We start from the raw sequence: 56,092 nt of genomic DNA on the forward strand, positions 1-56,092 counted from the left end.
CCCGATCCGCAGTGGATGACCACCGGCGTCCCGCTGTCCTCGAGCTGCGCCCACACGTCGTCGAGGAGCGGGTCGCGCGGGTCGAACCGGCCCACCTGCACGTGCACCTTGAAAACCCGAGCGCCGCGGTCGAGGGCCTGCCCGACGTAGCCCGCGGCCTCCGGTTCGGGGTAGAAGGTCGCGGAGGAGAGCACCTGCGGGCGGGCCCGCGCGAACTCCGCCGACCACTCGTTCAGCCACGCGGCCATCCCCGGCTTGTGCGGGTACGGCAGCGTCGGGAACGCGCGTACACCCAGCCGGTCGAGGACGGCGAGCCGGTCCTCCACCGGCACCGGGTACTCGACCGGCCACGGAGCGCCGTAGTGCGTGACCGCCTCGGCGAAGTACTGCCAGACCTTGGCCTGCACCGGGTCGGGGAGGAAGTGCACGTGCGCGTCGACCAGCCCGGGCAGGCCGAGCTCCCGCCAGTACCGGGGGACGTCGGCGTCGTCGGCCGGCGGGAGCACCAGGGTCATCGAAGCGTGACGACGACCTTGCCGCGCACGTGCCCGCCCGCGACCAGGCGCTGGGCCTCGGCGGTCCGCTCCAGCGGGAACGCCTTGGCGATCGGCACGCGCAGCTGGCCGGCGTCGGCCATGCGGCCCAGTTCCTCCAGGTCGTGCTGCTCGGGGCGGACGAACACGTAGCGGCCACCCATGTCGTTCACGGCCGGATCGACCACCGAGACGATGCGGGAGACGTCGCGCACCTGCTTGGGCGCGTCGGCCAGGACATCGCCGCCGACCAGGTCGAGGACGGCGTCCACCGGCTCGGACAGCTGCTCGCTGGTCGGGCCGGCCGAGTAGTCGAGCACCTCCGCGGCACCCGCGTCGCGCAGGAAGCCGTGGTTCCTCGGGCTCGCGGTGCCGATGACGTGCGCGCCGAGCGCGACTGCGATCTGCACGGCGTTGAAGCCCACGCCGCCGGCGGCCCGGTGCACGAGCACCCGGTCACCCTCGCCCACGTCGAGCGCCTCGGTGAGCGCCTGGTACGCGGTCAGCCCGGCCAGCGGCAGGGCGCCGGCCTCGGCGAAGGACAGCGACTCCGGCTTGTGCGCCAGGCACCGCTGCGGGGCGGGCACGAACTCGGCCGTCGTCCCCCACCGGACGTCGTCCCGGCGGACGTAGCCGAACACCTCGTCACCGGGCGCGAAGTGCACGACGGCAGAGCCGAAGGCCTCGACGACGCCGGCGACATCCCAGCCCGGCGTGATCGGGAAGGAGTGCGGATAGGCACCGGCGAGGTAGCCCTCGCGGATCGCCATGTCGACCGGGTTGACCCCGGCCGCGTGCACGCGGACCAGCACCGTGTCCGGGCCGACCGGCGGATCGGGGAGATCGTTCCGCAGTTGCAGGACGTCCTCGCCGCCGAAGCGGTCGTAGGCGATGCCCCTCATCGACGGCCCTTGAGGTGCCGGCCGAAGGCCTTCTGGATCTCGCGGCGGGAGTCGCGCTCGGCCATGTCGTGCCGCTTGTCGTAGGACTTCTTGCCCTTGGCGAGCGCGAGGGTGGCCTTGACCCGGCCGTCCTTGAAGTACAGGTCCAGCGGGACGAGCGTCAGCCCGCCCTCCTTGATCTTCCCGATCAGCTTGTCGATCTCGCCGCGGTGCATCAGGATCTTGCGCTTCCGGCGCGGGGCGTGGTTGGTCCAGGTGCCCTGCGTGTACTCGGGGATGTGCACGTGCTGCAGCCACACCTCGCCGTCGTCGATGGAGGCGAAGCCGTCGACGAGTGAGGCGCGGCCGGCGCGGAGGCTCTTCACCTCGGTACCGGTCAGCGACAGGCCGACCTCGTAGGTGTCGAGGATCGAGTAGTCGTGCCGCGCCTTCTTGTTCTGGGCGATGAGCTTTCGCCCGGTCTCACGCGGCATGTGCCCAGGTTACTTCCCGGGCCGAAGGCGCCCCGGCCGCAGCGGCGTGCGCGACGACGGGCAGCGCTGCGACCGGACGTACGACCCCGCCCGGCCCGACCAGCCGGGGGGTGCCGGAGAGGCTTTACCGGCCCCCATACCGGGCCTGACCTGCAAGAACGCACGATCGCTCTTCACAACGGACTTCCGGTTCCGGACCGTCTGGAGAAGCTGATGGCCGCATCCGCCGGCATCGACGTCACCGGTCCCGCGCGCGATCAGGTCGACCAGGCGCTCACCCCCGAGGCGGGACCCGCAGGCGGATCCGGCGGGAGACCGCCCTCCCCGCCGCGGAGATCCTCGACGCCTCGATTCGTGGAGCCCCCAGTCGGAGGGCTCCCAGTCCGCTAGGAGAATGACCGTGGCCGAATCTCGCCCTGACACAGCGGGTGGCCCGAACATCGCCACCGAGATCCCCAGCAGGTACGTGGCGCCGGTGGAGTACGCCGACCTGCCCGAGCCGCTGCCCATGAAGAAGGTGCTCGGTCCCAGCGTGCTCCTGCTCGCCGGCGCGATCGGCTCGGGCGAGTACGTGCTCTGGCCCTACATCACCTCGCAGGTCGGGCTCGCCCTGGTCTGGCTCGTGCTCGTCGGCGTCGGGACGCAGTACTTCCTCAACATGGAGATCGAGCGGTACACGCTCGCGACCGGGGAGACCGCCGTCACCGGCTTCACCCGGTTGTGGAGGCCGTGGGGCGCGCTGTTCATCGTGATGACCATCGTCCCGTGGGCGTGGCCGGGCTGGGCCACCGGCGGGACGACGACGCTCAGCTTCGCGATGGGCTTCAGCGAGGGCGCCGTCCCCTACATCACCATCGGGGTGCTGCTGCTCATCGGCGCCGTCCTGACCGTGTCGCCGGTCGTGTACCAGACCGTCGAGAAGGTCCAGTTCTTCTTCGTCGGCCTGATCGTGCTGTTCATGATCTACGCGATCGTCGCCCTGCTCGGCTTCGACGGGTACGCCGCGCTCGGCGAGGGTTTCGTGAACGTCGGTGAGATACCCGACGCGATCGGCTCCATCGGTGCGGCAACGCTGCTGGGTGCCATCGCGTTCGCGGGCGCGGGCGGCTCGCTCAACCTCGTGCAGTCCAACTGGGTGCGCGACAAGAACCTGGGGATGGGCGCGCGACTGCCCCGGATCGTCTCGCCGATCACCGGAGAGGAGATGGCCGCTCCCACGACCGGCTTCTTCTTCCGCCGGGACGAGGCGAACCTGCGCCGGTGGCACGGCTGGTGGCGGGTCGCCGACCGCGAGCAGTTCTTCACGTTCTTCGTCATCGGCGCGATCGCGTTGCTCACCTTCATGACGCTGACCTACGTCACCGTCGGCACCGGCGCGACGGCGGAGAGCTTCGACTTCATCCGCGTGCAGGGTGAGTCGCTGCAGGCGTCGGAGGGGGCGTGGCTGGGGACGACGTTCTGGCTGATCGGCACCGTCGTCCTCTACTCCACGAACCTCGCCGTGCTGGACATGGTGGGGCGGGTGACCGCCGACGTGCTCAAGACCGGGCCGCTCGCGAACAGCACCACCTGGACCGAGAGCCGGCTCTACTTCGCCACCGTGTGGGCCGAGATCGTCTTCGGCTCGGTCATCCTGCTCTCCGGTGTCACCCAGCCGCTGGTGCTGCTGGTCATCGCGTCGTCCCTGAACGGGCTGGTGATGTTCGTGTACTCGTGCCTGCTGATCCAGCTCAACAAGCGGACGCTGCCGCGCGAGATCGGCCTGCGGGGCGGACGCCTGGTCGCCATCGGCTGGGCCGTCCTGTTCTACGGCTTCTTCTCGGCGATCCTGCTGTGGGACCAGTTCTCGCAGCTGTTCGGCTGATCCGCAGGAACGGGCCGGATCGGCACAGTGGGCCCCCATCAGGCGTTGATGGGGGCCACTGTGCAGAGCCCGCGGGGAACTACAGCCGGACGTAGAGCCGCAGGGTGACGTAGGCGGCGGTACCGGCCAGACCGACGCCGGCGGCGGCGATGATCGGGCTGATGAAGGCGATCTCGCCCCAGTCGACCGGCGGGATGATGCCCGCCTTGATCGGTCCGGCCAGCGTCCGGTCGACGAAGAGCACCTTCGTCAGGATGAGCCCGCCGATGGCCAGCAGCGCGCCGATCAGGCCGGCGAGGGCGGCCTCGAGGATGAACGGCAGCTGGGTGTACCAGCGCGAGGCGCCGACCAGCCGCATGATGTTCGTCTCGTTGCGCCGGTTGAACGCCGCCAGCTGGATGGTGTTCGAGATCAGCAGCAGCGCCGCCAGCGCCTGGACCACCGCCACGGCGATCGTCGCGTTGCGGGCGCCGTTGAGCAGGCTGAACAGCCGGTCGAGGAAGTCGCCCTCGTCGCGCACCTGGTCGACGCCGTTCTGCCCGCTGGGGAACTCCGCGGCGATGACCTCGTAGCGCTCGGGGTTGACCATCTCGACGCGGAAGCTCTCCGGCAGGGCGTCGGGCGGAGTGTTCTCGACGAGCTCCGGCTGCTGGCTGAACTGCTGCTGGAAGCGCTCGTAGGCCTCTTCCTTGGACTCGTAGAGGTAGGCCTTGACCTCCGGCGACTCGGTCAGCCGCGACTCGATGTCGGCGCGCTGCTCGTCGGTGACGTCCTCGGCCAGGAAGATGGAGACCTGCACCTTGTCGTAGTAGATCTCCTTCATGTCGGAGATCATCCCGGCGATCAGCAGACCGGTGCCCATGAGTCCGAGCGAGATGGCCGTGGTCAGGATCATCGCGACCGTCATGGTCAGGTTGCGACGCAGCCCGGTGGCCACCTCGGAGAGCACGAAGTTGACGCGCATGGATTCCCTATCTGGATCTCTGCCCGGGGCGAGACGATCGCCTGGACGTCAGCTGCACGTGGTCAGGAAGTAGCGCGTCAGCGCCCGACCCCGTAGACACCACGCGACTGGTCGCGGGTGATGACTCCCCCGTTGAGCTCGATCACGCGCCGGCGCATGGAGTCGACGATGTGGTAGTCGTGCGTCGCCATGATCACCGTGGTGCCGGTGCGGTTGATCCGCTCCAGCAGCAGCATGATGCCCTCGCTCGTCTCCGGGTCGAGGTTGCCGGTGGGCTCGTCGGCCAGCAGCACGAGCGGCCGGTTGACGAACGCGCGGGCGATGGCCACCCGCTGCTGCTCGCCGCCGGACAGCTCGCCGGGCAGCCGGTGGGCCTTGCCCTCCAGGCCGACCATCTCCAGCACCTCGGGGACGACGCGCTTGATCGTCTTGCTCGGCTTGTTGATCACCTCGAGCGCGAAGGCGACGTTCTGCGCGACGGTGCGGTCACGGAGCAGCCGGAAGTCCTGGAAGACGCACCCCATGGTGCGGCGCAGCTTGGGCACCTTCCACTTGCTCAGGGTGTTGAGCGTCTGGCCGTTCACCGTGACCGTGCCCGAGGTCGGGGTGTCCTCCTTGAGCAGGAGGCGCAGGAACGTCGACTTGCCCGAACCGGAGGACCCGATGAGGAAGACGAACTCACCCTTGTCGATCTCGGTGGACACGTCGTCGAGGGCCGGCCGGCCGCTGGCCGGATAGAGCTTGGTGACGTGTTGCATTTCGATCACGAGGCGCCACGGTACCTGCACCGGACCCCATCACCGAGGCACCGCCACGGAACTCCCCGGACTCGTTCCCAGGGGCCCCAACCACCTGCGCGTGGGCTGGGAGCGGTCAGTTCCCCTCGCCGTTCTCCTGCTGCTTGCGCCACCGGATCCCGGCCTCGATGAACGTGTCGATGTCGCCGTCGAGGACCGCCGTCGTGTTCCCGGTCTCGTACTCGGTGCGCAGGTCCTTGACCATCTGGTACGGGTGCAGGACGTAGGAGCGCATCTGGTTTCCCCAGCTGCTGCCCTCCCCCTTGAGCGCGTCCATCTCCGCGCGCTGCTCCTGCTGGCGGACGACGAGCAGCCGCGCCTGGAGCACCCGCAGCGCCGCGGCACGGTTCTGGATCTGGCTCTTCTCGTTCTGGCAGGACACCACGATGCCGGTCGGGATGTGCGTCATCCGGACGGCGGAGTCGGTGGTGTTGACGCTCTGCCCACCGGGCCCGGAGGAGCGGAAGACGTCGACCCGGATCTCGTTCTCCGGGATCTCGACGTGGTCGGTCTGCTCGACCACCGGCAGCACCTCGACCCCGGCGAAGGACGTCTGGCGACGGCCCTGGTTGTCGAACGGCGAGATCCGCACCAGCCGGTGGGTGCCCTGCTCGACCGAAAGCGTGCCGTAGGCGTAGGGCTGCTTGACGGCGAACGTGGCCGACTTGATGCCGGCCTCCTCCGCGTAGCTGACGTCGTAGACCTCGGTCGGGTACTTGTGCCGCTCCGCCCAGCGCAGGTACATGCGCATGAGCATCTCGGCCCAGTCGGCGGCGTCGACCCCGCCGGCCTCCGAGCGGATGGTGACCAGCGCCTCGCGGGCGTCGTACTCGCCGGAGAGCAGGGTGCGCACCTCGAGCTCCTCGATCGCGGTCCGGATGCTCGTCAGCTCGCGCTCGGTCTCGGCCGTGGTGGCCTCGTCGCCCTCCTCCTCGGCCATCTCGTGCATGAGGCCGACGTCGTCGAGCCGGCTGCGCAGGTCCTCCACCCGCCGCAGGTCTCCCTGCAGGTAGGAGAGCCGGGAGGTCAGGGCCTGGGCGGCCTCGACGTCGTTCCAGAGGTCCGGCGCGGCGGCCTGCTGTTCCAGATCGGCGATCTCCTGGCGCAGGTCGTCGACCTTCAGCACGGCCTCGATCGACTTCAGGGTCGTGTTCAGTTCGTCCAGGACGACGGAGAAGTCAGCAGCCACGTTCTCCGAGGGTAGTGCGCCCGCCGCCGGGGTATCCGGGAACGGCATGACGGAGCCTCGCGGGCACCGTTCCCGTACGGACTACGAGCAGGGTCTGCCCGACCACCACGACCCGACGGCGGGCTTCGCGGGCGCTCCTCCCGCACGGTCGGCGCTCACGCTCCGGTTGGTGCTCGCCGTCTTCGGGCTGGTCGTCTGTGCCGCCGCAGGCATCGGCTTCCTGGCAGCCGGCCTGCCGGTCTGGACGGCCGTGATCCTGTTCGTCCTGGCGGCGACGGCGCTGGTCGACATCGGTGTGATCGTCCGGCGCAAGGCCCGGGGCGAGCCCGGCTGAGACCTACCGGTCGGGACGCACGAGGCGGTGGGTCAGGCGGGTGCGGACACCTGGGCCGGCTCCGCGGCTCCAGGAAGGACGGCCCTCCCCGACGACGCGGGCCCCCGGGCGATCAGCCACGGGGTGAGCTCCTCGGCCGGCATGGGCCGGGCCAGGTGGTAGCCCTGCGCGAACGTGCACCCGAGCTCGGTCGTGACCGCAAGCTGCGCGGCGGTCTCCACTCCTTCGGCGACGGTCCGCATCCCGAACGCGCGCGCCAGGGCGACGACGGCCGCGACGGCGGCGGCGGCCTGGCTGTTCGGGCCGTCGGCGCCCGCGACCAGGCTCCGGTCGATCTTGAGCACGCCGGCCGGCAGAGCGACGAGCTGGCTCAGCGAGGAGAAGCCGCTGCCGAAGTCGTCGATCGACACCTCGACGCCGGAGACGCGCAGGGCCGCCAGCTGCTCGGCGGCGCGCTGCGGGTCCTCCGCGAGGCTCGTCTCGGTCAGTTCGACGACGAGCCGCCCGGGTGCGAGGCCGGAGGCGGCCAGGGCGTCGGCGACGTCCTGGACCAGGGTGCCGGTCGCGAAGTGATCGGCGCTCACGTTGACGTTCATCACCAGCGGCAGGCCGGCGAGGTCCCAGGCGACGGCCTGCCGGGTGGCCTCGGCCAGCACCCAGCGGGTCAGCGGCGCGATCAGCTCGTACTGCTCGGCGAGCGCGATGAACTCCGACGGCGGCAGGAGGCCGCGCTCGGGGTGCTGCCAGCGGATGAGGGCCTCGACGCCGGTCATCCCGCCGGTGCGCAGGTTCATCACCGGCTGGTAGTGCAGCACCATCTGGCCACTCGTGATCGCGTCCCGGAGCTCGCCGGCCAGCTGGAGCCGCTGCTGCACGGCCGCGCGCAGGTCCGGTGTGAAGACGCGGAACCGATTGCGACCCGCGGCCTTGGCCGCATACATCGCGAGGTCGGCATCGCGCACGAGGTCGGGCGATCGGGTTCCGGGGCGATCCGTCGGGCCGACCCCCGCGATGCCGATGCTGGCACTGAGCCGCAGGGCGCGGCCACCGACCTCGAAGGGCCGCTCGAAGGCGCTCTGGCACCGGCGGGCGAGGAGCTCGGCGCCGTCGGTGTCGCAGTTGCGGCAGAGCACGACGAACTCGTCGCCACCGAGGCGGCCGACGGTGTCCTCCGAGCGGACGCCGGCCCGCAGCCGCGCGGCCAGTTCCCGCAGCAGTTCGTCGCCCACCTCGTGGCCGAGGGAGTCGTTGACGTCCTTGAAGCCGTCGACGTCGAGGAACAGCACGGCCACGGCCGGGTGGTCGGGGTGCTGCAGTTCGGCGTCGATGATGTCGTGCAGGTGCGCCCTGTTGGGCAGACCGGTCAGTGAGTCGTGCCGGGCCTGCCAGGCCGACGCCTTCTCCGCGACGACTCGCGACGTGACGTCGGTGTGCGTCACGACGACGTGCCCGTCCTCCCCCACGCGCGTGGCCTGCAGGTGGAACCAGAGGACCCCCGCACGGTGCGGCAGCGCGTAGTCCAGGGAGACCGTCCGGCGCTGCCCACGGGCCAGCTCCTGGAGCGAGCTGATCATCGTCCGGTTGGTGTCGTCGTCCGCGAGACGCAGGGCGAGCTCGAAGTAGTTGCCGCCGACGCCCACCCGGACCCGGTCGTCGTCGAGCAGCTCCGCGGCGGCGACCCACGCGGAGTTGGCGATCAGCACGGTGCCGTCTGCGGCGACCAGCAACGTGGGGGACGGCAGTGCGTCGAGCATCGCCTCCATGAGGTCGACGTGGGCCGGGGCGAGCCGGCGTCCGGGCACAGCGACGGGGCGTTCGTGCCGACCCTGTGGTGCCGCCATGAGTGCCGCCCGCTGCCCGAGGACGGCCGACGTCGGCGTCCTGTCTCCTTTCTCCATCGGCAGGAGTGACCCGAGCCACAGGGCAGCCGTGGGTCGTGCTGCCCGAAGGGGTGAGCCGCGTGCCGGCGCGCGCGTCAGCCGGTGGCGGGGACCGCGGTCTCCTCGGCGATCCACCGGAGGTAGGCGGGGTTGCCGCCGACGAGGGGCAGCGCGATCACGCACGGGACGTCGTAGGGGTGCAGCTCCCCCGCCCGCGCGACGATCGCCGGCACGAGGGCCCGCCGGGTGTGCAGGGCGACGCGGGCCTCCTCCTCGTCGTGGATCGCGCCGGCCCACCGGTACACCGACCGGATCGCCCCGACCCGGTGCCCGCAGGCGGCCAGCCGCTCCTCCACGAGGGTGCGCGTGAAGCCGGCCAGCCACGCGTCGTCCGCGGCCGTCACGACGACCTCGCAGAACTCCTCGTCCACCCGACCATCCTGTCGCCCCTCGGCCGGGGACGCCCAGCGTGCAACCACTGTCCCCGCGGGTAGTGCGAGCGGCATGACCGACGACATGACGATCCAGCTCGACAGCGACGAGTACGTGGTGCGCCGGGAGGGTGCCGGCCTCCGGCTCGGGCGCCGGGTCGGCGAGGAGCTGACCTGGCTGGAGACCGTGGACCTCGACCTGCTCCCGGCGCCGGCCCGGGAGGCCCTCGACCGCGGGGACGCCTCCGACGAGGCGCTGCTGACCGCGCTGCGGGGGGTGGCCCAGGCCGAGGTCGAGCGCGGCGGCTGACGGCCACGTTCGGGTGTACCTGCCCGTACGAGGGGTGCGTCCGCTCAGGGGTGGGCAGATGATCTTGGGTGATCGATCGCCCTGTCAACCTCCGGAGGTACTCGTGATCATCCTCGGTCTCATCCTGCTCCTCATCGGCCTCCTCGCCGACATCTCCATCCTGACGACGATCGGCATCATCGTGCTGGTCATCGGGCTCGTCCTCGTGCTGCTCGGCTCGACCGGGCGCGCGGTGGGCGGACGCAAGCACTTCTTCTGATCCACCCGGCGTCGCCTCGCGCGGCTCCGAGGGACGGCTCCCGGGCCCCGCTGTCAGCGCTGACAGCGGGGCCCGGTGCCGTCTCGGGGCCGTCAGTCCAGCGGGGCGAGCTCGACGACGGCGTCCACCAGCTGGTGCCCGTCGAGGAGCGAGCGGTCGTTGTGGTCGGCGCCGTCGACCTCGACCGACCGGTGCAGTCGCCCCGCCGCCGCCGCCACCGCGCGGCTCTGACTCGCCGGCACGATCGAATCGTCGGCGCCGTAGACGACGGTCGTCGGCGCCTCGACCCGGGCGAGCTGCTCGGCCACCGGGAACCGGTCGCGCAGCAGCGCCCGCGCGGGCAGGAACGGATAGTGCACGGCCGCGACCGCGGCGAGGTCCACGAACGGTGAGCGCAGGACCAGTGCGGCGGGCGGATGCTCGGTCGCGAGCTCGGTGACCACCGCGGCGCCGAGGCTCTCCCCGAAGTAGACGAGCCGCTCCGGTGGCACGCCGACGACGTCGACCAGGAACGCGCGGGCCGCCCGCACGTCGAGGGCCAGCCCCGCCTCGCTGGGACTGCCCGGATTGCCGCCGTAGCCGCGGTAGTCGAAGAGCAGCACCGACAGCCCGGCCTCGTGCAGCGCCTCGGCCAGCGGTGCGCGGTAGCCCCGGTGGCCGGCGTTGCCGCTCGCCACCAGGACGGCGGGGGCACCGTCGTCCGCGGGGAGGAACCAGCCGCCGAGCTCGAGCCCGTCGGCGGTGGGAAGCACGACGTCCCGGGCGCCGGGCAGGCCCGCCGCCGCGGCCGGCACCGGACCGGCGTCGGGCAGGTAGATCAACGACCGCTGGAAGGCCCAGAGCAGTCCGGTCAGCAGGGCGAGCACGAGGACGACGATGCCCGCCCCCACCAGCGCCGAACGGACCATGGGCCGATGATGCAGCGTCGGCCGCGACGGGTTCGCGTCCCCGGCACGGGGTAGCGCGGTCGACATGGCTCTTCCCCGGATCCTCGTCCTCGTGCTCGCCGGCGGTGCCGGCGGCCGGCTGGAACTGCTCACCGAGAACCGCGCCAAGCCGGCGGTCCCCTTCGGCGGGGTATACCGGCTGATCGATTTCGCGCTGAGCAACTGCGAGCACTCGCAGATCGCCGACGTGTGGGTCTCGGTGCAGTTCCACCCGACGTCCCTGTCGGAGCACCTGTCCAACGGACGGCCCTGGGACCTGGACCGCACCTCCGGCGGCCTCATGACACTCCCGCCGTTCCTGGGCACCGACCGCGGCGGCTGGGCCACGGGTACGGCGGACTCGCTGTGGCGGCAGGCCGAGCTGGTCCGCGACTTCGACCCGGACGCGCTCGTCGTCGTCAGCTCGGACGCCGTCTACAAGCTGGACTATCGCGACGTGGTGGACGCCCACCTGGGTTCCGGCGCGGAGGTGACGATGGTGACCACGGAGGTCGCCGAGGACGATGCGTCCCGCTACGGCATCGTCCGGGTCGGTACGAACGGGAAGGTCGACGACTACGCCTACAAGCCGGAGGAGCCGGCGACGACCACCGCCACCAACGAGGTCTTCGTGTTCACGCCGACGCCGACGCTGGATCGGCTGGAGGCGCTCGCGGACGACGCCGGCGACGACGGCCTCGACGACCTCGGCAGCCAGCTGCTGCCGGCCCAGACCAAGGACGGCCTGGCCCGCGCGTATCCGCTCGAGAGCTACTGGCGGGACGTCGGCACCATCCCGGCCTACTGGGAAGCGCACCGCGACTTCCTGTCGGCGGAGCCCCCGATCGACCTGGACGACCCGGCCTGGCCGGTGCACACCCGCGGCGGCCGGCGCAGCGCGGCGCGGGTCCTGTCCGGCGCCGTCGTCGACGGGAGCCTGCTCTCCGGCGGCACCCGCGTGGCCGGCGAGGTGCGCGGCTCGGTTCTCTCGCCGGGCGTGGTCGTCGAGCCGGGGGCGACCGTCGTGGACTCCGTCCTGCTGCCCGGCGTCCGGGTGCGGTCCGGGGCGACGGTGACCCGCGCGGTGCTGGACGACGGCGTCGACGTGGGCCGGGGCGCCACGGTGGGCGGGGACGGCGACATCACGCTGGTGGGGCGTCGGGCGAAAGTGGAGCCGGACTCCGAGATCGCCGCCGGCACCCGGTTCCCGGACCCGGATCGGGACGGGTGACGGCCTGGCGCCGTCCTTCGACGGCGCCGGTCAGGTGCGAGCACCGGATCTCTCGCGCTGTTTTCCCGGAAGCGCTCACCTTCCGTCGCTGCGACGACGGTGACATCGTGTGCGCCGAGATCCGGCTGAGACGAGGCCGTCCGCGTGCACCACCGCGGCCGCACGGACGCTGTGAACGCGATGGCACCGATCTCACATCACCGTTCAAGGGAGAACCTGATGCGCCGTATCGCTGTGCTGTCCGCTCTCGTCCTGACCGGCGGCCTGGTCGGCCCGAGCAGTGCACTGGCCGCGGAGGACAACGAGAACCGCTGGATCGCCGTGGAGGACCACTTCGCCATCGTCCTGCCCGACGGGACGACGTTCACCGAGGACGAGGAAGGCATGCCCGAGGAGGAGCTTCCTCCGGTCGGGAGCCGCCTGTTCATCAGCGAGGTGCTGCACGAGACGGAGGACGGCGAGACGGCCGGCAGCGAAGTGGGCCGCAGTCACATCGAGTGCACCGCGCAGGCCGCCGAGCTGATCTTCTCGTGTGACGCCACCTTCGCCTTCGACTCCGGCTCCCAGCTGCACGGCACCGTCGTCGTCGACTTCGGCGCCGAGGAGCCCACCGAGGCCTTCCAGCTGGACATCGCGGTGACCGGCGGAAGCGGCGACTTCTTCGGCGCCACCGGAGTGGTGAACCTCCTCGACATCACCGACGTCGACGACCCCGACGCCGCCACCACCACCCTGTACGAGGCCGACATCCACCTCGCGGAGTAGGGCCGGGCCGAACCGACGGGACGGGGGCGGGTCGACGACCCGCCCCCTGCCCGTCCTTCTCCGGCCGTGCCTACGGCGTTGCGACTGCGAACGTGCCTTCGGGACCGGCCGGCTCGGGCAGCTCGACAGGCTCCCCCGGGACCTCCTCGCCCGGCACCCCGTTCACGGTCTCCGTGGAGTAGGCGTACGTGAGCATCGCGAACGCGATCAGGTCGCCGTTCACCTCGAGGGCGTGGTCGTCGTTGTTCTCGAAGGTGTCGCACTCCAGGTGGTAGCACGGGTCGAACTGCTCATCCGCGGTGCCGCCCCAGATCGCCGCCTGCTCCTCGGTCTTGATCTGCTCGGCACCCGTGAAAAGGCCCCCCGAGGGAATGCCGGCGAGGATGAAGGCCTCGTAGTCGCTCCGCCCGGAGAACGCGGTGTCGTCGTAGGGCTCCCCGATCGCCGTGTAGTACGACTCGAAGAGGTCCTCGATGGCGACCGATCCCTCCGGGATCTCGAACGGCGCCTCCGCCGGCACCTCGTACGTCGACTGGTCGGAGTCGTAGACCATGAGCACGTGGTTCGGCGAGCCGACCATGTCGTAGTTCAGATAGAGCGCGATGCGGTCGCGTTCCTCCTGCGACAGCCCCTCGACGTAGTCCGCGGAGCCGAGCAGACCGAGTTCCTCGGCCGCCCACCAGCCGAACCGCAGCGTGTTCTCCGGCTCCGACTCGGCCATCATCAGCGCCGTCTCGAGCAGAGCCGCCGAACCGGAGCCGTTGTCGTTGATCCCCGGCCCCTCGGTGACGCTGTCGAGGTGGGCGCCGGCCATGACGACGTTGTCGGTGTTCCTGCCCGGCAGCTCGGCGATCACGTTGTGGTCGGTGCGGATCTCCGAGGGCTGCACCTCCACGGAGGCGACGGAGCCCTCCTGGGCCAGGGCCACGCCGTCGTCGAAGCTGGCGCCCACGACGGGGATGTCGTAGACGGCCGGGATCGTGCCCTCGATGTCGAGAGACGTGGCGGACCCGATGACCAGTGCCATGCGGTCGGGCGCATTGCCCTGGTTGAAGGTGATGACCGCTTCGGCGCCCGCTGTGTCGGCGTTCTGCGCCTTCGTCCCGAACGTGCACGTGCCGCGCTGGATCAGCGCGATGTCGGCCGGGCCGCTGAAGTCGAGTCCCGCGAAGTCCTCCGCCTCGCAGCCGCTGGTGGAGGCGCGGTCGCCTGCCAGGTTGATGTCGACGGGGATCACCGGGCCCTCGACGGTGGCCGAGCCGCTGCCGGTGAGGACGCCGGTCTCGTACTCCACGTCCACCGGCTCCAGCTGGCGGAGCGCGGCGGGGAACTCGAACTCGAATTCGACCTCGTCGAGCGTCACCTCGTAGCCGGCCGCCTCGAGCCGCTCGGCGACGTACTCGACGCTCGTCCGGTAGCCCTCCGTGCCGGCGGCGCGGGTGCCCGGGTAGACCGGGTCCTCGCTCTTGGTGGCGATCTCCTGCAACGCCTCCTGGTGCTGCCGAACGCCCTCGAGGGTGACGCAGTCGAGGAGTTCCTCGTACGTGTCGTTGGCGCGGTCGCCGCACCCGCCGCCGGCGGTCGCAGCGGATCCGGGCAGCAGGAGCGCCACGAGCATCCCGCCGGTGCCCACGGCGACGGCGCGTTGCGCCGTCCTCCTCGCCGGCTTCGTCCTCCGTTGCGTCATCCGCCACTCCCTGGTCGGCCCCGACCCGCGCGGGGCGCCCGCCGGCACTCGCCCGGTTCCGGGCACGGGAAGGATCTCTCCGCTGACATCGGACGTACAGGGAGGAGGTCGCGCCCCTGACCGTTCGTGTGCCGGCGGTGACGTGGTGCTGAGCCGCCGCGAGTTCGCGAACGACCCGGCGGCCGGTTGCACCACCCACTTCATCGCCGCCCACCCGGCCATGTGGAACGAGGACATCGGCGAGGACGCGTAGGTCACTCACTCCTGGAGCGTTGGGCGCGCTCCGGGTGCGGCAGGAGTCGAGGAGCACGGTCAACGCCCCGGGAGCGGGTCGCCCGGACCCTGCCGGATGCCGCGTGGGCCGTTACCGTCCGGAGCCGTGACCCAGAACAGCCCGCTCCCAGCGGCCGACGACCCCGGTCAGGCGGCAGCCGCGCGCATCGCCGCCGGGTACGCCTTCGAGGGGCCCGCCCTGCATCTGGGCGCGGTGATGCACGGGAACCGGGCCCATGCCGCGGCCCAGGTGCGGCTCCCGCTCGCGATGCTCAACCGGCACGGGCTCATCGCCGGCGCGACCGGCACCGGCAAGACGAAGACCCTGCAACTCATCGCGGAGCAGCTCTCGGACGCGGGGGTGCCGGTCGTGCTGGCCGACGTCAAGGGCGACCTCAGCGGGCTGGCCCGGCCCGGCGCCCCGGGTGAGCGCGTCACCGAACGCGCCGCGCAGACCGGGGACGCGTGGACGCCGGCCGGGTATCCGGTGGAGTTCCTGTCGCTGGGCGGCCTCGGGCCCGGCGTTCCGGTGCGGGCCACGGTCACCGGGTTCGGCCCGGTGCTGCTGTCCAAGGTCCTGGATCTGAACCCCACCCAGGAGAGCTCGCTCGGGCTGATCTTCCACTACGCCGACGACGCCGGGCTGCCGCTGCTGGACCTGAAGGACCTGCGGTCGGTCGTCAGCTGGCTGGTCAGCGACGAGGGCAAACCGCAGCTGAAGGGCCTGGGCGGGCTCTCACCGGCCACCGCGGGCGTCATCCTCCGCGAGCTCATCGGCCTGGAGGATCTCGGCGGCGACGTCTTCTTCGGCGAACCGGAGTGGGAGGCCGCCGACATCCTGCGGACCACCCCCGACGGCCGCGGGGTGATCAGCGCGGTGGAACTGGCCGCGGTCCAGGACCGGCCCGCCCTGTTCTCCACCTTCCTCATGTGGCTGCTCGCGGAGCTGTTCGAGGACCTGCCCGAGGTCGGCGACCTGGACAAGCCGAAGCTCGTCTTCTTCTTCGACGAGGCCCACCTGCTCTTCACCGGGGCGAGCAAGGCGTTCCTCGAGTCGGTGACCCAGACGGTGCGGCTGATCCGGTCGAAGGGCGTCGGCATCTTCTTCGTGACGCAGAACCCGACCGACGTCCCGAGCGGGGTGCTCGGCCAGCTCGGCAACCGGGTGCAGCACGCGCTGCGGACCTTCACCCCCGAGGACGCCAAGGCCCTCCGGAAGACGGTGTCGACGTTCCCGGAGTCCGACGACTACGACATCGCGGAGATGCTGACCTCGCTCGGCACCGGAGAGGCCGCCGTGACGGTGCTGTCGGAGCGGGGGTCCCCCACCCCGGTCGCGTGGACGATGCTGCGCGCGCCCCGCTCGCTCATGGCGCCGGTCGAGCCCGCGGTGCTGGAGCAGGCGGTCGCCGCCTCGCCGCTCACGGTCAAGTACGGCCAACCCGTGGATCGCGACTCCGCCTACGAGCGGCTCGCCGCCCGGCTCGCTCCCCCGCCGGTGGCCGCGCCGGACGCCGCGCCCGAGCCCGAGCTGCCGAACCCGTGGCCGGAGATCCCCGAGCCCGAGGCCCCTCGTCGTCGCGGTCGCGCGCAGGCTCCACCGGAGGACGGCGTCGTCGAGACCGTGCTCGGCTCGGCGGCGTTCCGGTCGTTCGCCCGGTCAGCCGCCTCGGCACTGGGACGCGAGCTCACCCGCGGCCTGTTCGGCAACCGCCGACGGCGCCGCTGAGCCCTACGGCGTCAGGTCCAGGGCGCGCTGGTGTCCCGGGCACACACCGGGCAGGCGCGGTCCTCCCCGCCGTCCGGTGGCCAGTCGCCGTCCGTCACGTCCACCTTCGCCCCGCACTCCGCTCGGAACGGTGGCTCCTTGCGGGTGGCTGTGGCTACCACCGCGTGCCGCTCGCCGACGGGTGAACCGTCCGCGCCGGCACGCCTTCCGACCACGTACTCGCTGCTCATGGCTCAGGAGATATCACTTTCCGCCGGTCGACGCCCTGTGAACCCGGTGGGCAGCCGCGACCAACGTCTCGGGTGACAACAGCTAGCGGGGCCGGGCCTCCAGCACGTGCACCCCGGCGCCGGTCGGGACGTCGGCGGTGAGGTGCAGCCCCGCGGCGTCGAGCAGGGTGGCGTACTCCGCCACGGTCCGCTCGCGACCGTGCAGGAGCACCAGCATGTGGAGGTCCATGCGCACCGCGGCGGGGTCGTCGACCGCCCGTTCCGGGACGACCGCCTCGACGACGAGCAGCAGCGAGTCCGGCCGCATCGCCGCGCGGCACGTGCGCAGCACCCGCAGCGCGTCGGCGTCGTCCCAGTCGTGCAGCACGCGGGAGAGCAGGTAGGCGTCGGCGCCGCCGGGCACGCGGGTGAAGAAGTCCCCGCCCACCGCCGGCAGGTCGCTGCCGTCGACGACTTCCGGAAGGTCGAACAACGTGAGCTCGGCGTGCGGCGCCCGGTCGCGCACCGCCCGCAGCAGGGTGCCGCTGCCGCCGCCGACGTCGACCACGGACGCGAAGCGGGACACGTCGTAGACGTCCACGACCGCCCCGGCCTCGCGGGCGGAGCGGTCCGCCATCGACCCCCGGAAGGCGGCCAGCCGCTCGGGCGCTGCGGACAGGAACGCGCGAAGAAGGCCTGCCCGTGCACCAGCTCGAACGGGGTGCCGCCGGATCGGACGGCGTCGAGCAGGCCGACGGCCGCGCGGTAGTAGATGTCGGCCCGGGCAGTGACCGCCGCGCGGAGCGACGACGGGACGTCGGGTAGGAGCAGTCGCCCTGGACCGCCGAGGGAGAACCGGCCGTCGCCGTCCTCCTCGAGCACCTCCTCGGCGGCCAGACCGCGGAGCACCCGGCGCAGCGGCCCGGGGACGGCGCCCACCTCGGCGGCCAGATCCTCGGCGGTCCGCGGCCCGCCGGCGAGCGCCTCCGGCACGCCGAGGGCGATCGCGACGTGCAGCAGCTGGGTGACCAGGTAGCCGTCGGCCAGCCGGGCCAGCCGATCGGCGGCGGAGGCGAGCGCCACGGTCACGGCGCCGGAGGTTTGCGAACGGGGTCGACAGTCCTTGTCCGACCTGCGGGAACCCCGCTACGGTCCGCCGCATCTGGCCGCGCCTTCGCGCCCCCAGCCCGGCCCCACCGAGGAGTCTTCGTGGCCGTTCAGCTGCCTGACGTCGGCACCACGACACGCAACCCGCTCGAGCCGCTCAACGCGGACGAGATCCGGCGAGCGTCCGAGATCCTGCGCGAGCAACGGGACCTCGGCCCGACGGTCCGGTTCGTCACCGTCGCCCTGCACGAGCCTCCGAAGCAGGAGGTCCTCGACCACGACCGCAACGGCGGGCAGGCGCTCGACCGGGGGGCGTTCGTCGTCCTCTACGACCGCGGGCACCAGCAGACGGTCGAGGCCGTCGTCTCCCTGTCCAGCGGGATGGTGACCTCCTGGCAGGTCATCGAGGACGTCCAGCCGAGCGTGATGCTGGAGGAGTTCTTCAGCACGGAGGAGATCACGCGCGCCGATCCACGCTGGCAGGAAGCGATGCGCAAGCGCGGGGTCACCGACTTCTCGCTGGCGATGATCGACCCGTGGGCCGCGGGCTACGACATCGAGGACCCGCAGGGCCGGCGCCTGATCCGCCCGCTGACGTTCGTCCGCTCCCGGGAGGACGACAACGGCTACGCCCGGCCGGTCGAGGGGCTGATCGTGCTCGTCGACCTCGACCTCATGGAGGTCATCGACGTGCGCGACCACGGGGTCGTGCCGCTGCCGCCGACGGCCGGCAACTACGTGCCGGAGCTGATGTTCGACGACGACAACCGGCCCGCGCACACCCGCCTGCGCGAGGACGTGCGGCCGATCGAGATCACCCAGCCCGACGGCCCGAGCTTCACGGTGGACGGCCACGCGGTCAGCTGGCAGAAGTGGCGGCTGCGGGTCGGGTACAGCCCCCGCGAGGGCCTCGTGCTGCACCAGATCGGGTACGAGGACCGCGGCCGGCTGCGGCCGGTCATCTACCGCGCCTCGCTGTCGGAGATGTACATCCCCTATGCCGACCCGGCCCCGACGCACCGGATCAAGAACGTCTTCGACGAGGGCGAGTACGGGGTCGGGCTGCTGCTCAATCCGCTCGAGCTCGGCTGCGACTGCCTCGGCGAGATCCACTACTTCGACGCGGTGGCCAACGACCAGGACGGCCAGCCGGTCGTCATCCCCAACGCCATCTGCATGCACGAGGAGGACTTCGGCGTCGGCTGGAAGCACACCGATTTCCGTACCGAGAAGGTGGAGGTGCGCCGCTCCCGCCGCCTGGTCATCTCCTGCTTCGCCACCGTCGGCAACTACGAGTACGGCTTCTTCTGGTACCTCTACACCGACGGTTCGATCCAGTTCGAGGTGAAGCTCAGCGGCGTCCTCTCGACCGGCGCGATCCCGATCGGTGAGGAGCCGCGGTTCGGCAACCTCGTGGCTCCGGGGCTGTACGGACCGCACCACCAGCACTTCTTCAACGTCCGGCTGGACATGCAGGTCGACGGCGAGCGGAACTCGGTCTACGAGGTCGACGCCGCCGCCCTGCCGCCCGGCCCGGACAACCCGTACGACAACGCCTGGGTGACGAACAAGACGTTGCTGGCCCGCGAGAGCGAGGCGCAGCGGCTGATCGACCCGTTCGTCGCCCGGACCTGGTACGTCGTCAACCCCTCGCAGGTCAACGAGCTCGGCCAGCCGGTCGGCTACAAGCTCATGCCGGGGGACAACGTCCTGCCGCTCCAGCAGGAGGGCTCGCAGGCCTTCTCCCGGGCCCAGTTCGCCTACAAGCACCTGTGGGTGACGGCGTTCGACGACAACCAGCGGTACGCCGCCGGCGACTACCCCAACCAGCACGGGTCGCCCGGTGGGCTGGTCGAGTACCAGAAGGCCGACCGCCCGCTCGAGGATCAGGACCTCGTCGTCTGGTACTCCTTCGGCGCGCATCACGTGGTCCGCCCGGAGGACTGGCCGGTCATGCCGGTCTCCTACGTCGGGTTCCACCTCAAGCCGGTCGGCTTCTTCGACGGGAACCCGGCCCTGGACATGCCGCGGTCGACACCCGCCTGCCACCCGGGCGACGGCCACGAGCACGGCCACGGCAACGGGCACGGAGCCACCGGACAGGCCGCCGCCCACCACGACGCCGGGCACGGCACCGCCGGACCGGCCGCGCAGTGAGCACCCAGGAGACCGGCCGGCAGCCCGGCGAAGAACAGCCCGTCCGGTCCGACCGCGGACTGGCGCACGACTCGATGACCCAGCTGGAGGTCATGGCCCAGTCGGTGGCGGCCATCGCCCCCAGCGCGGTGATGGCCAGCCTGCCGGTGCTGATCGCCCTCTACGCCGGACCGGCCGCGTGGATGTCGTTCGTGGCCGCGATCGTCGTCGTCGTGCTCGTCGGCCTGTGCGTGGCGCAGTTCGCGCGACGGTTCGCCTCCTCCGGCTCGCTGTACAGCTACGTCGCCCGGGGCCTCGGCCCCACCGGGGCCTTCGCTGCCGGCTGGGGTCTGGTGATCGGTTACACCTGCATCGCGATGGTCGGCGTGATCGGCACCGGCCTCTATCTCGGGAACTTCCTCGAGACCCTCGGCCTCCCCGCTACCTCCACCATCGGATACGTCGTCCTGTTCGTGATCGCGGCGGTGGGCGCGGCCGCCTTCGCGATCATCGGCATCAAGATCTCGACCCGGCTCGGTCTGGTCCTGGAGATCATCTCCGTGACGGCCGTGCTCGTCGTGCTGGTCGTCGTCCTGGCCCGGAACGGCATCGCCGCCGGCCCCTCCCAGTTCTCCTTCGAGGGCGCGTCCTTCGACGGCGTGACGTTCGGCATCGTCCTCGCCGTGCTGGGCTTCGTCGGCTTCGAGAGCGCGGCCAGCCTCGGCGCCGAGGCCCGCGACCCGCACCGCACGATCCCCCGGGCGGTCGTGGGCAGCGCGCTGATCGTCGGTGGGCTCTACGTCTTCGCCACCTACACCTCGGTCCTCGGCTTCGACGGCCCCGAGAACCTCAGCGCCAGTACGGCGCCGATCAGCGACCTCGCCGAGCAGAACGGCCTCGGTGGCCTCACGTGGATCGTCGACCTCGGGGTCACTGCGTCCTTCTTCGCGGTGATCATCGCCAGCATCAACGCCGCGGCCCGGGTGCTCTACACGATGGGCGAGGAGGACGTCCTGCCCGCGGCGCTGGGGCAGGCCCACCGCACGCACAAGACCCCGCACGTGGCGATCGCGGTGATCGCGCCGGTGGTCGGACTGGTGCCGGTCCTCCTCGTCGCCACGGGGACGGCAGCATTCAACGTCATCGGATACGCCGGCACGCTGGGCACCTTCGGCTACATGCTGGCCTACCTGCTGATGGCCGCCTCGTTGCCGTTCTTCCTGCGCCGACGCGGCGAGGCGAACCCCCTGTCGACGGTCCTCGCCGTCGTGGTCGTGGTCGCCCTGCTGTACGTGTTCTTCAAGAACGTGTGGCCCGTGCCGCCCTCGCCGTACAACCTGCTGCCGTGGATCTTCCTGGCAGTCCTCGTCCTCGGTCTGGCGTGGTACTTCAGCGTCCGCGTCCGGAACCCGGAGGTGCTCCGGGAGGTGGGCATGATGGAGGAGGAGCCGCTCCCGCCGGGGACCGTGCAGGACGGCGCCCGAGCTCGGGACGACGGAGCCGGCCCGCTGGGCCGGTCCACCGACCGCGACCCCGACCCGCGCCGCTGATCGACGGGGGCCACCTGCCGAGAAGCCGACGCAGGGGTTGCGGCGAGACGTCGTCGCGGGCTGCGTCGGTACGCCCGTGTCGGGCCGCCCGTAGCGACCGCTCGTCTGGCGTCGGGCCCGACTGTCAGCAACCGGCGACGTCGTAGCCCTGCACGGCCGGCCAGGCCGACGGTGGCGTCGTCGGCCAGTCCCAGATGGAGATGCCGATGGCCCGCTGCTCGGTGGCGGCACGCGCCATGGCCGTGTAGTCCTCGGCGCTCTCCTGGAAGTCGTAGCCACCGATCACCGAGACCACGGCACACGGGTCGGCGAGGTGCCGGCGCACCCGCTCGATGTTCTCGGTGACGTACCAGTGCGGGTCGGTGAATCCCTCCTCCGACCGGTTCGACCAGTAGGCCATCGGCAGCCAGACGTCGTAGAGCCCGCGCAGCTCCTGCCACGGGAACTGCGGCCAGTACGCGGTGTTCAGGACGTCGGTGACGACCGGCGGCAGCACGATGGCGCCGAGTTCGACGTCGGGCAGGGCGGCCCGCAGCTGCTTCGACAGGTCGATCAGCGCCGCGTTCCGCGGCGCGAGCTCGACCGCATCGGTGAACTCGATGTCGACGGCGATCGCGTCGAACCCGCGCCCGTCGGCGCGGAAGGCCGCGATCTGCTGCAGCCGCCGCAGGTCACCGGCGATGTCGCCGAAGCGCGGCAGGTACCAGGCGACGACCTGCATGCCTCGTGCGTGCGCCCGCTCGAGGAAGTCACCGAGGAGGTCGGTGCTCAGCAGCCCGGGGTACCGGGGGTCGTCGGCGGCCGGCTGCAGGTAGATCGTGCGAACCCCCGCGTCGGCCATGTCGTCGACGGCCGCCGGCGCCACCGGTGGCGCCGCGCCGGCGAACTCGCGGGTGATCCGGTACCTCGACAGCCACGTGCCGACGCCCGCGTACGGCGAGGAGCCGACCTCTGGCCGGCCCGGGTCCGTTCCGTCCGACTGGTCGGACGGAACGACGACGTCGGCGGCCTCGGACCGCTGATCCGGCGAGTCGCCGGATGGCTCGCCCGACGCCAGCACCACGCCGAGGACGGCGACCAGCAGGAGGCCAAGCACCAGTCCGCCGGTACGGCGCTTGGAGCCCCACCCGTGTGCGCCCCTGCCCACCGCCGCATCATCGCAGGCCGGACGAGCCCTGCCCCCCGGGTCAGCCGTCGACGTATCGGTCTCGCTGGACGACGACCTGGCCGGTGGCGGGGTCGGGTGCGGTGCCGTCGCCCGGCCGGCCTCGCGGACCGCAGCCGTGGAGGCGAACACGCCACAACGCACCGCGAGAAGCCGGCGAGGGTGCCGCCGAGAGGCGAAAGCGATCAAGCGCCCGACCGCGCTCGCGGCTCCCCCACCGGCCCGACCGCCGTGCCATATTCCGTCCGTCTGTCCGACCGACCGGACCGCCGAGCCGCACGGCGGCACGTGGGGACGTCTGCGCTCGACGTCGTCCGAGGGGCAGTACCGCACCAGGGGGAAACACCGTGTCGGAAGCGAGCAGCCTCAGCGTCCACGTTCCCAGGCGCCGGCCCCGCCGGCGCCGGATACCCATGTTGCTCGGCCTGCTCGCCCTACTCCTGCCCCCGGTGGTGGGCCTCGGGGCCGGCACCGCGCACGCGGACCCCTCGCCGTACGGCCGGACACTCGCGGTCGAGGGACTCGCCGACCCCGACATCTACAAGGTCGACGACAACCTGTACTTCCTGTCCGGGACGTCGTCCCAGAACTTCCTGCCCATCTACACCTCGACCGACCTGGTGACGTTCAGCTTGCTGCGCCGCTACGACCCGAGCGAGTACGACGACCGCTACGACTACTGCAACCAGTGGGCGCCGGAACTGGACAGGCGGAACGACGAGTACGTGCTGTACTTCGTGGCCGCTCGGGTGGACAAGGGGACGCCCTGCCCGGCGAGCAACAGCGAGCAGACGATCTTCTACGCGACGGCGTCGGACGCGAACAACGACATGCAGTTCGGCACGCCTCGCGAGATCAACGCGGACACCGAGCACCCCCGCACCTACGTGACGAAGGGCTGCCCGTCCGACGGATGCGACCGGGCGTTGCGGCTCGACCCGTCGGTGTACTCCGACGGGTCCCGGCGGTGGATGCACTACACCTGGTTCGACCCGGTGGCCGGCTCCGTGGTCTCCGCCTTTCCACTCGACGACCCGGCGGACGTGATCCAGGTGGCTCGGCCGACGGCGCCGGCCGAGCACCGGATCAACGAGGCCCCCACCCTCTTCAGCCGCGACGGCCGGCACTACCTCGTCTACAGCACGGGCCACTATCGGGGCGAGTACGGGATGACGTACATGATGGGCGCCCAGGTGAGCGAGCTGACCTGGCAGCACCCGCAGCACTGGTCCTTCTCCTCGCCGCTCAGGGCGCACGACGGTCGGATGATCGAGAATCATGGACACAACACCGTCACCGATCGTGGCGGCCAGCTCTACACGCTGTACCACGTCGGCAGGTTCACCTCGGCGGGGGTCTTCGCCGGCCGTGACGTCTACGTCCAGCCGCTGACCTTCAGGGGCGACGGCTTGCTGAACACCCTCAACACCGTCGCCCTGCGGTGGAGCGCGACAGGTGACAGCACGTATTCGCTCGACGTGCAGACCAGGGACGGCGCCTGGATCACGAACTGCCTCGCTATCGGCGCCGCGTCCTCGGTGATCTTCAACGAGGTGTGCACGGGCGCCGGCGACACGGTCGTGCGCAAGGCCGATGCGGCCGCCTTCCGGATCAACCGTGTCGTGGCCGGCGAGACGGTAGCGACCACGACCCTGGCCTACGACGGCTACAGCGACAGTCTCGACGCGACCGTCTGAGCCGGGCAGCGGACGTCCCGCCGAGGGGCGATGCGGTAGGTGCCGACAACTCGACACCTGTGTGAGGTGCCTGGCCATTCGGCGCTCTGACACGAACGCCTCTGCACGCAGTCATCCAGCCGTCCATCGAGCGGTCGCGGTCGACGACGAACTCACCGGTGGCGGTCTCGACCGAGGAAAGGTGCTTACTGACTCGGCTGTGGGAGTTGGGGGCACTCGACCTGCGGATTGAGGCCGAGGTAGTTCAGCGGCCCAGCCACCACCGTGACGATCACCGTGGTCGCGGTCGCGCAACTGGTGTCCCCGCTCGTGAAGTATCCGCGCTGGAAGGCGGCCAATGCGCCGATCACCAGCCAGATCAGCAGCAGGACCGCTCCGATGCTGCCAGTCCTGCTTCTTCCACGGGTGCGCATACGTGGCAACTACCCGGGGAGCAGCTCGAGCATGCCGGGCCTTCGATCTTCTGAGCCAGGCCGATCAGCACGATGGCGGGGCTCAGTGCTGTGCACCCCGGAGGTATGCCCGGGACCTCACGACGCGAGCAGGCGCCGGTCGGATTGAGGCCACCCCCGTGAACGCCGGAGGCTCCAGCGCCGCTCTACGCGGCTCGCAACTGTTTGCCTAGGTCGATCCAGTGTCGCTTCTCGACGGCCCCCATGTCCGCCCAATCCCACGGGATGATCCGGTCGGCCTGCGTGAAGCGCCACCCGTCGAAAGCTCTCCTGCCGGAGAACTCTTCGTCAGGTGTCCAGAGGTTCGCTGCATCGTGGGGGAGCACCTCGCCCATGCTTCGTGGCGCGCATCCGCCTGTCGATACTCTTTCGTTACATTTCTGGTCGGCTTTGGGTTCGCTGGGACAGGTGAGGCTCAGTGGGTCGAAGAGGCTCTTCTCCAGGCACTCACTGATGGCGTCGCTCAGCCAGTGGAGTCCATCGACGTCCGTCCGGCGCCGCATTCACTCACGACATGGGGCGTCGATCCGGCGCATCTGCCGCCGTTGCTCAGCCGGAACGGCGTCGGCGGAGCGGATGTTCTCGAGTTCGGCCCGGTGACTGCCGCCGATCCTGACGCCGTCACGGCGGGCGAAGTGAGTCACGTGGCGGACGCGGCGGGGGCTTTGGCAGGACACGATCATGTGCGATCCGGCGACGCGGACAACAAGGCCGAGGGCGGCCGGGGTCGACTCGATGGTGACCTTGTCACCAGGGCGTAGGCCACTTAGCTCATCCCGGTTGTCGGCGGCCACGCCGATACTCCTTCCCTCCATGGTCGGGGCCCGGAGGAAGGCGCCCTGCGATATGCGTACGCCACCTGCCCGGATGGGTTCCGACGTCTGAGCCCCTGGCGGGTGCGATGGGCTCGCCCGGTCGTGTGACATTCCGAGACGAGCCCGTGTCCTCACTCGCTCGGTGGGCGACCCTGACCCTCGTGTCCACGTTCCCGGCCATGGCCGCGCTGCCGTACGAGCACCCCGTGCGTGCGAACGCTGGACGGCGGGCGGAACTGCGGCGGCTACTGCTCGTTGCGGACATCCACGAGGTGTCGACGCGGGAGATGCTGGACGTCACGGGCACTGCAACGTTCACCGACCTGCGCCCGCGCACCTGGTACGAGTACCGGGCGACCGTGGAGAGCCGCCGGCCGTTCGACGGCCTTACCGGAGTTCCGCCACCCGGTCACGTCCTGGCGGAGTCCGGGTGAGCCGCCGCGCATGCCCTGCCTTCGTCACCGTTTCTCCGGGCCGGGACGTCCACTGCACGCACCGGGCCGGACACGGCCCGGCCGAGGACATGCACCAGGGACTGCTGCGCGTGACCCTGCCCGATGGACGGGAGCACGCCGCGTCGCTGGTCTGGAGCACGTCCCCGGTTCCCGGAGACCAGGAGCACCTGCGGCGCTCGGATTGACCGCTCGGGGAAACATCGTGGGAGGGTCACATCAGGCCGCCGAGCTGCCGATGACCATGTCTATGAGCACTGACCCCCAGACGCAAGCGATTGCCCGGGTTACGGCGGCCGTCGCCGCCGTAGGCAACGCCCCCGTCGCCGGTCCTGCACCCGACGCCGAGGCCGCCGCTTCGGCACCCGACGGCGAGATCGCCAGCGAGCGGTCGGTCGAGCACATGTACGAGGCCGGCCTGGCGAGGCTGGAAGCCCTGCACGACCACTGGGCGGCCGCCATGGCGGAGATCCGTGAGGTGCAGGCGAGCAGCGAACCGGGGACAGCCGCCGCCTGAGTCGGTCGACACCACGCGGCGCCACAGTGGCGACGCATCACCGTCATCTGGCGTTGCCGCCACCCGGAGTTCAGCGCGATGAGCAGGTCCAGGCACTCCTCCTGCCGCACCTCCCCGAGGTTGATCCGGGAGGGCCGCACCCGCAGCGCCTGCTTGCGCACCAGACCTTCGGCCGTGACAGCGGTGCCCCAGCCGGCGCGTCGAAAGTCCCGTGCAGGACGCGCCGCGCCGTGATCGGCCATGGCAGTTGCGGTCGTTCCTGCCGGTGGGCGAGCGGTCCGGTGGCGCCTCGTTCTGGGCGGTTCGGGCTGGTGATCGCACGTTCCGCGACCAGCGCCATCGCGTCAGCCGCTCCTCTTGGCCAGGACCGCCATTCCCTCTCGCCGCGGGAGGACGGCGGCGCAGACGAGGCTCCCGACGAGCGTCACGGCGAAGACGGCCAGCACCGCCCGGTGCTCGGCGAGGACCTGCGCGCGGCTGCCGTCCAGGTCGAGCAACCGCCCCAGCAGGGCGATCCCGACGACCGCGCCCAGGTAGCGCATCGTGGACGCGACACCAGCAGCCATCCCGCTCTGCCCGGGAGCGACGGCGGACAGTGACGCGCTCTGAGCTGCAGGGGAGGACAGCCCGAGCCCCGCACCGAGCAGTACGAGGGGGATCCGGACGTCGCCCGGAGCGGAGAGGCCCGACCGGTCCAGGGCCAGCAGTCCCACCAGGCAGAGAAGTGCTCCTGCAAGGGCCACGGAGCGCGGACCCAACCGGTCGGTGAGCCGTCCGGCGAGCAGGGACATCGCGACCATCGCTCCCATGAGGAAGCTCAGCAGCTGCCCGATCACCTGGGCGTTCAGCTCGAAGAGGTCGCCCAGCACCAGCGGCAGCTCGAAGAGGAGCGCGTACATGACGAGGTTCTGCAGGGCGATCAGCAGCGATCCGGCGGCGAAGGGCACCGACCGGAACAGCCGGAAGTCGACGACGGGGTCCCGGGTACGGGTCTCCCACCAGCCGAACGAGATGAGCGCTGCCACCCCCACGGCGAGCACCAGGACGGATGAGGCGCGCCCTCCCTGCGTTCCCACGACCACGAGTACGAGTCCGGACGTGAGCAGCGCGGATCCCCACCAGTCGAACCGGGTCGCCGTCGACGGTGGGACGGCGAGGGGCACGTTCGCGGCGACGAGGGCCGACACGGCGAGCACGGGCACGTTGGCGAGGAAGACGGCCTCCCACGAGAACGCCTCGACCAGCACGCCGCCGAGGACGGGGCCGACGGCCGCTGCCAGGCCCATGATCGCCCCGAAGGTGCCGAACGCCCGACCGCGGCGCTCGGGCGGCAGTTCGAGGCGCATGAGGGAGACCGTGGCCGGAACGACCAGCGCCCCGCCGCAGGCCATCAGCACGCGAGCGACGGTGAGAGCGGCGAGGTTGGGCGCCACCAGGCCCAGCAGGGATCCCGTGGCGATCGCCGCCTGTCCGAACGAGACGACCCGCCACTGGCCGAACCGGTCCGCCAGCTTTCCGCCAGGGCTCTGCAGGGCGATCGCCGTGATGAGGTACGTCGCCACGAGGGCCTGCGTGACCGTCGTGACGGAGTAACCGAACTCCGCTGCGACGGCAGGCACCGCGACCGCGATCATGGTGGAGTTCAGCGGCATCAGGCTCGCCGTCAGCCGCGCCGCGAACAGCCTCCGCGCCACCCCGTGACCGGGGTGGTCAGCCATGCGTGATCGGCCGTCGCTGCAGCAGGAACAGGGTGTCACCCACGAAAGCGAACTCGATGTCGTGCGCGGTGTCGGCATAGACCTCGTTGCAGGCGCGCACGAGCCCGTGGAGCTTCCGCACCTGCTCATGGCCGAGGCAGGGCATCCCCGCGAGGTCCGACGGCACAGCCGTCTCCCGCGCGACGCCGTCGCGGGTCAGCCGGATCGCGACGTCCTTCTCGCCGATGACGGTCTCCAGGATCCTCCCGTCGGGGCTCGCTCGGATGTGGTCGGGAGTGACGAGGCCCGACACGACGGCCTCCCCGAGACCCCAGCTGGCCTCGATGACCAACTCGTCGGCTCCGGTGAGGGGATTGCGGGTGAACAGGACCCCTGCCATGTCGGCGTCGACCATCTCCTGCACCACGACACCCATGCGGATGGCCCCGTCGACCGCGAGCCTGTCCCGGTAGGCGAGAGCGCCCGGATGCACGGCCGAGGCGTGGACCTCGCGGACTCCGTGGACGACCGCGTCCCCACCTACCAGTCCCAGGACCGTGAGGTGGGCGCCGGCGAAGGAGGCGTCGTGCGAGTCCTCGCCGACCGCGCTCGAGCGCACCGCGACAGGGCCGGAGCCGGCGACCGTCGCGCGAAGCGCAGCCTCCACTTCCGGTCCGTCCCTGTCCCGCCGGACGAGCGCCTCGACCTCGTCCCACCCCAGGGCCCACCCGTCCGGCACGGGCAGTCCGGCTCGGCGTGCCGAGGCCAGCTGGGCGGCCTTGCCTCCGAAACGTCCGGCATCGCCGGCGGCCGAGAGCGGGCTCACGCGGGACAGGACGCTCACGCCAGGAGCCGGACTTCGCCCGTCGTGCCGTCCACCCGTACCCGTGCGCCATCGGGAATCCTCGCGGTCGCCTCGCGCGTGCCGACGACCCCGGGGATGCCGTACTCCCGGGCGACGATCGCCGCATGGCTCAACTGCCCACCCCGGTCGGTCACGATCGCGCCCAACAGGGGCAGCACGACGTTGAAGTAGGGCGAGGTCATCCGCGTGACGAGCACGTCGCCCGGCTGGACGCGGTCGAACTCGGCCGCGGAACTCACGAGACGAGCCGGGCCCTCGTAGATGCCGGTGTTCACCGGCAGACCGCTCAGGACCGTCTCGGTGTTGGCGGTGTCCGGCACCTTGAACAAGTTGTCGACGAAGATGTCCATGGCACGAGCGCTGCGGTGGGCTCGCTTCGGCAGCCACTGCACCGGCGGGGGCGGCGCAGGAAGAGCGCGGAGGAACTTCGGTGCGTCGTCGATGGTGTGCGACTCCCACCACTGATGGCGCTCAGCCACCTCTTCCGGACCGGGACCGGGCTGAGCGCGCAGCAGGGCGACCGCCTCGTCGGCGGTCAACTGCACGGCGTGCTCCGGATGGTTCAGTCGACCCGAGGCCGTGAGCCTGCGGCCGGCCTCCAGCAGGGCCCGACGGGCCAGCCCGGTCGCCCAGCCGTCGGAGTAGACGCCGCGCTCGTCGCGCAGCCGATACATGAGGCGGACCTCGCCGAGCCGGTCGTCGAAGTCTTCCCGGTGCTCCTCGGGCACCAGTTCACGGATGGTCTCCAGACCGGTGTCCTCGTCCGGGGAGCTGCTGAGGCCACCCACGGCGGCTCCGAGCGCCCCGACGAGCATGTCCGGCATCTCCCCGGCCGTCTTGTCCGCGACGTCGTACCCGACACTGCGCCAGCGGACGGCGTCCAGGTACACCGACACGGCGGGTCCGGCGACGGGGTCGGCGGCGAGGGCTGCCAGCTTCTCGCGGGCGGCGGCCGGAGCGGCCACGATCGCGCGGGCAGGGTCGGAGGAGGCGATCGCCTTGCCGGCGTCCTCGAGCTCGACGGCCGCGAACCCCCTCGAGATCGCCGAACGCCCGCGGAGCAGCCCGAGCAGCTCTCCGCTGGTCAGGCCGGTCCAGGCCGTGGCACCCGCCAGGAAGTCGCCCACAGGCAAGGCGGCGGGAACCGTGTACTTGTGGTGCAGGTAGACGCTCGACGTCATGTGCCTCGCGCGCATGACCAGGTGCTGCCCCAGGTCCTCGTCGGACAGCGCCGCCACGTCGACGTCCTGGACGGCCCGGTGCTCGGTGACCGCGGCCGGCTTGTCCACCTCGTCCCACCGCGCCAGGTCCTCCCGCCACAACTTTCTCTCGATCGCCTCCGCGGACCTGGCGATCCGCTTCCGCATCGCGGGGTGCAGCCGGGTCAGCAGCTGGAGCACCGGCTTGGGAGGTGGGCCCATGGCTCCTGGTGGCGCCCCGAACGCCACCGGCTGGACGTAGAGGAAGGCCGCGGCGTAGCCCGGCTCGAAGTGATCGAGCAGGAGGCCGTAGCGGGCGGTTCCTTCAGTGAAGCCCCTGACGAACCCCTCCGCGAACGAGGCCTGGGCGAAGGAGGTGACGGGCCGGGAGAAGTGAGTGCTCTCGAGCTCCCACGGCCCCTTCCCGGGGGGCTCGAAGTCCAGCTCCGTGGACCTACCGACGGACGACATGGTGCCCTCCCTGACCTGCGCACGAGGGATCGGGATGACGTCCCTCGGGGGGTGCTCGTGGCGTGTGGCTCGCGAGTCGGCTCACTATGGCGTCGCCGAGCGGACGAATCCACCAGCCCGTGCGCGAGGGGTCATCCAGAATTCGACAACCGTTCCTGCGTCGTAGGTTGCGCACGTGCCGGGGATTCTCGGCCGGGAAGCGGGCGGCCGCCGTCCAGGATTCCTCCGGAACGCTGAGGGTCTCCTCGACGTCGGGCCGTCGAGGTGGCGCTGCAGGGGCACGAGCACGCGCACCGGCCCCGGTTCAGCCGGTGGCTGTGGTCTCGTCTAGCCGGCGCCGGAGCGCAGCCGAGGTCGCCACGGTGAGATCGTCGCCCACGGCGTCAACGGTGGGTTCCTGCCACGTTGGCAGGCGGCGCGGCAGCGTGTCGCCGAGGCGTTGCCAGTGGCGGCCCATCCGGCGACGCACGCCCGAGGCCACCCAACGTGCCTGCTTCAACACCCAGCGCAGCAAGCCAGCCTTGGCGGACGCGCGGCCTCGGCGGTACCGCTCCACGGCGACGACGTCCGCGCCACCCGGTCCGCGGGCCGTAGCATGACGACGACCTGGGCGTTCACCGCACGTGCCGCCTCGCGAAACGTGGCGTCGCTGGCAGTGCGAGCAGGTGGACCGCGATCTTCTGATTCGGCGCCGCGACCGAGAGACCCGACGCTGCGCGATGCTCGAGGCTGGGCGCGTCCTGACGTCACGTCGAACCCACTGCGGCCTGGCATCCGGCGATCGAACGCCCGTAGGCAGTCAGATGCGGACACGGTCGACCAGTCCGGCGCCGGTCAGGCACCTAGAGTGATTTCCGCGTGGTAATAGCGCCTGGTGTTCTTCTCGTCGCTGGCCACTACCACCAGACCACTGGCCGACGTGATCGGGGCCTTGGCGGTCGTGGCGTTGTTGATCAGCGCACCGCTGAAAGCCAGCAGGGTTGCCCGAGGGGTGAACGACATGGTCGCGCCCAGCGGGGACCTCCTGAAGTACACCTGACCGCCGCTCTCCGTGGACATCACCACGTACAGACGCTTGAACGTGGCATCCAAGGCAAGTTGGGGCCGCGTGAGGCCCTCGGACACGGTGGCTGCCGTGCTGGCCGTCCAGGCACCGGCCGAGGAACGGGACAGCACCCGGATGCTGGGATCGGAGGGGAGATCGCTCGCGCCGTCGCCTCGCGACGTCTTGATGGCGGCATAGACCCTCCCGGAAGGGTCCGGCAGCAGGGATTTCAGATTGATGTGGTCGTCCGCGCTTCGCGTGCCGCTGAGCGCGGTCTCCATCGTCCAGCCGGTGTTGTCCGCGGCGCTGTCAGGGTGCACCGCGAAACGCACGACCTGGTTCTGCTGGTCGGACCACATCACCCCGACCTTGCCTCCGAAGGCCACCATCGAGGAGATGTCGTCTGCTCTGATGACATTGTCAGAGACCGGAACGAGGAAGGGTGCGGTCCACACGGTGTCGCTGGTCGTCGAGTGGGCGACCCAGACCTGGTCCAGCGTGCTGTCGGTCGGATGCGGCTTCGTGAACGTGATCCACAGCCGTCCCAGGCTGTCCCGAGTGATGGTGACCGACTCGATGCTGCCCGAGGTGACTGACTTCGGGAAGCCGCTATCCATCGTGTACCTGTCGGTCGTCGCGTTGTAGGACATCCGAGCCGCATTGATGGGCCCGCTGGTCACGCGACTGGCCACGTAGAGCTTGCTGCCCGTCCACAGCGCGTCGCCCGTGCTCGCGGCGCGCCCGTCCACAAGGGTCCCGGTGTTCAGCCATGTGTGATTGCTCTGGAGACGGTGAATCGTGATGTCCGGGTTGCCGTCGGCACCGTTGCTGTTGGTGCGCATCAGCGCCCACCAGATGCCGTCGTTGAACCACAGCTTGCTCTGCGGCTTGTCCTCAGTGGGTGACGTACCGGCCGCGAAAGTTTGCCCCTGATACATCCGGGGGGCCGAGTCGGCCCGGGCCTCCGCGGCCACCACCGTCTGCAACGCCAGCACACCGGCGAGCAGCGCCCCAATCAGAGCGATCGAACGACTACGAGTGAATGGGGACCGAGCCAAAATCAAGAGCATGAAGACCTCTTGTTGGGTTGACACAGCCGAACATGGACCGGAAGGGCGTGACCGACCATATGGTCCGTCTGACCCGAACCGGCTCGCGGTTCTGCGTCTCGGAATCCCCCCGGCAGGTCGTGACCGTCGGTCCACGATCGCGGACTCTCATAGGACACGACCTGGTCAGTCGAACGCGCCCGACCTTCCCAGCGCAGTGACGAGGTCCGTCACGTGCGGGAACAGCAGGTCGGCGATCTGCTGCTGACTCGCCCCGCCCGGCCAGCCCTCCGCGACCGGGTCCACGTAGGTGACGGCAACCACCGAGGCGTCCACCGCCGCCTGAACAGCGCTCCGGGCCCGCGAGTCGGGTTGGGGCGCCTCCGGAGCCGGCTGCCAGGGGGCTACCACCACGACCAGCGCGTCCGGCGCCGCCTCCTCGACCGCGCTGAAGGCCTGTTCGGCGCTGCGGGACACCTCCGAGGCCCCGGCGAGGCCCCATCGGCTGTCGTAGAAGACCACCAGTTGGATGTCGTGGCTGACGGTGTCGACGACCAGATCGGTGAAGGCCGGACCGTTGGGTGCCTCCGCGGCGAATCCGGCGCCCTCGACAGCCACCGGCGTGAGGGCGAGCGGACTGCCGGCACTGCCCAGGCTCGCCGCCAGAAGACCGGGCCAGCTCCCTTCGGCCGACGGTCCGGCGGCCGCCACGGCGGGGTCGTCGGTGATCACCACGGTGGTGACCGGATGGACCGGGCTGGTCAGCGAAGCGGTAGCGGGGTCTGCCGGAGCCCCTGAGGAAGCCGTGAGACGCGAGGTGGGCGCGCCCTGACTGTGCGCTGTGGCACCGGTCGCGCAGGAGGTCAGCGCCACGCTGCCGCACAGGATGAGCCCGACAGCCAGTGCGACCCTGCACCTGCTCGAGCCTGGCGACCGGCCGCGCACGTCGCGCTGTCCCATCGACGCATCATGCTCCCGCCTGGGCACCAGTGCGAGACGTTCCGCCGCACGGACCCCGCGCACTGAGCCGGCGGGGCGCAGGGTGCGCTTCCTGCTGGCGGAGATCACCGCGGTGCGAAGTCCTGGGTCGCGATCCCGTGATCCCGGCCGTGTGCCGACCAGACGAGCCGACTCGGAGACCTGCGCCGTGCTGCTCTCCCTGCTCTCGGTCCACACAGAAGGAGCCGTCATCACGGCCGCCGACGAGCCACTACTCGTGCCGTGACCTGATCAATAATCTCAGCCGTCGATGTAGCGGTCGCGCTCGACGACGAACTGGCCGGTGGCGGTGTTGGCGTCGACGAACTCCGGCAGGAACGGGATCCGCACCGTCACGGTCACGCAGACGGAGAACTCCTCGCCCGGCGCCAACGTGGGTGTGAAGCCGCCCGCGTCCGCGCAGTCCACCCCGGCGGCCGCGTAGGCCACCCGCACGTCGCTGGCCGCCACCGACTGGTCCTCGACCGCGAGCTGCGCCGCCCGTGCCGCGCGGGCCAGACCCGTGGCGGGGTCGGGAGCCGTGCCGATCGCCCGGCCGGCCTCACGGGCCGCGGCCGTGGAGGCGAACACCCCGCGCTGCACGGCCGAGAAGCCGGCGAGGATGTAGATCAACGGCACGAAGACGACCAGGGCGATGAAGACGAACTCCACCAGCGCCGAGCCGCTCTCGTCGGCGAGCATGCCCAGCCGCCGGCGCAGCCGCCTCACGCGCCCTCCTTCACCGCGCGCCCGGTGACCTCCAGCGGCAGCAGGTTGCCCAGCACGGCCAGCAGCGAGGGCACCGACCCGGAGCAGCGCACCACCACCAGCGGGAGGCCCGTGCCGTCCACCTCCTCGGCCGACGTGCAGGCCAGCCCCCTGGCGGTCTGCGCCGTCGTCGCCCGCGCCACGACCTCGACGGTCCGGGCAGCCCCGGAGGAGGAGTCGACGTCGGCGTTGGCCGCGTACCGCGCGCCCGCCTGCGCGCTCGCCGTCACCACGTTGCGCACGTGCACGTACACCGCCACCTGCAGAACCGCCAGCAGCAGCGTCACGATCAGGATCGAGACCAGCACGAAGTCGACGACGGCGCTGCCGCGCTCGCTGTCCTCACCCGACGCGAGGGGCCGCTCAGGGCGCATTCGTGACGGAGGCGAGGGCCGCGGTCACGGCGTCGAGGATCGCCGCCCGGAACGGGATGAGGATGGCCAGCACCAGAGCCGCCGTCATCACCGTGATCATCACCCAGCCCGGGACGTCGCCCCGCTCGGGATCCTCGCCCCGCACCCGGGCCGTCAGAGCGGCCAGCGCCGAGGTCACGAACGCGTATGCGCGCATCGTCGTCCTTCCTGTCGATCGCCGGCTGCGCTCATTGCGACAGCGAGACGATGCTGATCAACCCCGGGAACAGGGCGAAGAGAACGGTGACCGGGAGCACCAGGAAGACGACCGGCACCATCATCCCGATCTCCTTCCGCCCGCCGGCCTCGAGCAGCCGGCGCTTGCCGGCCTCCCGGACGTCGGCCGCCTGGGCGCGCAGCACCTCGGCCAGCGGCGTGCCCCGCTCGATCGCGACGAGCAGCCCGTCGATGAACCGGGCCAGCGGGTCGAGCGACGTCCGGTCGGCCACCTGCTGCAGCGCGTCCACCAGCGGGGTCCCGGCGCGGGCACGGCCGAGAGCCGCCCCGAGCTCGCGGGCCAGCTCCCCGCCGGAGAGCCGGGTGACCCGGGCGATCGCAGCGGTCGGGCTCTCCCCCGCCGTCACCGCCAGCGCCAGCAACTCGGCCACGACGGGGAACTCGGCCAGCAGCAGCTCCTCGCGCTGCTGCACCTGCTGGGTCAGCCACCAGTCCCGGCCGAGGACGCCGCCGACGAGGCCGGCCAGGCACAGCAGGCCCCCGGACAGCACGTTGAGGCTGCCGGCCGCGATCGACCCGATCGTCGCGACCAACGCCCCTCCGGCCAGGCCGAGCCCGCCCCAGATCACCTGCTCGACGCGGAAGTCCTCGACGGTCGTGTCGGTGGCCAGCGCGTCCAGCCGCCGGCGCACCGCGGCCCGCCCGCCGAGCATCCGGTCGATCAGGCGGGCGCCGTCGCCGACGACCGGCCCGAAGACCCGGCGGACGGCGGTGAGCAGCCCGGCCTCGGTGGCGGTGCCCAGCAGCCGCGACGGCGGCGGGGTGTCGTGGACGTACGGGGCCAGCCGGTCGACCAGCCGCACCGACCGGAACGGCGGCGCGTACCGGAGCACCAGCACGAGCCCGAGAGCCACGCCGAGACCGAGGAGCATCCCGGTCAGCCCGGCGTTCACTGCAGCACCCGCACGTCCTGGGGCAGCCGCCCGATCCGCAGCATCAGCCGGTAGGCGACCACGCAGACGGCGCCGCCCCCGAGCAGGATCGCCGTTCCGAGCGGGGAGTCGTACGCGGCCAGCGTCGTCGACTGGGTCGCCAGCAGCAGGAGCACGGCCCAGGGCGCCGCCACGGCCAGCCGGGCCGCCGACACCACCCAGCCCTGGCGGGTCTCCAGCTCCGCACGGGCCCGGGCGTCCTCGCGGAGGAACGTGGCCAGCGTGCGCAGCACGCGGCCGAGGTCGCTGCCGCCGACCTCGCGCGCCACCCGCAACGTCTCCACGATGCGGTCACCCACCGGATCGGCAAGGTCGTCCTTCAGCCGGTCCAGGCAGGTGCTGAAACGACCGGTCGAGCGGTACTCCGCGCCGAACCGGGAGAACGCGGGCCGCAGCACCTCGGGGCCGCGCGTCGACAGTGCCGACAGGCCCTCGGGCAGCGAGAGCCCGGCCCGCACGGCCGACGCGAGATTGTCGACGACCTCCGGCCACACCTCGCGCAGATCGGCCTGCCGCCGACCGGCCAGCCGACGCACCTGCAGATAGGGCAGCGCGAACCCGAAGAGCCCGAACACCAGGCTGACCGTAACCGTGCTCGTCGTGAGCAGGACGACCACCGTCGCGACGAGGCCGAGGCCGACCTGCAGGGCCAGCAACTGGGCGCCGTTGATCCCGGTCAGACCCGCCGCGGACAGCGCCTGCTGCCGGCGCCCGAGCCGGCGCGGGCCGGTGCCTGGCTGCGGCGCCCGCGGGCCACTTCGCCAGATGAGCAGCAGGCCCACACCGAGGAGCAGCCCGAGCAGCGCTCCGGACTCGATCACTCGGTCTCCTCGCTGGCGCTCGTCACCCTCGTGCTCGACGATGCTGTGCCTCTGCGTGACCTTGCAAGCTCGGTCACGTGAAGCGTCCCGGCCCGTCCCCGAGCAGGGTCGGGAGGTCGAGGCCGAGTGCGGCGAACCGGTCGGGGTGCGGGGGATAGCCGTCGGCGCGCACGAGGCGGCCGTCCCGGGTGGTGAAGACGTCGGCGGTCTCGATCACGCCGCCCTCGGCACGGCCCGGCAGGGCCACGATCTCGCGCACGCGCCGGTGGCCCGAGGCGTCGGTACCGACGTGCACGACGAGGTCAACGCTGGACGCCACGGTGGGGACGACGAACGCCGTCCCGATGTTCTCGCCGGCCAGCAGCGGCAGGGTGCACATCTTCACCACGGCCTCGCGGGCACTGTTGGCGTGCAGCGTGCACATGCCCGGCAGCCCGGAGTTCAGCGCGATGAGCAGGTCGAGGCACTCCTCCTGCCGCACCTCGCCGACGATGATCCGGGAGGGCCGCATCCGCAGCGCCTCCTTGACCAGGCGGCGCAGCGGGATCTCGCCCGTCCCCTCGAGGTTGGCTTGGCGGGTCTGCATGGAGACGACGTCGGGAAGCGGTACCCGGAGTTCGAACACCTCCTCGCAGGTGATCACCCGCTCCCGGGCGGGGATGGCCGCGGTGAGGCAGTTGAGCAGCGTCGTCTTCCCTGCCTGCGTACAAGCCGGTAGTTACCGGGCACGTTTGGTAGCGCGGTCCGCATCCGTGGGCTAGGTCTCGAGATCAGCCGGGCCAAAGGGGTCCGCACCACATAAGGAGCCAGCCATGACCGCCGCCAAGAAGACCACCGCCACCCCCGCCACCGTCGACGAGGTCCCTGCCGAGATGCTGCCCGACGCCTCCGCTGCTGCGGACGACGCCGAGGTCGCCGACGCCATGGAGTCTGCCGGCATCACCGTTGCCAAGGCGGCTCCGGCCGCGAAGAAGGCTCCGGCCACCAAGGCTCAGGCGAAGGCCACCCCGGCGAAGGCCGCGACCAAGGCTCCGGCGAAGAAGGCGGACGAGCCGACCGTCAGCGTGTGGGTCGGCCGCAAGATCGCCGAGATGGCCAAGGCCCAGAAGCGGGGCTCCCTTGGGGCCAAGTTCCGGGCGGTCACCCCCAGCAAGGCGGGCGACCACACGGTCCGGCTCAACAAGGCCGAGAGCGAGGCGCTCGCCGCGCTGGCCACGGAGGTCGAGAACCAGGGCGGCATGATGGCCCTGTCGGGTCGCACCCTCCGCGCTCGCCTCGACGCCGCCTGGAACGCCTGAGCTCCACTACACAACCAGCCCCGCCGGGATCACCGGCGGGGCTGGCGTGCGTCGTGGGGTCACCAGGGCCCAGCAACGCGCTCGCCGTGAAGACGGTTGATGGGACACGATGCCTCGGTGAAGCGAGACGCACAGGTTCTCCACAGCAAGGCCATCGCCTCGATGCGGGTAGCCACCGCGGCGTTCAACTCACCGGATGACGTCGGCCGGGTGACGCAGGTGCTCCTGGCCCTTCAGCACTCGTTCGAAATGCTGCTCAAGGCCGCCCTCGTGCAACAGCGAGTGCGGGTCTTCGACAAGGACTCGGGCCGGTCCATCGGGATGGACAAGTGCATCAACCAGGCGCAGAACAACACCGTCATCAAGCTGACCGACGACGAGGCGGGCACTCTCCGCACCATCGACGCGATGCGGGACGACGAGCAGCATTGGTTCGCCGAGGTGTCGGAGCAGATCCTCTACCTGCACGCCCGCGCCGGGATCACCCTCTTCGACGAGTTGCTGGACCGTGTGTTCGGGCAGCGACTGGCCACCTATCTGCCCCTTCGGGTCCTCCCCCTCTCGACGGACCCTCCGCGCGACCTCCACCTCCTCCTCGACGAGGAGTACAGCGCCATCGCCGACCTACTCAAGCCGAGGCGCCGGATGACCGAGCCCGCGAAGGCCAGGATCCGCACTCTGCTCGCGATGGAGGCTCACGAGGAGCCGGAGACCCGCGTCTCCGACAAAGACGTCAAACGAGTCGTCAAGGGGATTCGGGCGGGCAAGACCCGAGCCGAGGTCTTCCCCCGGCTGGAGAACCTGGCCACGGACGTGACCGGTGATGGGCCCAACGTGTCGGTGCACTTCAACAAGAAGGGCGAGGGTGCTGCCGTGCACTTCGTCGCCGAGGACGCCGACGTCGAGTCGGCCGCGATCCGCGAGGTCGACCTCAACGCTCGCTTCTCCCGCACGAAGGCAGAGCTGGCCGACGCGCTCGGGGTCAAGCAGCACATCGCGACCGCGCTCAGGGACCACCTCGCCGTCGACCAGGACCCCCGTTGCTACCGGGACATCACGTACAACAACTCCGTCCTCCGCAAGTACTCGGATCGGGCCTTCGCTCCGATGCGAGAGGTCATCAAGGCCGGCAACGCCGAGGCGGTGAGGTCGGCGCACAGTCCCAACAAGGGCATGCGCCACGAGCGTTGCTCGATCGAGGGCTGCAAGGCCGGAGCGGACCCCACCCCGGCGTGACTCGGCGGCGGGCTTGGCCCTGCTCCAAGGTCACCGCCCGCAGGGCTGGAGAGGGGCGCTCGCTGCACCTCGAAGTGGGCACCGCACGCGAGCTCCTGCCGGGCCTGGAGTCCCGACAGGGGCGTAGCTCGGTCAGACCGTGGTCGTGATCTTGACCAGGGCGGAGGGCTGCGGGTACCCGAAGCCGACGCGCATGACCGCCTTGACGGCGATCCGGTCCGAGGTGAAGAACACCGACTTGTCGGTCTCCATGGTCACGTCCTTGCGGATGACCACGACGACCCGCTCCCTCGGGATGCCCCAGATGGTGCCAGCGGGCACCGCCGAGCTGCGCAGCAGCGGCACGCCGCCGATGAGCCGACGGGTCGGCTGCGTCGGGTCGGCTCCGAGGAGCGGCCGGTTGGACCCGGTGGACTCCTTGAGCAGCGCCAGGGTCAGCGCGTCCGCCGGGTTGGCGACGAAGCTCGTGATGGCAGCGCCGACGCCCTCGGCGAGCGACTGCGCCTCGGCGAAGACGTCGAGCGAGTCGAACGCCGTGACGGTCAGGCCCTGCACGTCGTCGGCGTTGGCGTTGACGGCCAGCGAGCCGAGGCCCTTCTGGGCGTTCGGGTTGGCGAGGTTGCCGAAGAACGCCGCGTCCACCTTGCGGGCGATGTCGCGGGCCAGCCCGTTGCCGATCACGTCGGCGGCGTCGGGACCGGAGTCCTCGGACAGCTCACGGGTGATGGGCACGACGCCCATGACCTTGGTCGGGGTGACGGTCACCTCGTCGAAGGTCATGTCAGAGAGGACGACCTCCTCGCCCTCCGCGACCCAGTCGGCCGACGGCTCGGAGCCGGGCACCGGGATGCGGTAGGAGTGCGAGTCGGTCCGGACGACGGTGGCGACCTGAGTGGCCAGCGCCTCCGCCTCGAAGGGGTCGAGCAGGTAGGTGTTGATCTCGTCCGGGGTCAGGATGGACGAGCCGGTGACAGTGGTGGTCATGGCAGGGCTCCTTCAGGAGGGCATCGGTTGGGATGGCGTCGCGGGCCCTGCCTCGCGTGCCGGTGCCCCCCTGGGGCTCGTCGCCAGGTCCGGTGGGAGGTGCCCCCTGGGCAACCGGCCGGACCTGGCGACGAGACGATAGCTCGGCTACGCGTCCCTGAGGATCTGCTGGAAGCTCCGCACGCCTCTGACGGGCTCGCCGCGCCCGCCCTGGCCCATGTCGCGGGGCACCCGCACCCGGGCCTGGCCCCAGTGCGGGTGGTCGGCCAGCACCTTCGTGACGGCGTCGGCCACCTTGGCGGAGTCCACGGTGCCGTCGTCGGCCAGCAGGTCCTTCAGCTCCGCTCCGGCGACCCACAGGTCGGAGGCGGACAGCAGCCTCTCCCCCACCAGGGCCTCGGCCTCACGGCGCTGGTAGGTGGCCACGGTCCCGACCAGCGCGTCCCGCTCGGCCTCGACCTCGCGCCGCTTCTCCCGCTGCTTGAAGTTCTCCGCCTGGAGGGCGGCCACGCCCGTCGACTCCTGCCCCTCTCCCGTCCCCTCAGGCGGGGTCGTGCCGTCGGCTGCGGTCGTGTCGGTCTGGCTGGCGTCGGTGATCTCAGTGCCCTCCTGGGTGGCGTCGGTGGTGCTGGTCGCGGTGGTGTCGGTCGTGGTCATGCGGGTCCTCCTGGGTCAGTTCGAGTGGATCGGTGAGGTCGGTCATCTCAGTGGGGCGTGATCTCGGAAGCCGTAAGGAATGGATTCGCCAGAACGGCGCGGGGGCCTTCACGACCCGGGGGGAGGGGTCACCCCCACCCCTCAGCTGCGGGGATGCTCACCACCTACACCACGGTCGGCGAACATCTGGTTGAGGTTGCAGGACCTGCACTGGCCCTTCAGGTTGTCGCGGACGTAGGCGCCACCACGGGCGAACGACACGATGTGTCCGGCCTCGGTGGCAGGAGCTCCGCAGTCCCGGCAGGTCGGCTCCTCGGCGAGGACCTGTGCACGGAGCTGCTTGTCCGCACGCGACCTCGTCGCGCCTGCTCGTGCGCTGCCCTGCCACGCTCGCGTGTGCGCGTCGCAGTACTTGCGCGCTCGCACCCGCTCCTCGCATTCCGGCTTGCCGCACTTCTTCGGTGCGCGCGGGCTCACGCCGCCAGCCAGGTGCGACGGCGGATGCCCGGCGACAGGTAGTCCACGAGGCAGGTTGCGTCCTCGTCCACCGTGATGCCGGCAGTCGCGAGGAGGGTCCGCTCGGTGGGGGTGGTGGGGCGCTCGAACGGCCAGCCCCGGACGTCGGCCAGGGACCGGTCAGCCACCAGCCGGGTGTCCTCGGCGTCCTGGAGCGAGCAGCCGCCCAAGGTGTGGTGTCGGAACACCAGGCCAGCCGGGTGGGGCACCAACTGCTCCCCGCCGCACTCGGGGCAGACGGCTGCGGCGAGGGGGTCGCTGAAGACCGGGGTCAGGTTGTCGGGCATCGGAGCTCCTTGTTGGGTCGGCGGGTGGGCCGGTCTGTGGGTTGAGGGAGAAGGGGTCGCAACCCCGCCCCCGGACTTTCTGTAGCGGGCAGCCCTCCGGGCCCGCCCCGCCCGCGCCCCCCTGAAGGGAGGGGGCGCGGGGCGTGGTTGGAGCGACCAAGCCGGGGCGTGGTCGGGGCGTGGTAGGGCGTGGGGGCGTGGTCAGTCACCGTCGTCCCCGAACTCCACGACGTACGGACGGACCAGCTTGTGAAGCAGAGCCTGGCCCTTCGTGGAACGGGACACCCAGCCGTCCGCCACCAGGGCGTTGAGGGCCGCGTCGATGTCGTCGTTCTTGCCGGTGACTCCCTTACGCACCAGCGTGGCGCTCGCCCCGTCGTGGTCAGGCCCGAGCTCACCGAGGAACTCGGCGACCCGCTCCTTCATCCGCTCGGCCTTCTCGTCGGGGGCGGTGACAGGAGCCGGAGCCAGCACCGAGAACTGCAGCCAGTCGCCCGTCGAGTCCACGACGATGCGCGCGGCCTCCTGGGTGCGGTCGGCACCCGCCGCGCCCGACTTGCCACGGACGAAGCCCGGCCGGTCCTTGGCGACCCGCATCACGAGCTCTCCCCGGAGACCACGCCCTACCGGGGAGCGCACGTCCAGGGCGTAGGCCGCGCCCGTCAGGACGGACATCTTGGCCTGACCGCCGATGGCGAACCGGCCACGGCTCTCGGCGTTCTTGGTGACGTGGTCGATCTGCACCACCGCCGCGCCGGTCCGGTCGGCCACGAACCGGGGCAGCTTGCGCGCCCACTCGGTTGCGGAGGCGTTGGGATCCTTGACGTCCATGCCCAGCGCGTCCATCGACTCGGACACCCCGTCGATCACCACCAGGGAGTACGGGTGGCGGTCCAGCGTGGCCAGGAACGCTGCGTGCTCGGCCTTGCCCACGTGCGGGTCGCTGGCGGGCTGGAGGTAGACGAAGCGCTCAGCCGCAGCCGCCATGTCCGCGCCCAGCACACGCAGCCGCTCGACGATGCTCGCCGGGTCCGACTCGAAGTCGAGGTACAGCACCGCCTCGCCCGCCCGGAGCCGCTGCACGCACTCGTACTGCGCCACCATCGACTTGCCGGACTCCGACTCGCCGTGGATCGAGTGGGTGAGGCCCGGGTACAGCAGGGCCACGCCGTCGTCCCGCAGCAGCAGCTCGGGCTCCACTGGCTTGTGGGTGCCGTCGATGAAGCCGCTGAGGTCGAGCCCCGTCCACGTGGAGGGCGTGCCCGGGTCGCTGAAGTCGTCGGCCGCGCTCGGCCGGTCCCCACAGCAGCCCCGGTCGGCCTCGGGGGTGATCGTGGCGCTGGCGATGCCCACAGCCCCCGTGAGGCCCCTCTCCCATTCCCTCTGCGCGTCGTCCACGCCACCCGGCCGCTCGGGTGCCACGGCCTTGACGAAGGCGTTCTCCAGCATCTCGAGGGCCTGGCCGGCCCCGTCGTGCCCCTGCTCCCCCATGCGGATGAGGTTCAGCTGGGCCTTGCTGGCGACCTCGTGACGACCGCCCGGCTCGCCCAGGTTCCCGAGCACCCGGTCGAGCGACCGCTGCATGGCACGGCAGGGCTCCCCGCCGGGCAGCTCAGCGATCCACGCGTGGGCCTTGCTGGCGGTGACGCTGGCCTTGGCGTCCACGTCATCCGCGGAGCCGTTGTCCAGCTCGGCGACCCACGCCTCGGGCAGTGCAGGCAGCTCGTCGATGTGCGGCGGGCCACCCATCGGTAGGCCGACATCGTCGGTCCAGCCGTAGACCATGCCCTCGGGGTGCACGGACGGGCCCACGACGGCGTAGCGGTGGCCGTGGTGCACGATCTCGACCCCAGCACCGAGCTGGCCCTTCCACTTCCGACCGGCCGGAACCCGGAACCACAGGATGCCGGAGCCGTCCTCGCGAGCCGACGACCGGAAGGTGGCGGGCAGCTCGCCCAGCCGGGCCTGCGCCTCGGCGATGGTCTCCGCCCCGGCGTCCTTGTAGGAGTCGACGTCGATGCCGAGCACGGTCTCCCCCGCCCGGACAGCGATGTTGTGGGCGCCACCGGCGGACCACCGAGCGGCGTCCTCCGCCGTGACCCAGCGGCCGGAGTAGCCGGTCCACCCGGTGGGCGGCGGGGCCTTCTCCTTGTGCGGGAGCGGGATCGGCGACCACCCGGCGTCGATGTACTCCTGGGCCGCGTGCGCGTACGGGGTATCCTGAGCCTCGGTCTTGTCCTGCCTGGCAGCGGTTCGGACCTCAGACGGGCTCTCCTTGTGGGGGCCCGTTCGTTCGTTGTCAGCCATCACTCGGCTCCCCGGTGAGGTCCCCGAGCACGACGAGGTCGTGGTAGCTCTCGCACGTGCCGTTGGCGCCGAACGGGTGCATCCGTCCCAGGGCTGCCCGAGCCTCCGCCTCCGTGGGGTGCAGCAGGACGGTGATGCCGCCACAGCCCCGCACGGTGGCGTACCGGCCCTCGCCACGGATCCACAGCGCCTCGGGCCAGGTGCGCCGGGCGAGGTCGGGGTAGGTCGTGGGCATGCAAGTCGGGGCCGGTCCCGGGCCTGCCATCAGGTAGACGACCCGGCCGTCGTTGCGCTCCATGCGGGCAGCCCGGGGAGGCTCCTCCCACAGCGACAGCGCATCGACGTCCGGCACCACCGCGATGGCGCCCGGCCGACGGATGCAGCAGTAGTTGCCGCACAGAACCAGCTCGTTCCTGGCCGACTGCCCAACGATCACGATGGTGACGTTGTTGTGGAGCGCCAGGTCGGCCGCGAGCCGGTAGACACCAGCCCTGGTCGCAGCGGCGAGGTTGCCGGGCAGGACGGCCACAGAGGTTGTGGCGCACTTGGCGTCGCCGATGCCGCTCATCGGGCGGTGCCCGAGAGCAGCAGAACGGCCAGCCGCTTGCGCTGGGCTGTGGTGAGGGGCGGGGCAGCGTCGAGCGCCTTCTGGATGGCGCGCTCGCAGTTGGCTGCGGTCAGCTCCCGCTTAGCGGCGGCGAGCTGGTCGGGCGTTCCGCAGCGGGCAGCGACACCGACTCGGCTGACTGCATTACGGACGGGGTCGACCGTCGACGGCTGGGACAAGGGGAGCCTCCAGAACAGTGAAGTCCTGGTACGGCTCCTCCCTGCTGACCAATCCGGTTCTCCGGTCAGTCAGGGTGGTGTACCCCCACGGCCAAGTCGAAGTCCGACCCCGTGGTGCCGAGCGCGTCCCTGCTACGTTCCCGCCGTGGTCGTGCCGAGGTCCGGATCAGACCTCCCCAAAGCGCTACTTCCGCATTGCGATGAACGATAGCTCACCCGGACATCGGGTGGCCGTGGAGTGGCCCCTGACCAGGCCCCTTAGCGGCCCACCTAGGGACATCCCCCTGATCTACTCCATCCGGGGGATGTGGGTCCAGGCCGACCGGAGTGACGATGCGCAGGTGAGTTCCCTCCGCTGGACAGGGCTTCGGCTGGCAGTCGTGGCGATTGCCTGCTGGGCAGTTGTCGTGGTGGCGATCATCACGACCGAGCCTGCGGAAGGGGTCCCCATTGGGGCCGGTTTCTTCTACATCGTTGCGGTGCCGCTCTCGGTGGCCGCGTCGCTAGTCCTGCTCAGCTCTCTACGCACAACGGCGGCGGGGGCCGGGTGGCCCTCCAGACGGAAGGCGAAGGCCACGCTCTCCGTGGCCGCGGCCTTGGCCGTCGGAACGGTGGTCATCCTGCCGGTTCTCTTCGTGGGCGGGGCGACGGACTCGATCCCAGCGAACATCCTCGATGTGCTGCTGTTCTCGGGTCTAGGTGCGTTCGTGATCTCCACGCTCTTGTTCGGATTGATGCGTCCCTGAAGCCGCCTTCAGGGGCTACACCCCTTGGAAGTCCGCCGCCTGCTGGTCCGCGTCGATCGGGCCCAGATCCTCGGGCACCTTCCAGTCGAACGTCAGCCGGGCGAGCACCTGCGCGGGTGTGCGTCGGCCGGTGCCGCCGCGCCGCACCCAGATGCGCTCCATGGCGTCGTCCAGCACCGCCCGCTGCTGCTCGACGTCCTCCCCCGCGCTCGCCCAGTCGTCTTCGAACCACCCGGCGTCCTCGTACCGGAGCGACACGATCGGCGCCTCCTCGCGCTTGGCGTCCCGCAGGTCAAGGAGGGTGCTCTGCTGCTCTTGAAGCTCGCGCCGCTGCTCGCGGTCGGTAACCTGACGGATGAGCTGGTCGAGCTCGTCCAGCCGGTGCTCGATCTCGGGCAGGAGGGCCGCGCCTCCCTCGTAGACCTTCTCGACGCGCGTCCACCGCACCCGCTCGCCCTTCTGCCGCAGGAACTCTTCAACCACGAGGGGCTCGAAGTTCGAGATCGACTGCGAGCACTCGGGGCAGGTGTAGCCCGGCCGTCCGTTCACCGTGCACCGGTGCATCCGCACCCCGTCGGCCCCATGCTCGCCGCACCACAGCAGGCCCGACAGGAGCGCCGAGGTCTTCGACCGCAGTGCACGCGGCTTGGACTGCGCGCTGTCGTTGTCGTCTAGCTTCGCCACCAGGGCGCGCCAGTCCGCCACCGGCAGGATCGCCACCGACTCGACCACCACGGGCAGGCCGTCGCTGTCGCGCAGGACGTTGGTGCCGCGCTCCTTGGTCGTATTGCCGGGGTTGAAGGGAGTCATGCCGGCGAGGATCGGGTGCCGCAGGATGCGCTCCACGGAGTTGTAGGCCCAGCCGCCGCGCCCAGTCGGCGTCGGCGCGCCGACCTCGTCCAGCCACTGGACGACGCTGTAGATGGAGTTGCCGCGCCGCACCCGCTCGGCCATGCCCCGCACGTAGTCGATGCGGTCAGGGTTGTGAGCGAGCACCAGCCCTGGACCGTCGGGGTTGCGCACGCTCTGCCAGCCATAGGGCACCGTGCCGCCGACCACGCGCCCCGCAGTCAGCAGGTGGGTCCGGGCAGCCGCGACGCGAGCGCTGATGGCGTCGGCCTCGTACTCGGCGAAACTGGCGAGAACGTTGGCAACGAACCGACCGTCGCCGGTCGTCAGGTCCAGCGAGTTCTCCACTGCGACCAGCCCCGCGCCTCGCCCGCGCAGAGCCTCGTTCGCCAGGTGGAAGTCGAGGACACGGCGGGCCAGCCGGTCCAGCTTCCAGATGATGACGGCCTCGAACTGAAGCGGCGAGGCAAGCAGCTCGCGCCACCCGGCACGGTCCACGGGCTTGTTGTGGCTGGCCGAGACGCCGTCGTCGGTGAAGGTGCCGACCACCTGCCACCCCCGGGCAGCGGCGTACTGCTCCGCTGCTTCTCGCTGGCGGTCGATGCTGACTGAGGCCTCTTGGGCGACGCTGATGCGGGCGTAGATCACTGCACGGCGGGTGGGCATGGACAACTAACGTAGCTGTTGACTACCCGCCTGGGTGCCGCCGGAGACCAGGATGTTGAGCCCGGAGGCGACGGCGGCCTCCAGGAAGCGGGCCGCCTGCGCGGTGAGGGTGCCGAGCGCGACCAGTTCGTCGAGGTGGTGGGCCTGCAGCACGAACTTCCGGATGTTGATCGCCATATGGCGGCGGGTGATGTCGGGGATGACGACGTGCAGCCGGGAGCCGTCGGGCATGGTCGCGTCGACGAACGGTGTGCTCATGTCGATCCGGCGTCCCGACGTGCGGAGCATCCGCTCGACCAGCTCGGCCAGCTCGCCCGGGCCCAGGATCGTCGTGGTGAGCTCGCTGCGGCCGCGCCGGGCGACGAACACCCGCCCGGGCTCGTTGACCCAGATCTCCTCGACGTCGGGGTCGTCGAGGTAGCGCTGCAGCGGCCCGAACCCGGCCACCCGGTCCAGCACGTCACGGACGATCGACTCGGCGTCCCCGATCGGCGGCAGCGCCGAGTTCAGCGACCGTTCGGAGTACTCGGCGATGACGTCGCGCACGAGCACGCGGACCGGGCCCGGATCGGTGAAGGGGTCGAGGCCGCGACGCCGGATGAGCTCACGGACCTCGCCGTCCACGACGTCCAGAGCGGTCGGCACGGCACCCCTTTGAGCTGGCGATCAGTCGGCAAATCGCCCGGACTGTAAGGGAACGAAACAGTCCGTGGGCCGCGCAGCGGTCCTTCTGTGGACAACCCGACGTCGTGCGGGGCCACTACCACCCACCCGGGTGAACGCGCGCGCATCAATTCCAATCCCGGGCGCCGGGCCACGCTCCAGCCCGGTGCGGTGCGGTGCGGTGCGGTGCGGTGCGGTGCGGTGCGGTGCGGTGCGGAAGCCTGACGGGCTGCGACAACCCACCTCACGCGAGCTGGTCTCTCTCCGGTGATTCATCCCCTCGGCTGACGTGCACGCCAGGCCCCTGGCGGTCTGCGCCGTCGTCGCCCGCGCCACGACCTCGACGGTCCGGGCAGCCCCGGAGGAGGAGTCGACGTCGGCGTTGGCCGCGTACCGCGCGCCCGCCTGCGCGCTCGCCGTCACCACGTTGCGCACGTGCACGTACACCGCCACCTGCAGAACCGCCAGCAGCAGCGTCACGATCAGGATCGAGACCAGCACGAAGTCGACGACGGCGCTGCCGCGCTCGCTGTCCTCACCCGACGCGAGGGGCCGCTCAGGGCGCATTCGTGACGGAGGCGAGGGCCGCGGTCACGGCGTCGAGGATCGCCGCCCGGAACGGGATGAGGATGGCCAGCACCAGAGCCGCCGTCATCACCGTGATCATCACCCAGCCCGGGACGTCGCCCCGCTCGGGATCCTCGCCCCGCACCCGGGCCGTCAGAGCGGCCAGCGCCGAGGTCACGAAGGCGTATGCGCGCATCGTCGTCCTTCCAGTCGATCGCCGGCTGCGCTCATCGCGACAGCGAGACGATGCTGATCAACCCCAGGAACAGGGCGAAGAGAACGGTGACCGGGAGCACCAGGAAGACGACCGGCACCAAAAGCGTCATGGCTCCCTGTTCTTATGCAACGGTCCTCGTCCTAGGCGGCGAACACCGGACGGGACCGTTGACTCTCATTCCAGCGCTGGGAGGAGACGGTGATCGCCCGCTCTGACCAGCGACGACATGGATCAGGCTATTTCACGCCGGGAACAGGGACCTAAGCCTCTGGCGGCCGAGAGTTGCGCAGGGTGCAGACTTATTTGCTGGCGGCGGATTCTAGACCGGCGATAGCCCCCTACCGAAATCTGTGCCGTTATTCCCGGCAACTATCTATGCCCAGCCCAGCTGTGTTCGCGAAGTGACAGACCCGCCGGACCAGGATTCGGTTGTCCCGCGGCGATGACGGCGGAAGTGGTGGGGTTTCGCGAAGAATGCCCCTCATCTTTCGGGATCGAGCCCTTTCCCACCTGTTTTACCCCATCTAGCGGTTAGGGAGCTGCACCATGTATCGAAAGACTCTCGCACGGCTACCCATCGCGGTGGTCACTCTGCTGACCGCGGTGGTGACCCTGGCCGGTCCTGCGTCGGCGGTCCCCGTCCTGCCCGGTAGCGGCCCCGTCCCCGCCAATTATGAGACGCAGGCGTTTTCCAGCGGCAGCGGCGACATCGCTGACGATGCCGCCATTTGGGTGAACACTGCCGACCCGGCGCGGTCCGTGGTCATCGGCAGCAAGAAGGCTTCCTCCGATGGTGGGCTAGCGGTCTACGACCTGGCCGGCGATCAGATCCAGTTTCTGTCCGCCGGTGAGCTGAACAACGTCGACATTCGCAGCAACGTGTTCGGCGGCAAGGTTTTCTTGACCGCCACCAACCGCACAAACAACAGCCTGCAGTTCTTCTTCCTTGACCCGGCTACCCGCACGCTGACCACCGCCGGGTCGACCCCCGTCGGCTTCGAGCCCTACGGCGGCTGCCTGTACGTCAGCGTCACCGACGGCCAGATGTACGCCTTCGTCACGAACCGCAACAGCCCCTATGACTTCGACCAGTACCGGCTGAGCGCCTCCGGATCCACCGTCAGCGGCACCAAGGTCCGCGACATGCAGACCTCGACCCTGTCCGAGGGGTGCGTGGCCAGCGACCCCGTCGGCCAGAGCGTCTTCCTCAGCGAAGAGGACAAGGGTGTGTACCTATACAGCGCCGAGCCGACCGGCGGGACCTCCCGTAGCACCGTCGCCAGGGTGGGCACCAACGGGCTGACCGCCGACGCCGAGGGCCTGGCCATCGCCCGTGACCGCACCACAGGCGCCGCGTACCTCATCGTGTCCAGCCAGGGGAGCAACAACGAGAAGGTGTATGACACCGCGACCCCGTTCACGTTCAGGAAGACCTTCAACGTCGCCGCCAGCGGCTCCGTGGACGCCGCCACCGGCACCGACGGTCTGGACGTGACGCGCGCCAACCTGGGGCCGCTGTACCCGAACGGTCTCTTGGTCGTGCACGACACCAACAACACCGGCGGCTCCGCATCGAACTTCAAGTACGTGGACGCCGGGCTCGTCCTCGGCAAGTACTGAGGTCCGCCGCTAGCCCTCTCGCGCTCTCGGTAAGAGCATCCTCGGATCCGTTGGCCGGAGCGCTGCTCCTCGGCCTGCTGTCCGGCAATGCCAGCGCCGCCCCATGTGTAGTCGCTGCAATGACGGATGTGGTCGGGCGGATGACTACAAGACCAGGGCGAACAGGACCGGGTTCTGGTCGGCATCGGGTGCCTGCAATTTGAACTCGTACCGATGCCCACTACGAGCCCGGATCTTTCGTCCGCCCGTCGGTGATCGTCGGAACACGACTTCGTGGGCCGCCGGTGCGTGATTCTGGCATTGGGGTGTGACGGTCCGGCCGAGGTCGCTCGGGTGGGCGCCGGTGCCACGGTCCGGGGTGGTGCAGGTCGTCGGGACGAGGACGTGTGGGTCAGCCGGGAGCCGGTGCCGGGCCGGCGATCAAGGCGCGTAGCCGGACGACGGCGTCGCGGACGACGGCCGCCCACGGGTGGTGCTCGGCGAGGTGCAGCAGCCGGCGGCGTCCGCTGCGAGCGAGGGTGGCCGGGACGGTGAACAGCCTGGTCCGCAGCCGTTGGGCTCCCACCGTCGGGCGTCGGTGTCGGTGAGGGCGAGCATCTGCATCCAGGCGGTGAGCTCGCAGGCGAGCGCGACGATGGCGCACGAGATCTGGTTCTGGGCGAAGTCGTGCAGCGGCAGGTTGGTCAGCCCGGTGTCCTTGGCGCAGCGGATCCGGTCCTCGGCGCGGGCTCGGCGGCGGTGCCGGAGCTCGAGGTCGGGCAGCTGGCCGCGGGTGCTGTCGGTGGCGAACGCGGTGACTCGCAGCCCATCGGCGTCGGTGATCCGCAGCTGCGCCGCGGGATGGGGCCGTTCCTTGCGGGCGATAACCCGCATTACCGGCGGCCAGCCGGTGAGGTCGAGCAGGCCGGTGAGTTCGGCGACCCAGGCTCCGTCGCGGACCTGGTCGTGAGCGTCGTAGGCCGGCGTCCACGCCTCGGCGGGGACCTGCTTCAGCAGCTGCGGGGTGTTGTCGGGCAGGCCGAAGCCGATCGAGTAGGACAACCGCTGCCCGTGGCACCAGGCCACGAAGGCGTGGGTGGCCCCGGCTCCGTCGGTGCGGATCAGGATCTTCCGGCCCGGTCGGCCGCCCGGCCGGTGACCGGGCAGCTGGGCCAGCGCGGCGCGGGCAACGGTGATGTGGTCGGCGGCGGTGTTGGAGCCGGCGTTACCCGCCCGCAGCAGCACCGCCAGCGGCTCGCCGCCGCCCTCGGGCCCGTGGTCGACGAACGCGCACAGCGGATGGTGGCCGAACCCGCGCTTGAACGTCGGCGCGGCCTGCTCCTTCTCCGAGTGTGCGGTGATCAGGGTGGCATCGATGTCGATGGTCAGCGGTGCCGCAGCGTCGGCGGCGTGGTCGGGAGCGTGCTCACCGGCCAGCGCCCACACCGCGGCCCGGGCCGTCGCCCGGGCGGTGTTGATGGCCTTGAGCGCGGCGGAGGCGTCGGCGGCCAGGGCGTCGATCGTGCGGGAGACCGTCGGATCCGACGCCACCCGGCCGTAGACGCCGGACTCGGCGCGCAGCAGCGCAATGTCGGCCAGGCAGTCCCCACCCAACGCCAGGGTCAGTGCCAGACGACCTTGCCCGGATCGTGGACCGCGAGCGGCTTGCGCCACGACGCCAACGCCGACGAGAGCGCGGCGTCCAGCCCGGCGGCCGCGATCGTGTCGGTCAGCAGTACCCCGCCGGCCTGGCCGACCGCCGGGACGTCGGCCGTGTCGACCTGGACGCGGGGATAGAACCGGCCACGCTTCTTCACCTGGAAGGTGCTCCTCGATTGGCTCGGACTGGTCCCTAGACAAGACCCATCCCTGCTGGTCAAGAGCACTTTTCGGTTGATCAACACCCGGTCACGCTGCTCTGCCGTGAAGGCCCCGGGCTAGGCAACGACGTCATCGGCCTCGGGGCGATCGACGCCGCCCAGTCGCTGGGCGTCGCCGTGCCGGAGGCGGTCTCCGTCCTCGGCTTCGACGACGTCCCGAGGGCCTCCTGGGAGGTGTTCCAGCTGACCACGGTGCGCCAGCCCCTGAGCGAGATCGCCAGGGCAGCGGCCCGCAAGCTCGCCGAGCGGATCGAGTGCGCCGGGGACATCGGCCCTGGGCGCGCGAGCAGGTCTTCGCCACCAGCCTCGTCAAGCGCTCGACGACCGATCCGGTGTACACCTCTGCAGCGCGAGCCTGACGTATCGCCCGCTGCGGCCTCAGGCCGTCGGCAGCCCGCCCGCGCCCTCACGGTGGCAGGCGTTCTGGTCGACCGTTCCGCGGTCGTGGGGCGAGGCGCACAGCCCTCGGGCAGTCGGGACCCATCCCCTCGACCGGGGCGCCCGGAGCACGCGCATGGCCCTCGCGCGAGGGCACGATTAGCCGACAGTGACGGCTACGCAGAGTCTCCGGAGTCCCCACGTGTACCGGTATTCGTATGTTCGGCGGGACCGGACCCCGATCCGGTCAGTCCCCCACTGCCGCCGATGCGCTGACGATGCCCTCGCCGTACAGGCCGTTGACATCGGTCGTGCCCTCGCACGGCGCATCGAAGTCCGGGGTCCGGCCCTCGTCGGTGTAGACCTCGACGCCACCCGCCGGACAGGCGTGGTCCACGGCGGAGCCCAGGAGGACGCCGGCCACGTCCTCGGGGGCCAGCGCGCGTCCGCCGTCGCTCTCCTCGCCGTCCGCCTCGACGATCAGCGCGGCAACCCCGGCGGCGTGGGGGGAGGCCATCGAGGTGCCCTGGAGGTAGGTGTAGAAACCGCAGACGTCGCCGTCGCAGAACTTCACGGAGCGGGCGTCCACCGGGTCGCCGTTGGGGTCGGCCAGACCCGCGTCGATCGCCGCCTGCACCGGGTACGACGACAGCACGAGGTTCGCCGGCGTCTGGAACTCCGGCGTGCCGACGAAGTCGCGGGCCCAGCCGCCCGGGGCGGAGACCTCGACGTCGCCGAGCCCGTAGTTGGAGTAGTCCGCCTTCGTCCCCGACGGGCCGACGGCCGACACCGAGATGACCTCCGGTGCCTCGCTCGGCAGGTTCAGGCAGGTGTTCTGGACCGTCCTCGGCCGGGCGATCCCCACCGGGTAGTTCGGGCTCGTTCCGTCGACGCGCGTCGCTGCGGCCAGGTCCTGGTGCTCGTTGCCGGCGGCGCCCACGAGCGTGACGCCCCGGTCGTGGGCATAGGAGACAGCGCCCAGCACCAGGTCGTGGACGAGCCGCTGCTGCGTGAGCTCCTCGTCGGTCACGGTGCCGTCGACGTACTCGTCACGCGAGGTGCAGTTGAAGCGCCACGGGTCGGTGAAGAAGCTCATGTTGACGACGTCGAGGCGGAGGTCGCCCGCGTAGACGAGTGCCCGCACCGTCTCGTACAAGAAGAAGTAGCCGGAGTCCTGTCCCGCGCGCACGTTGACCAGGGTCGCCTCCGGGGCCACGCCGGCGATCCCGAAGTCGTTGCTCGCGGCCGCGACGGTGCCGGCCACGTGCGTGCCGTGCCCGTTGTCGTCCACGTCGGCCGGATCGACACAGCTCTCGACCTCGCACGGGCCGTCGATCGCCGGGATGTCGGTCGTGAAGTTGCGGGACCGCTCCGCGTCGAAGTTCGGCGCGAGGTCCGGGTGCTCGGCGTCGATGCCGGAGTCGATGATCCCGACGTCGACGCCCTCGCCGGTGGCCTCCTGGTGGGCGCCGTCGGCCGTCGCTCCGATCATCTCCATGTCCCACTGGAGGTCCGCCAGGGGCTCGGCGGCGATGGTGGCCCCGGAGGAGCCGTTCCCCTGAGCCGTCCGGGCCGCGCCGTCGGTTTCTGTCCGGAACAGCCGCTCCTCGGCGAAGCGGTGCGGCATGCCCGGTCGGGCGATGCCGACCGAGTGGTTCCGGGCCGCGCCGCTGATCTCGTCCTGTGCGCGCACGCTGTCGAGGAACGCGCCGTCAGCGGAGACGACCAGCGCGAGGCCGACCTGCTCCGTCACGTCGACCACGCTGCCGCCCGCCGCCTGGATCGCGGCAGCCGCCGCCTCGGGGCTGCCGCTGAACGAGACGACGTACTCCGCGGAGACGGAGTCCTCCGCCGCCCGGGTCGCCGTGGCCGACGCGGCGACCACCGCCGTGGTCCCGACGAGAACTCCGAGCGCCCGCAGAGCGGCGCGGCAGCCAGATCGACGAGACCACATGGCGCGGCCCTTCCGGGAGTGCCCAGACCCAGGTGCCGGCGGCCCCGTCCCGGCCTCGCACTGCCTCGTGCAGTAAACCCAGCCGGGGCCCCCCTGTCGAGGCGAAGGATGCCCGTCCGACGGTGGCCAAGCAGGCGCACCGGCCCCGAGCTCGACCGGTCGCTTCCCGGGGGATCTCGGCCTGTCCCGAGACCGGCGGGGCCCCGGGAACACCGCTCGATCTGCCGGCCGGATGCGCGTAGCGTCCGCTCATCCGATCGGCCCCTGTCGAGGGAGTTCGCCATGGGTGACAAGTCCCCGCACGACGCGCACCACTCACAGAAGTCGGCCAAGTCGATCAAGGAGAAGAGGGCCGAACGCAAGGCGAAGGACGAGCGGACGCTGTCACAGATGGCGCCGTCGGCGATGGCCCGGCTGACCGCGGACCACAGACGCAGCAGCTGATCAGCTCCACCGCGCTCCGCCTGCGGGGCGATGGACGCCCGAGCGGCTAGCCCGACAGCCAGCCGGGACCCCAGGAGGCCTCGCCTTTGTCCCGACCACAGCGTCGGCAGACGAGGTAGCGGCCACCGTCCTCGGTGCTGCGCGACACCCAGGCGTGCGTGCGGAACACGCGGCAGCGCCAGTAGAAGGTCGTCCTGGTGAGCGTCATCGCGTCCTCCTCGGCGCGAGTGGGCGAGGAGCCCAGCGCGGCGCGCAGGGCGAAGGTCTGCGACAGCACGCCCGCCGTGAACCGGAGCTGACCGGCCGGCGGGAGGTCGTGCAGCTCGGCGAGGAACTCGGCCCGGTACCGCGCCCGGTCACCGGGCCTTCGCAGTGCGCGCGCGGCCAGGCCCACGCCGAGGCGCGCGACCGGGTGCGGAGCTCGTGCAGTGGTCATGCGGGCCGGTCCTCTGCGGCACGGGCGACGGAGCGCACGATCGGGAAGCCGTCGGCCCCGTCAGCCTGGGTCGAGCCTGATCAGATGTCTCCTGGCCACGGCGGGGTGGACGCCGGGCCTGCGGAGATCGGGCCGCGGTCGAGGCTGCAGCGGGCGCATGCCTGGTACCGACCGCCGTCCTCCGTGCTGCGGCCGACCCAGTCGTGCCAGTGGAAGACCCGGCACCGCCAGAAGGGCACCGGGGTCGAGGTGAGGGTCATCGCGTCCTCCTCGGCGCGCCGCGGGGAAGCGCCCTGCGCGGCGCGCAGGGCAATCGTCCGGGACAGCACCCCGGCGGTGAACCGCAGCTGGCCGAGAGGGGGGAGATCGTGCAGGTCGGCGAGGAACTCGGCCCGGTAGCGGATCCGGTCCGCGGGGGTCGGCAGCGGCCACGTGGCGAGGGCGATCCCGGCGCGCGCCACCCGCATTGGGGCGCGCGGGCCGGTCATGCCTCGCCCAGC

Annotated in this window: 55 protein-coding genes and 2 pseudogenes (2 of these 57 only partly in view); 17 read left to right on the forward strand and 40 right to left on the reverse strand. The window is 71.0% G+C overall.

The annotated features are described in order from the left end of the window. The 3 genes in view from E4P39_RS03730 to smpB are tightly spaced (each overlapping or abutting the next) and all read right to left on the reverse strand, a layout consistent with a single transcriptional unit that may run on beyond the window. On the reverse strand, positions 1-515 hold the 5' portion of the coding sequence (locus tag E4P39_RS03730; RefSeq protein WP_135135043.1) for an amidohydrolase family protein. Its footprint begins 385 nt before the window's first position; the window shows 515 of its 900 coding nt (coding positions 1-515); it begins with the start codon at positions 513-515; the stop codon falls past the left edge of the window. After that, complete coding sequence (locus tag E4P39_RS03735) at positions 512-1,435, reverse strand: NADP-dependent oxidoreductase (protein WP_135135044.1); 924 nt, start codon at positions 1,433-1,435, stop codon at positions 512-514. The genes E4P39_RS03730 and E4P39_RS03735 overlap by 4 nt, the downstream gene beginning before the upstream one ends. After that, positions 1,432-1,908 (reverse strand): SsrA-binding protein SmpB, encoded by a 477-nt coding sequence (gene smpB, locus E4P39_RS03740; protein ID WP_135135045.1) that lies wholly within the window; start codon positions 1,906-1,908, stop codon positions 1,432-1,434. The genes E4P39_RS03735 and smpB overlap by 4 nt, the downstream gene beginning before the upstream one ends. A 400-nt stretch (positions 1,909-2,308) precedes the next feature. Here smpB and E4P39_RS03745 point away from each other — a divergent pair, with 400 nt between their 5' ends. Continuing rightward, entirely contained in the window at positions 2,309-3,772 is a 1,464-nt protein-coding gene (locus E4P39_RS03745) for an Nramp family divalent metal transporter (RefSeq protein ID WP_209306328.1), read from the forward strand. A 79-nt stretch (positions 3,773-3,851) separates the two neighbouring features. Here the strand turns inward: E4P39_RS03745 and ftsX are convergent, their stop codons facing one another. The 3 genes from ftsX to prfB all read right to left on the reverse strand — a co-directional run bounded on the left by ftsX (position 3,852) and on the right by prfB (position 6,722). Further along, positions 3,852-4,736 (reverse strand): permease-like cell division protein FtsX, encoded by an 885-nt coding sequence (gene ftsX / locus E4P39_RS03750; protein ID WP_135135047.1) that lies wholly within the window; start codon positions 4,734-4,736, stop codon positions 3,852-3,854. A gap of 77 nt (positions 4,737-4,813) precedes the next feature. Further along, positions 4,814-5,494, reverse strand: a complete 681-nt coding sequence (gene ftsE / locus E4P39_RS03755; RefSeq protein WP_209306348.1) for a cell division ATP-binding protein FtsE — start codon at positions 5,492-5,494, stop codon at positions 4,814-4,816. A gap of 115 nt (positions 5,495-5,609) precedes the next feature. After that, on the reverse strand, positions 5,610-6,722 hold the full coding sequence (gene prfB, locus E4P39_RS03760; RefSeq protein WP_135135049.1) for a peptide chain release factor 2: 1,113 nt from the start codon (positions 6,720-6,722) through the stop codon (positions 5,610-5,612). A gap of 46 nt (positions 6,723-6,768) precedes the next feature. Here prfB and E4P39_RS03765 point away from each other — a divergent pair, with 46 nt between their 5' ends. Further along, on the forward strand, positions 6,769-7,056 hold the full coding sequence (locus E4P39_RS03765; protein WP_135135050.1) for a DUF6343 family protein: 288 nt from the start codon (positions 6,769-6,771) through the stop codon (positions 7,054-7,056). Positions 7,057-7,088: 32 nt separating this feature from the next. Here E4P39_RS03765 and E4P39_RS03770 read toward each other — a convergent pair whose 3' ends face one another. Continuing rightward, on the reverse strand, positions 7,089-8,954 hold the full coding sequence (locus tag E4P39_RS03770) for an EAL domain-containing protein (protein ID WP_245159610.1): 1,866 nt from the start codon (positions 8,952-8,954) through the stop codon (positions 7,089-7,091). Between the two features lie 77 nt (positions 8,955-9,031). Further along, entirely contained in the window at positions 9,032-9,367 is a 336-nt protein-coding gene (gene cutA / locus E4P39_RS03775; RefSeq protein WP_135135051.1) for a divalent-cation tolerance protein CutA, read from the reverse strand. A gap of 73 nt (positions 9,368-9,440) precedes the next feature. Here cutA and E4P39_RS03780 point away from each other — a divergent pair, with 73 nt between their 5' ends. Both E4P39_RS03780 and E4P39_RS22130 read left to right on the forward strand, forming a co-directional pair. Continuing rightward, a complete protein-coding gene (locus tag E4P39_RS03780) occupies positions 9,441-9,677 on the forward strand; it encodes a hypothetical protein (RefSeq protein WP_135135052.1) in 237 nt (78 codons plus the stop codon). A 103-nt stretch (positions 9,678-9,780) separates the two neighbouring features. Further along, entirely contained in the window at positions 9,781-9,936 is a 156-nt protein-coding gene (locus E4P39_RS22130) for a DUF6131 family protein (RefSeq protein WP_167761552.1), read from the forward strand. A gap of 92 nt (positions 9,937-10,028) precedes the next feature. On the opposite strand, the gene E4P39_RS03785 is transcribed toward E4P39_RS22130, so the two are convergent. Further along, positions 10,029-10,844: an alpha/beta fold hydrolase gene (locus tag E4P39_RS03785; protein ID WP_135135053.1), complete on the reverse strand. Its 816-nt coding sequence runs from the start codon at positions 10,842-10,844 to the stop codon at positions 10,029-10,031. A gap of 64 nt (positions 10,845-10,908) precedes the next feature. On the opposite strand from E4P39_RS03785, the gene E4P39_RS03790 reads away from it, so the two are divergent. Both E4P39_RS03790 and E4P39_RS03795 read left to right on the forward strand, forming a co-directional pair. Then, positions 10,909-12,093, forward strand: coding sequence for a sugar phosphate nucleotidyltransferase (locus E4P39_RS03790; protein ID WP_135135054.1), 1,185 nt, complete (start codon positions 10,909-10,911; stop codon positions 12,091-12,093). A 219-nt stretch (positions 12,094-12,312) separates the two neighbouring features. Beyond that, positions 12,313-12,858 carry a dirigent protein gene (locus E4P39_RS03795; protein ID WP_167761560.1) on the forward strand — a complete coding sequence of 182 codons (546 nt, stop codon included), beginning with the start codon at positions 12,313-12,315 and terminating at the stop codon, positions 12,856-12,858. 70 nt (positions 12,859-12,928) lie between these two features. On the opposite strand, the gene E4P39_RS03800 is transcribed toward E4P39_RS03795, so the two are convergent. Continuing rightward, positions 12,929-14,545, reverse strand: coding sequence for a M20/M25/M40 family metallo-hydrolase (locus E4P39_RS03800; RefSeq protein ID WP_209306329.1), 1,617 nt, complete (start codon positions 14,543-14,545; stop codon positions 12,929-12,931). 379 nt (positions 14,546-14,924) lie between these two features. On the opposite strand from E4P39_RS03800, the gene E4P39_RS03805 reads away from it, so the two are divergent. Continuing rightward, positions 14,925-16,547 carry a helicase HerA-like domain-containing protein gene (locus tag E4P39_RS03805; RefSeq protein ID WP_245159611.1) on the forward strand — a complete coding sequence of 541 codons (1,623 nt, stop codon included), beginning with the start codon at positions 14,925-14,927 and terminating at the stop codon, positions 16,545-16,547. 312 nt (positions 16,548-16,859) lie between these two features. Here the strand turns inward: E4P39_RS03805 and E4P39_RS23115 are convergent, their stop codons facing one another. Continuing rightward, a complete protein-coding gene (locus E4P39_RS23115; RefSeq protein ID WP_280790782.1) occupies positions 16,860-17,918 on the reverse strand; it encodes a methyltransferase in 1,059 nt (352 codons plus the stop codon). Positions 17,919-17,965: 47 nt separating this feature from the next. Between E4P39_RS23115 and E4P39_RS03820 the strand changes: the two genes are divergently transcribed. Together E4P39_RS03820 and E4P39_RS03825 are read left to right on the forward strand one after the other, a co-directional pair. After that, entirely contained in the window at positions 17,966-20,020 is a 2,055-nt protein-coding gene (locus E4P39_RS03820; protein ID WP_135135058.1) for a primary-amine oxidase, read from the forward strand. Further along, a complete protein-coding gene (locus E4P39_RS03825; RefSeq protein ID WP_245159612.1) occupies positions 20,017-21,549 on the forward strand; it encodes an APC family permease in 1,533 nt (510 codons plus the stop codon). The genes E4P39_RS03820 and E4P39_RS03825 overlap by 4 nt, the downstream gene beginning before the upstream one ends. A gap of 124 nt (positions 21,550-21,673) precedes the next feature. Here the strand turns inward: E4P39_RS03825 and E4P39_RS03830 are convergent, their stop codons facing one another. Next, positions 21,674-22,645, reverse strand: a complete 972-nt coding sequence (locus tag E4P39_RS03830) for a hypothetical protein (protein ID WP_135135059.1) — start codon at positions 22,643-22,645, stop codon at positions 21,674-21,676. Between the two features lie 482 nt (positions 22,646-23,127). On the opposite strand from E4P39_RS03830, the gene E4P39_RS03835 reads away from it, so the two are divergent. After that, on the forward strand, positions 23,128-24,411 hold the full coding sequence (locus E4P39_RS03835) for a family 43 glycosylhydrolase (RefSeq protein ID WP_167761562.1): 1,284 nt from the start codon (positions 23,128-23,130) through the stop codon (positions 24,409-24,411). A 955-nt stretch (positions 24,412-25,366) separates the two neighbouring features. Here E4P39_RS03835 and E4P39_RS03845 read toward each other — a convergent pair. Beyond that, a complete protein-coding gene (locus E4P39_RS03845; RefSeq protein ID WP_135135062.1) occupies positions 25,367-25,657 on the reverse strand; it encodes a hypothetical protein in 291 nt (96 codons plus the stop codon). Between the two features lie 182 nt (positions 25,658-25,839). Here E4P39_RS03845 and E4P39_RS03850 point away from each other — a divergent pair, with 182 nt between their 5' ends. Both E4P39_RS03850 and E4P39_RS22795 read left to right on the forward strand, forming a co-directional pair. Beyond that, entirely contained in the window at positions 25,840-26,112 is a 273-nt protein-coding gene (locus E4P39_RS03850) for a hypothetical protein (RefSeq protein WP_135135063.1), read from the forward strand. A 268-nt stretch (positions 26,113-26,380) separates the two neighbouring features. After that, positions 26,381-26,647 carry a hypothetical protein gene (locus E4P39_RS22795; protein WP_167761532.1) on the forward strand — a complete coding sequence of 89 codons (267 nt, stop codon included), beginning with the start codon at positions 26,381-26,383 and terminating at the stop codon, positions 26,645-26,647. 344 nt (positions 26,648-26,991) lie between these two features. On the opposite strand, the gene E4P39_RS03865 is transcribed toward E4P39_RS22795, so the two are convergent. The 12 genes and pseudogenes from E4P39_RS03865 to E4P39_RS03920 form a co-directional block, all read right to left on the reverse strand. Continuing rightward, the gene (locus E4P39_RS03865) at positions 26,992-28,365 is read right to left on the reverse strand and encodes an MFS transporter (RefSeq protein WP_167761563.1); all 1,374 of its coding nucleotides are present in this window, start codon (positions 28,363-28,365) and stop codon (positions 26,992-26,994) included. Next, entirely contained in the window at positions 28,358-29,188 is an 831-nt protein-coding gene (locus E4P39_RS03870; RefSeq protein WP_135135066.1) for a PEP/pyruvate-binding domain-containing protein, read from the reverse strand. Before E4P39_RS03870 ends, E4P39_RS03865 begins: the two co-directional genes overlap by 8 nt. Continuing rightward, positions 29,185-30,879 carry a PEP-utilizing enzyme gene (locus tag E4P39_RS03875; RefSeq protein ID WP_135135067.1) on the reverse strand — a complete coding sequence of 565 codons (1,695 nt, stop codon included), beginning with the start codon at positions 30,877-30,879 and terminating at the stop codon, positions 29,185-29,187. Before E4P39_RS03875 ends, E4P39_RS03870 begins: the two co-directional genes overlap by 4 nt. A 304-nt stretch (positions 30,880-31,183) precedes the next feature. Continuing rightward, on the reverse strand, positions 31,184-31,435 hold the full coding sequence (locus E4P39_RS03880; RefSeq protein ID WP_135135068.1) for a hypothetical protein: 252 nt from the start codon (positions 31,433-31,435) through the stop codon (positions 31,184-31,186). 278 nt (positions 31,436-31,713) lie between these two features. Further along, positions 31,714-32,994: a hypothetical protein gene (locus E4P39_RS03885; protein WP_135135069.1), complete on the reverse strand. Its 1,281-nt coding sequence runs from the start codon at positions 32,992-32,994 to the stop codon at positions 31,714-31,716. A 165-nt stretch (positions 32,995-33,159) separates the two neighbouring features. Further along, positions 33,160-33,708, reverse strand: coding sequence for a hypothetical protein (locus E4P39_RS03890; protein ID WP_135135070.1), 549 nt, complete (start codon positions 33,706-33,708; stop codon positions 33,160-33,162). A gap of 504 nt (positions 33,709-34,212) precedes the next feature. After that, on the reverse strand, positions 34,213-34,680 hold the full coding sequence (locus E4P39_RS03895; protein WP_135135071.1) for a hypothetical protein: 468 nt from the start codon (positions 34,678-34,680) through the stop codon (positions 34,213-34,215). After that, complete coding sequence (locus E4P39_RS03900; RefSeq protein ID WP_135135072.1) at positions 34,677-35,093, reverse strand: TadE/TadG family type IV pilus assembly protein; 417 nt, start codon at positions 35,091-35,093, stop codon at positions 34,677-34,679. Before E4P39_RS03900 ends, E4P39_RS03895 begins: the two co-directional genes overlap by 4 nt. Further along, positions 35,083-35,289, reverse strand: a complete 207-nt coding sequence (locus tag E4P39_RS03905; RefSeq protein ID WP_135135073.1) for a hypothetical protein — start codon at positions 35,287-35,289, stop codon at positions 35,083-35,085. Before E4P39_RS03905 ends, E4P39_RS03900 begins: the two co-directional genes overlap by 11 nt. A 31-nt stretch (positions 35,290-35,320) precedes the next feature. Further along, positions 35,321-36,262: a type II secretion system F family protein gene (locus E4P39_RS03910; RefSeq protein ID WP_135135074.1), complete on the reverse strand. Its 942-nt coding sequence runs from the start codon at positions 36,260-36,262 to the stop codon at positions 35,321-35,323. Next, the gene (locus E4P39_RS03915) at positions 36,259-37,122 is read right to left on the reverse strand and encodes a type II secretion system F family protein (protein ID WP_135135075.1); all 864 of its coding nucleotides are present in this window, start codon (positions 37,120-37,122) and stop codon (positions 36,259-36,261) included. Before E4P39_RS03915 ends, E4P39_RS03910 begins: the two co-directional genes overlap by 4 nt. Positions 37,123-37,195: 73 nt before the next feature. Next, a pseudogene (locus tag E4P39_RS03920) lies at positions 37,196-37,816 on the reverse strand (CpaF/VirB11 family protein); the annotation flags it as partial. A 118-nt stretch (positions 37,817-37,934) separates the two neighbouring features. Here E4P39_RS03920 and E4P39_RS03925 point away from each other — a divergent pair. After that, positions 37,935-38,420, forward strand: a complete 486-nt coding sequence (locus E4P39_RS03925) for a hypothetical protein (RefSeq protein WP_135135076.1) — start codon at positions 37,935-37,937, stop codon at positions 38,418-38,420. A gap of 117 nt (positions 38,421-38,537) precedes the next feature. Further along, positions 38,538-39,656, forward strand: a complete 1,119-nt coding sequence (locus E4P39_RS03930; RefSeq protein WP_135135077.1) for a DUF3644 domain-containing protein — start codon at positions 38,538-38,540, stop codon at positions 39,654-39,656. A gap of 132 nt (positions 39,657-39,788) precedes the next feature. Here E4P39_RS03930 and E4P39_RS03935 read toward each other — a convergent pair whose 3' ends face one another. The 6 genes from E4P39_RS03935 to E4P39_RS03955 all read right to left on the reverse strand — a co-directional run bounded on the left by E4P39_RS03935 (position 39,789) and on the right by E4P39_RS03955 (position 44,975). After that, entirely contained in the window at positions 39,789-40,640 is an 852-nt protein-coding gene (locus E4P39_RS03935) for a phage major capsid protein (RefSeq protein ID WP_135135078.1), read from the reverse strand. Between the two features lie 147 nt (positions 40,641-40,787). Then, positions 40,788-41,297: a hypothetical protein gene (locus E4P39_RS22140; RefSeq protein WP_167761564.1), complete on the reverse strand. Its 510-nt coding sequence runs from the start codon at positions 41,295-41,297 to the stop codon at positions 40,788-40,790. 141 nt (positions 41,298-41,438) lie between these two features. Next, positions 41,439-41,774 carry an HNH endonuclease signature motif containing protein gene (locus E4P39_RS23120; RefSeq protein ID WP_348633806.1) on the reverse strand — a complete coding sequence of 112 codons (336 nt, stop codon included), beginning with the start codon at positions 41,772-41,774 and terminating at the stop codon, positions 41,439-41,441. Next, positions 41,771-42,100 (reverse strand): hypothetical protein, encoded by a 330-nt coding sequence (locus E4P39_RS03945; RefSeq protein ID WP_135135079.1) that lies wholly within the window; start codon positions 42,098-42,100, stop codon positions 41,771-41,773. Before E4P39_RS03945 ends, E4P39_RS23120 begins: the two co-directional genes overlap by 4 nt. A gap of 201 nt (positions 42,101-42,301) precedes the next feature. Further along, positions 42,302-44,407: a bifunctional DNA primase/polymerase gene (locus tag E4P39_RS03950; RefSeq protein ID WP_135135080.1), complete on the reverse strand. Its 2,106-nt coding sequence runs from the start codon at positions 44,405-44,407 to the stop codon at positions 42,302-42,304. Then, positions 44,400-44,975, reverse strand: a complete 576-nt coding sequence (locus E4P39_RS03955; protein ID WP_135135081.1) for a hypothetical protein — start codon at positions 44,973-44,975, stop codon at positions 44,400-44,402. Before E4P39_RS03955 ends, E4P39_RS03950 begins: the two co-directional genes overlap by 8 nt. Before the next feature lie 559 nt (positions 44,976-45,534). Here E4P39_RS03955 and E4P39_RS03960 point away from each other — a divergent pair. Further along, positions 45,535-45,939, forward strand: a complete 405-nt coding sequence (locus E4P39_RS03960; RefSeq protein WP_135135082.1) for a hypothetical protein — start codon at positions 45,535-45,537, stop codon at positions 45,937-45,939. 15 nt (positions 45,940-45,954) lie between these two features. On the opposite strand, the gene E4P39_RS03965 is transcribed toward E4P39_RS03960, so the two are convergent. The 4 genes from E4P39_RS03965 to E4P39_RS03980 are packed head-to-tail and all read right to left on the reverse strand — an operon-like array spanning position 45,955 to position 48,880. Continuing rightward, entirely contained in the window at positions 45,955-47,454 is a 1,500-nt protein-coding gene (locus E4P39_RS03965; RefSeq protein ID WP_135135083.1) for a recombinase family protein, read from the reverse strand. 6 nt (positions 47,455-47,460) lie between these two features. Continuing rightward, entirely contained in the window at positions 47,461-48,099 is a 639-nt protein-coding gene (locus E4P39_RS03970) for an ATPase, T2SS/T4P/T4SS family (RefSeq protein WP_245159614.1), read from the reverse strand. A gap of 21 nt (positions 48,100-48,120) precedes the next feature. Continuing rightward, entirely contained in the window at positions 48,121-48,684 is a 564-nt protein-coding gene (locus tag E4P39_RS22805) for a TadE/TadG family type IV pilus assembly protein (RefSeq protein ID WP_245159615.1), read from the reverse strand. Beyond that, positions 48,674-48,880 (reverse strand): hypothetical protein, encoded by a 207-nt coding sequence (locus tag E4P39_RS03980; protein WP_135135073.1) that lies wholly within the window; start codon positions 48,878-48,880, stop codon positions 48,674-48,676. The genes E4P39_RS22805 and E4P39_RS03980 overlap by 11 nt, the downstream gene beginning before the upstream one ends. Before the next feature lie 567 nt (positions 48,881-49,447). On the opposite strand from E4P39_RS03980, the gene E4P39_RS03990 reads away from it, so the two are divergent. Next, on the forward strand, positions 49,448-50,521 hold the full coding sequence (locus E4P39_RS03990) for a phytase (protein WP_135135084.1): 1,074 nt from the start codon (positions 49,448-49,450) through the stop codon (positions 50,519-50,521). A 391-nt stretch (positions 50,522-50,912) separates the two neighbouring features. Here E4P39_RS03990 and E4P39_RS03995 read toward each other — a convergent pair. After that, a pseudogene (locus E4P39_RS03995) lies at positions 50,913-52,317 on the reverse strand (IS1380 family transposase). Between the two features lie 688 nt (positions 52,318-53,005). Continuing rightward, complete coding sequence (locus tag E4P39_RS04005) at positions 53,006-54,643, reverse strand: S8 family serine peptidase (protein WP_245159616.1); 1,638 nt, start codon at positions 54,641-54,643, stop codon at positions 53,006-53,008. A gap of 351 nt (positions 54,644-54,994) precedes the next feature. Between E4P39_RS04005 and E4P39_RS22145 the strand changes: the two genes are divergently transcribed. Further along, on the forward strand, positions 54,995-55,156 hold the full coding sequence (locus E4P39_RS22145; RefSeq protein WP_167761566.1) for a hypothetical protein: 162 nt from the start codon (positions 54,995-54,997) through the stop codon (positions 55,154-55,156). A 46-nt stretch (positions 55,157-55,202) separates the two neighbouring features. On the opposite strand, the gene E4P39_RS04010 is transcribed toward E4P39_RS22145, so the two are convergent. The 3 genes from E4P39_RS04010 to E4P39_RS04020 form a co-directional block, all read right to left on the reverse strand. Next, positions 55,203-55,592 carry a hypothetical protein gene (locus tag E4P39_RS04010; protein WP_135135086.1) on the reverse strand — a complete coding sequence of 130 codons (390 nt, stop codon included), beginning with the start codon at positions 55,590-55,592 and terminating at the stop codon, positions 55,203-55,205. Positions 55,593-55,672: 80 nt separating this feature from the next. Beyond that, entirely contained in the window at positions 55,673-56,080 is a 408-nt protein-coding gene (locus E4P39_RS04015; protein WP_135135087.1) for a hypothetical protein, read from the reverse strand. Beyond that, on the reverse strand, positions 56,077-56,092 hold the end of the coding sequence (locus E4P39_RS04020; protein WP_209306331.1) for a helix-turn-helix transcriptional regulator. Its footprint extends 308 nt past the window's final position; only the last 16 of its 324 coding nucleotides appear in the window; its start codon lies off the right edge, out of view; the stop codon is at positions 56,077-56,079. Before E4P39_RS04020 ends, E4P39_RS04015 begins: the two co-directional genes overlap by 4 nt.

This window comes from Blastococcus sp. CT_GayMR19 (assembly GCF_004570385.1).
GTDB lineage: Bacteria > Actinomycetota > Actinomycetes > Mycobacteriales > Geodermatophilaceae > Blastococcus_B.

What these genes read in the sequence shown, in the direction of transcription:
- E4P39_RS04015 (WP_135135087.1), bottom strand. Translation starts at nt 56,080, where the DNA reads ATGACCGGCCCGCGCGCCCCAATGCGGGTGGCGCGCGCCGGGATCGCC.
- E4P39_RS03950 (WP_135135080.1), bottom strand. Translation starts at nt 44,407, where the DNA reads ATGGCTGACAACGAACGAACGGGCCCCCACAAGGAGAGCCCGTCTGAG.
- E4P39_RS03795 (WP_167761560.1), top strand. Translation starts at nt 12,313, where the DNA reads ATGCGCCGTATCGCTGTGCTGTCCGCTCTCGTCCTGACCGGCGGCCTG.
- E4P39_RS03885 (WP_135135069.1), bottom strand. Translation starts at nt 32,994, where the DNA reads ATGCTCTTGATTTTGGCTCGGTCCCCATTCACTCGTAGTCGTTCGATC.
- E4P39_RS22145 (WP_167761566.1), top strand. Translation starts at nt 54,995, where the DNA reads ATGGGTGACAAGTCCCCGCACGACGCGCACCACTCACAGAAGTCGGCC.
- ftsX (WP_135135047.1), bottom strand. Translation starts at nt 4,736, where the DNA reads ATGCGCGTCAACTTCGTGCTCTCCGAGGTGGCCACCGGGCTGCGTCGC.
- E4P39_RS22795 (WP_167761532.1), top strand. Translation starts at nt 26,381, where the DNA reads ATGAGCACTGACCCCCAGACGCAAGCGATTGCCCGGGTTACGGCGGCC.
- smpB (WP_135135045.1), bottom strand. Translation starts at nt 1,908, where the DNA reads ATGCCGCGTGAGACCGGGCGAAAGCTCATCGCCCAGAACAAGAAGGCG.
- E4P39_RS03785 (WP_135135053.1), bottom strand. Translation starts at nt 10,844, where the DNA reads ATGGTCCGTTCGGCGCTGGTGGGGGCGGGCATCGTCGTCCTCGTGCTC.
- E4P39_RS03955 (WP_135135081.1), bottom strand. Translation starts at nt 44,975, where the DNA reads ATGAGCGGCATCGGCGACGCCAAGTGCGCCACAACCTCTGTGGCCGTC.
- E4P39_RS23115 (WP_280790782.1), bottom strand. Translation starts at nt 17,918, where the DNA reads ATGCGGCGGACCGTAGCGGGGTTCCCGCAGGTCGGACAAGGACTGTCG.
- E4P39_RS03905 (WP_135135073.1), bottom strand. Translation starts at nt 35,289, where the DNA reads ATGCGCGCATACGCGTTCGTGACCTCGGCGCTGGCCGCTCTGACGGCC.
- E4P39_RS03770 (WP_245159610.1), bottom strand. Translation starts at nt 8,954, where the DNA reads ATGGAGAAAGGAGACAGGACGCCGACGTCGGCCGTCCTCGGGCAGCGG.
- E4P39_RS03945 (WP_135135079.1), bottom strand. Translation starts at nt 42,100, where the DNA reads ATGCCCGACAACCTGACCCCGGTCTTCAGCGACCCCCTCGCCGCAGCC.
- E4P39_RS03780 (WP_135135052.1), top strand. Translation starts at nt 9,441, where the DNA reads ATGACCGACGACATGACGATCCAGCTCGACAGCGACGAGTACGTGGTG.
- E4P39_RS03900 (WP_135135072.1), bottom strand. Translation starts at nt 35,093, where the DNA reads ATGCGCCCTGAGCGGCCCCTCGCGTCGGGTGAGGACAGCGAGCGCGGC.
- E4P39_RS03765 (WP_135135050.1), top strand. Translation starts at nt 6,769, where the DNA reads ATGACGGAGCCTCGCGGGCACCGTTCCCGTACGGACTACGAGCAGGGT.
- E4P39_RS03935 (WP_135135078.1), bottom strand. Translation starts at nt 40,640, where the DNA reads ATGACCACCACTGTCACCGGCTCGTCCATCCTGACCCCGGACGAGATC.
- E4P39_RS22140 (WP_167761564.1), bottom strand. Translation starts at nt 41,297, where the DNA reads ATGACCACGACCGACACCACCGCGACCAGCACCACCGACGCCACCCAG.
- E4P39_RS03980 (WP_135135073.1), bottom strand. Translation starts at nt 48,880, where the DNA reads ATGCGCGCATACGCCTTCGTGACCTCGGCGCTGGCCGCTCTGACGGCC.
- E4P39_RS03735 (WP_135135044.1), bottom strand. Translation starts at nt 1,435, where the DNA reads ATGAGGGGCATCGCCTACGACCGCTTCGGCGGCGAGGACGTCCTGCAA.
- E4P39_RS03790 (WP_135135054.1), top strand. Translation starts at nt 10,909, where the DNA reads ATGGCTCTTCCCCGGATCCTCGTCCTCGTGCTCGCCGGCGGTGCCGGC.
- E4P39_RS03865 (WP_167761563.1), bottom strand. Translation starts at nt 28,365, where the DNA reads ATGGCTGACCACCCCGGTCACGGGGTGGCGCGGAGGCTGTTCGCGGCG.
- E4P39_RS03875 (WP_135135067.1), bottom strand. Translation starts at nt 30,879, where the DNA reads ATGTCGTCCGTCGGTAGGTCCACGGAGCTGGACTTCGAGCCCCCCGGG.
- E4P39_RS03990 (WP_135135084.1), top strand. Translation starts at nt 49,448, where the DNA reads ATGTATCGAAAGACTCTCGCACGGCTACCCATCGCGGTGGTCACTCTG.
- ftsE (WP_209306348.1), bottom strand. Translation starts at nt 5,494, where the DNA reads ATGCAACACGTCACCAAGCTCTATCCGGCCAGCGGCCGGCCGGCCCTC.
- E4P39_RS03800 (WP_209306329.1), bottom strand. Translation starts at nt 14,545, where the DNA reads ATGACGCAACGGAGGACGAAGCCGGCGAGGAGGACGGCGCAACGCGCC.
- E4P39_RS03965 (WP_135135083.1), bottom strand. Translation starts at nt 47,454, where the DNA reads ATGCCCACCCGCCGTGCAGTGATCTACGCCCGCATCAGCGTCGCCCAA.
- E4P39_RS04010 (WP_135135086.1), bottom strand. Translation starts at nt 55,592, where the DNA reads ATGACCACTGCACGAGCTCCGCACCCGGTCGCGCGCCTCGGCGTGGGC.
- E4P39_RS03925 (WP_135135076.1), top strand. Translation starts at nt 37,935, where the DNA reads ATGACCGCCGCCAAGAAGACCACCGCCACCCCCGCCACCGTCGACGAG.
- E4P39_RS22805 (WP_245159615.1), bottom strand. Translation starts at nt 48,684, where the DNA reads ATGCGCCCTGAGCGGCCCCTCGCGTCGGGTGAGGACAGCGAGCGCGGC.
- E4P39_RS03835 (WP_167761562.1), top strand. Translation starts at nt 23,128, where the DNA reads ATGTTGCTCGGCCTGCTCGCCCTACTCCTGCCCCCGGTGGTGGGCCTC.